General features: G+C 72.3%; 50 protein-coding genes and 1 pseudogene (1 of these 51 running past the window's edge). 27 read left to right on the top strand and 24 right to left on the bottom strand.

Features of this window, described 5'->3' with window-relative positions:
* Positions 1-343, bottom strand: the 5' portion of a protein-coding gene (paaN, locus tag IF89_RS0106140) for a phenylacetic acid degradation protein PaaN (RefSeq protein WP_030762337.1). Its footprint begins 1,340 nt before the window's first position; 343 of the gene's 1,683 nt are visible here — the first part of the coding sequence; its start codon is at positions 341-343; the stop codon falls past the left edge of the window.
* A gap of 124 nt (positions 344-467) precedes the next feature.
* Between paaN and IF89_RS0106135 the strand changes: the two genes are divergently transcribed.
* Both IF89_RS0106135 and IF89_RS0106130 read left to right on the top strand, forming a co-directional pair.
* Positions 468-1,979: a 3-hydroxyacyl-CoA dehydrogenase gene (locus IF89_RS0106135; RefSeq protein WP_030762335.1), complete on the top strand. Its 1,512-nt coding sequence runs from the start codon at positions 468-470 to the stop codon at positions 1,977-1,979.
* Positions 1,976-2,563 (top strand): TetR/AcrR family transcriptional regulator, encoded by a 588-nt coding sequence (locus IF89_RS0106130; RefSeq protein WP_030762333.1) that lies wholly within the window; start codon positions 1,976-1,978, stop codon positions 2,561-2,563. The genes IF89_RS0106135 and IF89_RS0106130 overlap by 4 nt, the downstream gene beginning before the upstream one ends.
* 32 nt (positions 2,564-2,595) lie before the next feature.
* Here the strand turns inward: IF89_RS0106130 and IF89_RS0106125 are convergent, their stop codons facing one another.
* The gene (locus tag IF89_RS0106125; protein ID WP_078628118.1) at positions 2,596-3,168 is read right to left on the bottom strand and encodes an Lrp/AsnC family transcriptional regulator; all 573 of its coding nucleotides are present in this window, start codon (positions 3,166-3,168) and stop codon (positions 2,596-2,598) included.
* A 178-nt stretch (positions 3,169-3,346) separates the two neighbouring features.
* On the opposite strand from IF89_RS0106125, the gene pdhA (IF89_RS0106120) reads away from it, so the two are divergent.
* The 3 genes from pdhA (IF89_RS0106120) to IF89_RS0106110 are packed head-to-tail and all read left to right on the top strand — an operon-like array spanning position 3,347 to position 6,824.
* Positions 3,347-4,483: a pyruvate dehydrogenase (acetyl-transferring) E1 component subunit alpha gene (pdhA, locus tag IF89_RS0106120; protein WP_030762327.1), complete on the top strand. Its 1,137-nt coding sequence runs from the start codon at positions 3,347-3,349 to the stop codon at positions 4,481-4,483.
* 47 nt (positions 4,484-4,530) lie between these two features.
* On the top strand, positions 4,531-5,499 hold the full coding sequence (locus tag IF89_RS0106115) for an alpha-ketoacid dehydrogenase subunit beta (RefSeq protein WP_199820470.1): 969 nt from the start codon (positions 4,531-4,533) through the stop codon (positions 5,497-5,499).
* Positions 5,499-6,824, top strand: a complete 1,326-nt coding sequence (locus tag IF89_RS0106110) for a dihydrolipoamide acetyltransferase family protein (RefSeq protein WP_030762322.1) — start codon at positions 5,499-5,501, stop codon at positions 6,822-6,824. Before IF89_RS0106115 ends, IF89_RS0106110 begins: the two co-directional genes overlap by 1 nt.
* Before the next feature lie 69 nt (positions 6,825-6,893).
* Here IF89_RS0106110 and IF89_RS0106105 read toward each other — a convergent pair whose 3' ends face one another.
* From IF89_RS0106105 to IF89_RS0106060, 10 genes are all read right to left on the bottom strand, one after another.
* Positions 6,894-7,871 (bottom strand): NAD(P)H-quinone oxidoreductase, encoded by a 978-nt coding sequence (locus tag IF89_RS0106105; RefSeq protein ID WP_030762319.1) that lies wholly within the window; start codon positions 7,869-7,871, stop codon positions 6,894-6,896.
* A 26-nt stretch (positions 7,872-7,897) separates the two neighbouring features.
* On the bottom strand, positions 7,898-8,998 hold the full coding sequence (locus IF89_RS0106100; protein ID WP_030762316.1) for a potassium channel family protein: 1,101 nt from the start codon (positions 8,996-8,998) through the stop codon (positions 7,898-7,900).
* Positions 8,986-10,281 carry a molybdopterin molybdotransferase MoeA gene (locus IF89_RS0106095; RefSeq protein ID WP_030762313.1) on the bottom strand — a complete coding sequence of 432 codons (1,296 nt, stop codon included), beginning with the start codon at positions 10,279-10,281 and terminating at the stop codon, positions 8,986-8,988. The genes IF89_RS0106100 and IF89_RS0106095 overlap by 13 nt, the downstream gene beginning before the upstream one ends.
* The gene (locus IF89_RS0106090; RefSeq protein ID WP_030762310.1) at positions 10,278-11,159 is read right to left on the bottom strand and encodes an NTP transferase domain-containing protein; all 882 of its coding nucleotides are present in this window, start codon (positions 11,157-11,159) and stop codon (positions 10,278-10,280) included. Before IF89_RS0106090 ends, IF89_RS0106095 begins: the two co-directional genes overlap by 4 nt.
* Before the next feature lie 158 nt (positions 11,160-11,317).
* Entirely contained in the window at positions 11,318-11,857 is a 540-nt protein-coding gene (locus tag IF89_RS0106085) for a bacterial proteasome activator family protein (RefSeq protein ID WP_030762307.1), read from the bottom strand.
* Positions 11,858-11,939: 82 nt separating this feature from the next.
* Positions 11,940-14,699 carry an ABC transporter permease gene (locus IF89_RS0106080; RefSeq protein WP_234327684.1) on the bottom strand — a complete coding sequence of 920 codons (2,760 nt, stop codon included), beginning with the start codon at positions 14,697-14,699 and terminating at the stop codon, positions 11,940-11,942.
* 101 nt (positions 14,700-14,800) lie between these two features.
* Positions 14,801-15,547 carry an ABC transporter ATP-binding protein gene (locus tag IF89_RS0106075; RefSeq protein ID WP_030762301.1) on the bottom strand — a complete coding sequence of 249 codons (747 nt, stop codon included), beginning with the start codon at positions 15,545-15,547 and terminating at the stop codon, positions 14,801-14,803.
* 25 nt (positions 15,548-15,572) lie between these two features.
* Positions 15,573-16,223 (bottom strand): PadR family transcriptional regulator, encoded by a 651-nt coding sequence (locus tag IF89_RS0106070; protein WP_030762298.1) that lies wholly within the window; start codon positions 16,221-16,223, stop codon positions 15,573-15,575.
* Between the two features lie 130 nt (positions 16,224-16,353).
* Positions 16,354-16,941: a hypothetical protein gene (locus tag IF89_RS46890; protein ID WP_030762295.1), complete on the bottom strand. Its 588-nt coding sequence runs from the start codon at positions 16,939-16,941 to the stop codon at positions 16,354-16,356.
* Positions 16,942-17,086: 145 nt separating this feature from the next.
* On the bottom strand, positions 17,087-18,736 hold the full coding sequence (locus tag IF89_RS0106060; protein ID WP_030762292.1) for a protein kinase domain-containing protein: 1,650 nt from the start codon (positions 18,734-18,736) through the stop codon (positions 17,087-17,089).
* Between the two features lie 263 nt (positions 18,737-18,999).
* Between IF89_RS0106060 and IF89_RS0106055 the strand changes: the two genes are divergently transcribed.
* The gene (locus IF89_RS0106055; protein WP_234327673.1) at positions 19,000-20,556 is read left to right on the top strand and encodes a protein kinase domain-containing protein; all 1,557 of its coding nucleotides are present in this window, start codon (positions 19,000-19,002) and stop codon (positions 20,554-20,556) included.
* A 262-nt stretch (positions 20,557-20,818) separates the two neighbouring features.
* Here the strand turns inward: IF89_RS0106055 and IF89_RS0106050 are convergent, their stop codons facing one another.
* Entirely contained in the window at positions 20,819-21,478 is a 660-nt protein-coding gene (locus tag IF89_RS0106050) for a response regulator (protein ID WP_030762289.1), read from the bottom strand.
* Between the two features lie 326 nt (positions 21,479-21,804).
* Here IF89_RS0106050 and pdhA (IF89_RS0106045) point away from each other — a divergent pair, with 326 nt between their 5' ends.
* From pdhA (IF89_RS0106045) to IF89_RS40650, 5 genes are all read left to right on the top strand, one after another.
* Positions 21,805-23,013, top strand: coding sequence for a pyruvate dehydrogenase (acetyl-transferring) E1 component subunit alpha (gene pdhA, locus IF89_RS0106045; RefSeq protein WP_030762287.1), 1,209 nt, complete (start codon positions 21,805-21,807; stop codon positions 23,011-23,013).
* Positions 23,013-23,993: an alpha-ketoacid dehydrogenase subunit beta gene (locus IF89_RS0106040; RefSeq protein ID WP_030762285.1), complete on the top strand. Its 981-nt coding sequence runs from the start codon at positions 23,013-23,015 to the stop codon at positions 23,991-23,993. The genes pdhA (IF89_RS0106045) and IF89_RS0106040 overlap by 1 nt, the downstream gene beginning before the upstream one ends.
* Positions 23,994-24,006: 13 nt before the next feature.
* Entirely contained in the window at positions 24,007-25,425 is a 1,419-nt protein-coding gene (locus IF89_RS0106035) for a dihydrolipoamide acetyltransferase family protein (RefSeq protein WP_030762284.1), read from the top strand.
* Between the two features lie 112 nt (positions 25,426-25,537).
* Positions 25,538-26,473: a GNAT family N-acetyltransferase gene (locus IF89_RS0106030; RefSeq protein ID WP_030762282.1), complete on the top strand. Its 936-nt coding sequence runs from the start codon at positions 25,538-25,540 to the stop codon at positions 26,471-26,473.
* Between the two features lie 55 nt (positions 26,474-26,528).
* Complete coding sequence (locus IF89_RS40650; RefSeq protein WP_051806840.1) at positions 26,529-27,293, top strand: hypothetical protein; 765 nt, start codon at positions 26,529-26,531, stop codon at positions 27,291-27,293.
* 19 nt (positions 27,294-27,312) lie between these two features.
* Here IF89_RS40650 and IF89_RS0106020 read toward each other — a convergent pair whose 3' ends face one another.
* A complete protein-coding gene (locus IF89_RS0106020; protein ID WP_030762277.1) occupies positions 27,313-27,729 on the bottom strand; it encodes a PPOX class F420-dependent oxidoreductase in 417 nt (138 codons plus the stop codon).
* A gap of 74 nt (positions 27,730-27,803) precedes the next feature.
* Positions 27,804-29,009: a DUF1266 domain-containing protein gene (locus tag IF89_RS0106015; RefSeq protein ID WP_030762274.1), complete on the bottom strand. Its 1,206-nt coding sequence runs from the start codon at positions 29,007-29,009 to the stop codon at positions 27,804-27,806.
* 248 nt (positions 29,010-29,257) lie between these two features.
* On the opposite strand from IF89_RS0106015, the gene IF89_RS0106010 reads away from it, so the two are divergent.
* Positions 29,258-31,162: a C1 family peptidase gene (locus tag IF89_RS0106010; RefSeq protein WP_043193139.1), complete on the top strand. Its 1,905-nt coding sequence runs from the start codon at positions 29,258-29,260 to the stop codon at positions 31,160-31,162.
* Between the two features lie 15 nt (positions 31,163-31,177).
* A complete protein-coding gene (locus tag IF89_RS0106005; RefSeq protein WP_158717816.1) occupies positions 31,178-31,510 on the top strand; it encodes a hypothetical protein in 333 nt (110 codons plus the stop codon).
* Here the strand turns inward: IF89_RS0106005 and IF89_RS0106000 are convergent.
* A complete protein-coding gene (locus tag IF89_RS0106000; protein WP_030762266.1) occupies positions 31,473-32,672 on the bottom strand; it encodes a DUF418 domain-containing protein in 1,200 nt (399 codons plus the stop codon). The genes IF89_RS0106005 and IF89_RS0106000 overlap by 38 nt on opposite strands.
* Positions 32,673-32,870: 198 nt before the next feature.
* On the opposite strand from IF89_RS0106000, the gene IF89_RS0105995 reads away from it, so the two are divergent.
* Together IF89_RS0105995 and IF89_RS0105990 are read left to right on the top strand one after the other, a co-directional pair.
* A complete protein-coding gene (locus IF89_RS0105995) occupies positions 32,871-33,521 on the top strand; it encodes a GntR family transcriptional regulator (protein ID WP_030762263.1) in 651 nt (216 codons plus the stop codon).
* A complete protein-coding gene (locus IF89_RS0105990; RefSeq protein WP_234327672.1) occupies positions 33,518-34,924 on the top strand; it encodes an MFS transporter in 1,407 nt (468 codons plus the stop codon). The genes IF89_RS0105995 and IF89_RS0105990 overlap by 4 nt, the downstream gene beginning before the upstream one ends.
* 35 nt (positions 34,925-34,959) lie before the next feature.
* On the opposite strand, the gene IF89_RS0105985 is transcribed toward IF89_RS0105990, so the two are convergent.
* Positions 34,960-35,790, bottom strand: a complete 831-nt coding sequence (locus IF89_RS0105985; RefSeq protein WP_030762259.1) for a maleylpyruvate isomerase family mycothiol-dependent enzyme — start codon at positions 35,788-35,790, stop codon at positions 34,960-34,962.
* A gap of 163 nt (positions 35,791-35,953) precedes the next feature.
* Between IF89_RS0105985 and IF89_RS0105980 the strand changes: the two genes are divergently transcribed.
* The gene (locus IF89_RS0105980) at positions 35,954-36,733 is read left to right on the top strand and encodes a carbon-nitrogen family hydrolase (RefSeq protein WP_030762257.1); all 780 of its coding nucleotides are present in this window, start codon (positions 35,954-35,956) and stop codon (positions 36,731-36,733) included.
* 3 nt (positions 36,734-36,736) lie between these two features.
* Here the strand turns inward: IF89_RS0105980 and IF89_RS37745 are convergent, their stop codons facing one another.
* Both IF89_RS37745 and IF89_RS0105970 read right to left on the bottom strand, forming a co-directional pair.
* Complete coding sequence (locus IF89_RS37745) at positions 36,737-37,105, bottom strand: hypothetical protein (protein ID WP_051806839.1); 369 nt, start codon at positions 37,103-37,105, stop codon at positions 36,737-36,739.
* A 139-nt stretch (positions 37,106-37,244) separates the two neighbouring features.
* Positions 37,245-37,748, bottom strand: a complete 504-nt coding sequence (locus IF89_RS0105970) for an LURP-one-related/scramblase family protein (protein ID WP_030762250.1) — start codon at positions 37,746-37,748, stop codon at positions 37,245-37,247.
* Between the two features lie 32 nt (positions 37,749-37,780).
* On the opposite strand from IF89_RS0105970, the pseudogene IF89_RS0105965 reads away from it, so the two are divergent.
* The 6 genes and pseudogenes from IF89_RS0105965 to IF89_RS0105940 form a co-directional block, all read left to right on the top strand.
* Positions 37,781-38,533 (top strand): annotated as a pseudogene (locus IF89_RS0105965) (hypothetical protein); the annotation flags it as partial.
* Positions 38,534-38,741: 208 nt separating this feature from the next.
* Positions 38,742-40,289, top strand: coding sequence for a recombinase family protein (locus tag IF89_RS0105960; RefSeq protein ID WP_030762245.1), 1,548 nt, complete (start codon positions 38,742-38,744; stop codon positions 40,287-40,289).
* A gap of 479 nt (positions 40,290-40,768) precedes the next feature.
* Positions 40,769-41,041, top strand: coding sequence for a hypothetical protein (locus IF89_RS0105955; RefSeq protein WP_030762242.1), 273 nt, complete (start codon positions 40,769-40,771; stop codon positions 41,039-41,041).
* Entirely contained in the window at positions 41,022-41,540 is a 519-nt protein-coding gene (locus IF89_RS0105950) for a DUF6879 family protein (RefSeq protein ID WP_030762240.1), read from the top strand. Before IF89_RS0105955 ends, IF89_RS0105950 begins: the two co-directional genes overlap by 20 nt.
* Positions 41,541-41,552: 12 nt before the next feature.
* Positions 41,553-42,401 (top strand): helix-turn-helix domain-containing protein, encoded by an 849-nt coding sequence (locus IF89_RS0105945; protein ID WP_030762237.1) that lies wholly within the window; start codon positions 41,553-41,555, stop codon positions 42,399-42,401.
* 286 nt (positions 42,402-42,687) lie between these two features.
* Positions 42,688-42,918 (top strand): hypothetical protein, encoded by a 231-nt coding sequence (locus IF89_RS0105940; protein WP_030762235.1) that lies wholly within the window; start codon positions 42,688-42,690, stop codon positions 42,916-42,918.
* A 5-nt stretch (positions 42,919-42,923) separates the two neighbouring features.
* Here the strand turns inward: IF89_RS0105940 and IF89_RS0105935 are convergent, their stop codons facing one another.
* Positions 42,924-43,532, bottom strand: coding sequence for a hypothetical protein (locus IF89_RS0105935; protein WP_234327671.1), 609 nt, complete (start codon positions 43,530-43,532; stop codon positions 42,924-42,926).
* A gap of 81 nt (positions 43,533-43,613) precedes the next feature.
* Between IF89_RS0105935 and IF89_RS0105930 the strand changes: the two genes are divergently transcribed.
* Positions 43,614-45,458 carry an NHL domain-containing thioredoxin family protein gene (locus tag IF89_RS0105930; RefSeq protein WP_030762229.1) on the top strand — a complete coding sequence of 615 codons (1,845 nt, stop codon included), beginning with the start codon at positions 43,614-43,616 and terminating at the stop codon, positions 45,456-45,458.
* 40 nt (positions 45,459-45,498) lie between these two features.
* Here IF89_RS0105930 and IF89_RS0105925 read toward each other — a convergent pair whose 3' ends face one another.
* From IF89_RS0105925 to IF89_RS0105915, 3 genes are all read right to left on the bottom strand, one after another.
* Positions 45,499-46,791: a M18 family aminopeptidase gene (locus IF89_RS0105925; protein ID WP_030762227.1), complete on the bottom strand. Its 1,293-nt coding sequence runs from the start codon at positions 46,789-46,791 to the stop codon at positions 45,499-45,501.
* A 399-nt stretch (positions 46,792-47,190) separates the two neighbouring features.
* Complete coding sequence (locus IF89_RS0105920; RefSeq protein ID WP_030762224.1) at positions 47,191-47,919, bottom strand: hypothetical protein; 729 nt, start codon at positions 47,917-47,919, stop codon at positions 47,191-47,193.
* A gap of 171 nt (positions 47,920-48,090) precedes the next feature.
* Positions 48,091-49,917 (bottom strand): acyl-CoA dehydrogenase, encoded by a 1,827-nt coding sequence (locus IF89_RS0105915; protein ID WP_030762220.1) that lies wholly within the window; start codon positions 49,915-49,917, stop codon positions 48,091-48,093.
* A 290-nt stretch (positions 49,918-50,207) separates the two neighbouring features.
* On the opposite strand from IF89_RS0105915, the gene IF89_RS0105910 reads away from it, so the two are divergent.
* From IF89_RS0105910 to IF89_RS0105900, 3 genes are all read left to right on the top strand, one after another.
* Positions 50,208-50,666 carry an SseB family protein gene (locus IF89_RS0105910; RefSeq protein WP_030762217.1) on the top strand — a complete coding sequence of 153 codons (459 nt, stop codon included), beginning with the start codon at positions 50,208-50,210 and terminating at the stop codon, positions 50,664-50,666.
* Positions 50,667-50,727: 61 nt separating this feature from the next.
* Positions 50,728-51,678, top strand: a complete 951-nt coding sequence (locus tag IF89_RS0105905) for an ArsR/SmtB family transcription factor (RefSeq protein WP_051806838.1) — start codon at positions 50,728-50,730, stop codon at positions 51,676-51,678.
* 242 nt (positions 51,679-51,920) lie between these two features.
* Entirely contained in the window at positions 51,921-52,916 is a 996-nt protein-coding gene (locus IF89_RS0105900) for a pirin family protein (protein ID WP_030762211.1), read from the top strand.
* Between the two features lie 118 nt (positions 52,917-53,034).
* Here the strand turns inward: IF89_RS0105900 and IF89_RS0105895 are convergent, their stop codons facing one another.
* Positions 53,035-55,014 carry an ATP-binding SpoIIE family protein phosphatase gene (locus IF89_RS0105895; protein WP_043193135.1) on the bottom strand — a complete coding sequence of 660 codons (1,980 nt, stop codon included), beginning with the start codon at positions 55,012-55,014 and terminating at the stop codon, positions 53,035-53,037.
* Positions 55,015-55,170: 156 nt separating this feature from the next.
* On the opposite strand from IF89_RS0105895, the gene aspS reads away from it, so the two are divergent.
* Entirely contained in the window at positions 55,171-56,988 is a 1,818-nt protein-coding gene (gene aspS / locus IF89_RS0105890; RefSeq protein ID WP_030762208.1) for an aspartate--tRNA ligase, read from the top strand.
* Positions 56,989-57,122 lie beyond the last annotated feature (134 nt).

Genomic DNA, 57,122 nt, shown 5'->3' with positions numbered 1-57,122 from the left:
CGCGCGCCTCCGGTCCCGCGTCGCGCCAGGCGGCCATGCCGGCCTTCATCGCGGGCAGCAGCACGTCCGGGTCCACGTGCGGGTACTCGACGCCGAGCTCCGGGCCGTACGGGGACTTCTCGGAGCCCGTCCAGCCGTCGGTGCCGGGCTGGCCGAGGTCCAGCCGGGTACCGCGGAGCGCCTCGAAGGCGGCGAGTCCGTCGGCCGGCGCGGTCTCGCCGTAGGCCTTGGGGTGCTCGGGATGCGGGGACCAGTAGGCGCGGCTGCGGATCGCCGACAGGGCCTGGTCCAGAGTGGGCCGGTGCTTGGCGGACAGCTGGGGGACGGTGAGCTCGGCGGCCATCAGGGACCAACTCCTCGTTGAGCCGGGCGAAGGAGAGCAGACTGGAGTTAGAGTAACCGAACGATCGGTCGGGACAAGAGGGCCCGGCGGACCTGTGGACAAGTCGGTGCGGGAGGATCAGGGCATGACAGCAATCGAGCGGTCCCGCACTGTGGCGGTCGTCGGAGCGGGCACCATGGGCCAGGGAATCGCCCAGGTCGCCCTTCTCGCAGGTCACCGCGTGCTGATCTACGACATCGACGCCGCGCTCGCCGCCGACGGCGTCGGCATCGTGCAGGACCGCATCGAGCGGATGGCCGCGAAGGGCCGGCTGGACCGGACCGAGGCCGAGGAGACGGCCGGACGGATCGCTGCCGCCGGCGCCCTGGCGGACCTCGCCGGCGCCGCCCTCGTCGTCGAGGCGGTCGTCGAGAACGTCGAGGTCAAGCGGACGCTCTTCACGGCCCTCGAAGAAGTGGTGGAGCCGGACGCGCTGCTCGCCACGAACACCTCCTCCCTCTCCGTCACCGAGCTCGCGGCCGGTCTCGCGCACCCGGGCCGCTTCCTCGGCCTGCACTTCTTCAATCCGGCCCCGCTGCTCCCGCTCGTCGAGGTGGTCAGCGGCTCCGCCACCGACCCGGACGCCGCCGAGCGCGCCTACCGCACGGTGCTGGGCTGGGGGAAGACGCCCGTCCGCTGCGCCGACACCCCCGGATTCATCGTCAACCGGATCGCCCGCCCCTTCTACGCCGAGGCCTTCGCGGTGTACGAGGAGCAGGGCGCCGACCCCGCCACCATCGACGCCGTGCTCCGCGAGAGCGGCGGCTTCAAGATGGGCCCCTTCGCGCTGACCGACCTGATCGGCCAGGACGTCAACGAGGCCGTCACCCGCTCGGTGTGGGAGTCCTTCTTCCGCAGCCCCAAGTTCACCCCGTCCCTCGCGCAGCGCCGGCTGGTCCAGTCGGGCCGCCTGGGCCGCAAGTCGGGGCACGGCTGGTTCCCCTACGGCCCGGAGGCGGTCGCCCCGCAGCCGCACACCGCGGGACCCGAGGAGGCCCCGGAGAAGGTGACCGTCGTCGGCGACCTCGGACCGGCCGCCGCCCTCGTCGACCTGCTGGAGGAAGCAGGGATCGCGGTCACGGCCACCGGGCAGGGCGGCCCGTACATCGAGCTGCCCGGCGAGGGGCAGCTGGTCCTGGCGGACGGGAAGACCTCCGTGGAGTTCGCGGACGTCGTCTACTTCGACCTCGCGCTCGACTACCGCAGCGCCGGCCGGATCGCGCTCTCCGCCGGCGAGGACACCAGCGAACGCACGCTTTCCGAGGCGATCGGCCTGTTCCAGAAGCTCGGCAAGCAGGTGTCCGTCATCGGCGACGTCCCCGGCATGATCGTCGCCCGGACCGTCGCCATGCTCATCGACCTCACCGCCGACGCCGTCGCCCGCGGCGTGGCCTCCGCCGAGGACATCGACACTGCGATGCGGCTCGGCGTCAACTACCCGCTGGGCCCCTCCGCCTGGCACGAGCGGCTCGGCCAGGACTGGGCCTACGACCTGCTGCACAACCTCGATGAGCGCTGCCCCGGCGGCCGCTACGCGCCCTCCCTGGCACTGTTCAAGCTGGGCTACGCGGCGGGCGACGAGGAGGGCGCGCGGTGACCACGGCCAGGCGCGACACCTATACCCCCGAGACGCTGCTCTCCGTGGCCGTCCAGGTCTTCAACGAGCGCGGCTACGACGGCACCTCGATGGAGCACCTCTCCAAGGCCGCCGGCATCTCGAAGTCCTCGATCTACCACCACGTCACGGGCAAGGAGGAGCTGCTGCGGCGGGCCGTCAGCCGCGCCCTCGACGGGCTCTTCGCGGTGCTGGAGGAGCCCGGTGCGGTCCGCGGCCGGGCCGTCGAGCGCGTCGAGTACGTCACGCGCCGCACGGTCGAGGTGCTCCTCGCGGAGCTGCCGTACGTGACGCTGCTGCTGCGGGTGCGGGGCAACACCCGGACCGAGCGGTGGGCGCTGGAGCGCCGGCGCGAGTTCGACCACCAGGTCGCGGACCTGCTCAAGGCCGCGGCCGCGGACGGCGACCTGCGGGCGGACGTGGACATCCGCCTCGCCACCCGGCTCCTCTTCGGCATGGTGAACTCGCTGGTCGAGTGGTATCGCCCGCACCCGGGCACCGGCCCGGAACAGCTCGCGGACGCGGTCGTCCACCTGGCCTTCGACGGCCTGCGCACCGCCCGCTGACCCTCGCGACCGCCCGCCGCCCCCCGGACGGCCTACTCCTCGGCGAGCGCCGCGGGACCGCCGGACGGGCCCGGTCCGGCGTCCAGCAGGTCCGTCTCCTCGAAGACCAGCAGGGTGCGCGTCGAGAGGACCTCCGGGATGGCCTGGAGACGGGTCAGGACCAGCTCGCGCAGGGTCCGGTTGTCCGGTGTGTGCACCAGCAGCAGGACGTCGAAGTCCCCGCTGACGAGGGCGATGTGCGCGGCGCCCGGGAGTTCGCGCAGCTGTTCGCGGACCGTGCGCCAGGAGTTCTGGACGATCTTCAGGGTGATGTAGGCCGACGCGCCCTGGCCCGCCCGCTCGTGGTTGACGCGGGCGGTGAACCCGCGGATCACCCCGTCGTCGATGAGCCGGTTGATCCGGGCGTAGGCGTTCGCGCGCGAGACGTGCACCTGCTCGGCCACCGACCGTACGGAGGCCCGGCCGTCCGCCTGGAGCAGCCGCATGATCGACCGGTCGATCGGGTCCAGGGGCCGGGGTGCGACGGGCGGGACAGCGGAGGCTCCGGTTGCGCTGCCCGGTGGGACCGGAGCGGATCCCGGTCCGGCCATTTGTTCATCCGGCATTGCCCGATGCCTCCCTCTCCTGGACGTCCTGCGTCCATCCCAGGGCTCCGGCGCCCGTTTGTCCACAGCCTGGAGCCGCCTGTAGCCAAATTGCGCGGACAACCGAACAATCGGTAGGTGAGGGGCCTCACACCCGGGGCACCCCCTGCCCGCTTCCCACGAGGAGGTGTACGCCGCCATGACGGTCCAAGAGCTGCCCGGTGCCGGTGCGTCCCACCGTCCCACCCCGCCGCCCGCCTGGAGGCCCCGTACGGACGCCGCCCCGCTGCTTCCGGACGCCGAGCCCTACCGCGTGCTGGGGACGGACGCCGCCGACCGGCTGGACCCCGCGCTGATGCGCCGGTGCTACGCCGAACTGGTGCGTGGCCGTCGCTACAACGCGCAGGCCACGGCACTCACCAAGCAGGGCCGGCTCGCCGTGTACCCCTCGACCGTCGGCCAGGAGGCCTGCGAGATCGCGGCCGCGATGGTGCTGGAGGAGCAGGACTGGCTCTTCCCCAGCTACCGCGACACCCTGGCGGCCGTGGCGCGCGGCCTGGACCCCGTACAGGCGCTGACGCTGCTGCGCGGCGACTGGCACACCGGGTACGACCCCCGCGAGCACCGCATAGCGCCTCTCTCGACCCCGCTCGCCACCCAGCTGCCGCACGCGGTCGGCCTGGCGCACGCGGCGCGGCTGCGCGGCGACGACGTCGTCGCGCTCGCCATGGTCGGTGACGGCGGCACCAGCGAGGGCGACTTCCACGAGGCGCTGAACTTCGCCGCCGTCTGGCAGGCCCCGGTGGTCTTCCTGGTGCAGAACAACGGCTTCGCGATCTCCGTCCCGCTCGCCAAGCAGACCGCCGCCCCCACGCTGGCCCACAAGGCCGTCGGGTACGGCATGCCGGGCCGGCTGGTCGACGGCAACGACATCGCGGCGATGCACGAGGTGCTGACCGAGGCCGTCCGGCGGGCCCGGGCCGGCGGCGGCCCCACCCTGATCGAGGCCGTCACGTACCGCATGGAGGCGCACACGAACGCCGACGACGCGACGCGCTACCGCGGTGACGCCGAGGTCGAGGCGTGGAAGGCGCACGACCCGATCGACCTGCTGGAGCGGGAGCTGACCGCGCGCGGGATCCTCGACGAGGCGGGCATCACGGCCGCGCGCGACGAGGCCGAGGCGATGGCGGCGTCCCTGCGCGACGGGATGAATGCCGATCCGGTGGTGGACCCCATGGACCTGTTCGCGCATGTCTACGCGGAGCAGACCGACCGCCTGCGCGAGCAGGCGGCCATGCTCCGCGCCGAGCTGGAAGCCGAGGACCAGGCGTGACGACGGTGGCGGCGAAGTCCGCGAAGACGGGGGCCAAGCCCGCGACGATGGCGCAGGCCCTGACCCGGGCGATGCGCGACGCCATGGCGGAGGACCCGACGGTCCACGTCATGGGCGAGGATGTCGGGACGCTCGGCGGGGTCTTCCGGATCACGGACGGCCTGGCGAAGGAGTTCGGCGAGGACCGCTGCACGGACACCCCCCTCGCCGAGGCCGGGATCCTGGGCACCGCGGTCGGCATGGCCATGTACGGCCTGCGGCCCGTGGTGGAGATGCAGTTCGACGCCTTCGCGTACCCGGCCTTCGAGCAGCTGCTCTCGCACGTGGCGAAGATGCGCAACCGCACCCGCGGTGCCATGCCGCTGCCGATCACCATCCGCGTGCCGTACGGCGGCGGCATCGGCGGCGTCGAGCACCACTGCGACTCCTCCGAGGCGTACTACGTGGCGACGCCCGGCCTGACCGTGGTCACCCCGGCGACCGTCGAGGACGCGTACGGGCTGCTGCGCGCGTCGATCGCCAGTGACGACCCGGTGGTCTTCCTGGAACCGAAGCGGCTGTACTGGTCGAAGTCCGACTGGTCGCCGCAGGCACCGGCGGCCGTCCCGGGCATCGGGAAGGCGCTGGTCCGGCGGACGGGCACGAGCGCCACCCTGATCACCTACGGGCCGTCGCTGCCGGTCTGCCTGGAGGCGGCCGAGGCGGCCCGCGAGGAGGGCTGGGACCTGGAGGTCGTCGACCTGCGCTCCCTGGTCCCCTTCGACGAGGAGACGGTCGTGCAGTCCGTCCGCCGCACCGGGCGCGCGGTCGTCGTCCACGAGGCCGGCGGTTTCGGCGGGCCGGGCGCGGAGATCGCCGCCCGGGTCACGGAGCGGTGCTTCCACCACCTGGAGGCCCCGGTGCTGCGGGTGACGGGCTTCGACATCCCCTACCCGCCTCCGATGCTGGAGAAGTACTACCTGCCCGGCGTCGAGCGGATCCTGGACGCCGTGGCCCGCCTGCAGTGGGAGAACTGATGCCGCAGGTCATGGAATTCAAGCTGCCCGACCTCGGTGAGGGCCTGACCGAGGCCGAGATCGTGCGGTGGCTGGTGGCGGTGGGCGACGTCGTCGCCATCGACCAGCCGGTCGTCGAGGTCGAGACGGCCAAGGCGATGGTGGAGGTGCCCTGCCCGTACGGCGGCGTGGTCACCGCCCGATTCGGCGAGGAGGGCGAGGAGCTGCCGGTCGGCGCCCCGCTGATCACCGTGGCGGTGGGTGCGCAGTCGGTGCCCGCCGGGGACGCGCAGGCTCCGGAGGCCGAGGGCTCCGGGGAGGCGCCCCGTCCGCTGATCGGCTACGGCTCGGACCACTCGCGCCCGGCGCGTCGGCGGCGGGTGCGACCCGTCACCGCCGCGGTGTCGGCGTCGGCCGCGGCCCCCGCTCCCGCCGCTGCCCCGGTCGCGGTGGCTCCGGCCGCGCCCGCCGGTCCGGTGCCCGTGATCTCGCCCCTCGTGCGCAAGCTGGCCAAGGACCACGGCGTGGACCTGCGCGCACTGAACGGCTCCGGGCCGCAGGGGCTCATCCTGCGCGCCGACGTGGAGGCGGCCCTGGCCGCCCTTCGTGAGCCCGCTCCGGCCCCTGCCGCCCCCGCGGCGGTCGCGGTGGCGGCGCAGGGCGAGCGGATCCCGCTGAAGGGATTGCGCGGAGCGGTCGCCGAGAAGCTTTCCCGCAGCCGCCGGGAGATCCCCGACGCCACCTGCTGGGTCGACGCGGACGCCACCGAGTTGATGGCGGCCCGCGCCGCGATGAACGCCGTGGGCGGGCCCAAGATCTCGGTGCTGGCACTGCTGGCCCGGATCTGCACGGCCGCGCTGGCCCAGTACCCGGAGCTGAACTCCACCGTGGACCTCGCGGCCAAGGAGATCGTCCGGCTCCCGTCGGTGCACCTGGGCTTCGCCGCCCAGACCGAGCGGGGACTGGTGGTCCCGGTGGTCCGGGACGCGCAGGAGCGCAACGCGCAGTCCCTGTCCGCGGAGTTCGCCCGGCTGACCGAGCTGGCCCGCGCGGGCAGGCTGGCCCCGGCCGACCTGACGGGCGGCACCTTCACCCTGAACAACTACGGGGTGTTCGGGGTGGACGGCTCCACACCGATCATCAACCACCCGGAGGCGGCGATGCTCGGCGTCGGCCGGATCGTCGACAAGCCGTGGGTCCACGAGGGGCAGTTGGCGGTGCGCAAGGTGGTCCAGCTGTCCCTGACCTTCGACCACCGGGTCTGCGACGGCGGCACGGCGGGCGGCTTCCTGCGCTATGTCGCGGACTGCGTGGAGTCCCCGGCGGTCCTCCTGCGCACCGTGTAGTCACGCCGGGGCTCCGCCCCGGACCCGCCGCCGTCCGAGGCGCGGGATCCGGGGCGGAGTCCGGGATGCTCAGACCGTGAGCAGCAGTTTGCCCACGTGGGCGCCGGACTCCAGCGCCCGGTGGGCCTCGGCGGCATCCCGCATCGGGAACGCCGCGTGGACCACCGGCCGCACCCGGCCGGAGGCCACCAGCGGCCACACGTGCTCCCGCACGGCGGCGACGATCGCCGCCTTCTCCTCCAGCGGCCGCGCCCGCAGCGACGTCGCGGTGATCGCCGCCCGCTTCGCCAGCAGTGCGCCCAGGTTCAGTTCGCCCTTCACACCGCCCTGGAGCCCGATCACCGCGAGCCGGCCGTTCACGGCCAGCGCGTCCACGTTCCGGCCCAGGTACTTGGCGCCCATGATGTCCAGGATCACGTCCGCCCCGGCCCCGCCGGTCGCCTCCCGCACCGCGGCCACGAAGTCCTGCTCGCGGTAGTCGACGAGGACGTCCGCGCCCAGCTCCTTGCAGCGGGCCAGCTTCTCCGGGCCGCCGGCCGTGACGGCGACCGTCGCCCCCACCGCCTTGCCCAGCTGGATCGCCATCGTCCCGATGCCGCTGGCCCCGCCGTGCACGAGCAGCGTCTCGCCCGGGCGCAGCCCGGCCACCATGAACACGTTGGACCACACCGTCGTGACGACCTCGGGCAGCGCCGCCGCCGTCACCAGGTCCACCCCTGCCGGTACCGGCAGCAGCTGTCCGGCCGGCACGGCCACCCGCTGCGCGTACCCGCCGCCGGCCAGCAGGGCGCAGACCTCGTCCCCCACCGACCAGCCGGACACTCCCGCCCCGAGCGCGGCGATCCGCCCGGAGCACTCCAGGCCGGGCAGGCGCGAGGCCCCTGGCGGCGGGTCGTAGAAGCCCTGCCGCTGCAGGACGTCGGCGCGGTTCACGGCGCTCGCCGCGACCTCGACGAGGACCTCGCCCTCGCCCGGCACCGGATCGGGTACGTCGGCCCAGACGAGGGCCTCGGGGCCGCCGGGCTGCTCGATGGTGATCGCATGCATGGCCCGGAGGCTACGGCACGGCGCGGTTACTCGGGAGGACCCAGGGTCGTCCTGGTAGTGGTGGGCGGCATCGCCCGCACGATGGTGATGAGACGGTCCGTCAGCTGCAAGGGGCTCGCGTGGGGATCGTCGTACGGGAGCAGCCGGTGCCCGCGCAGCACGTTGACGACCAGGTCGTCGGTGTCGCGTACCGACTTGCCCACCTCGGACTTGCGGACGGGCCGTTCGATCAGGTCCAGGCCGCTGCCCTGCTGGATCAGGTCCTCCATGACGGTGCCCGCGCTCGGGCTGAGCACCGAGAGGCCCAGGAGCCGGCCGGCCGCGCTCGCGCTGGTGATGACAGCGTCGGCGCCGGACTGGCGCAGCAGCTGGGCGTTCTCCTCCTCGCGCACGGCAGCGACGATCTTCGCCCCACGGTTCATCTGCCGGGCCGTCAGCGTGACGAGGACCGCCGTGTCGTCGCGTTGCGTGGCGATGACGATCTGACGGGCCTTCTGGAGCTCGGCCCGCAACAGGACGTCCGAGCGGGTGGCGTCGCCGACCACGCCGGTGAGGCCCTCGGAGTTGGCCATGTCGATCACCTTGGCGCTGGGGTCGACGACGACGACCTGTTCCTTGGACAGGCCGGTGGCCAGCAGGGTCATCAACGCCGAGCGGCCCTTCGTGCCGAAGCCGACGACGACCGTGTGCTCGCGCAAGTTCTTCCTCCAGCGCTTCAGTCGCCACTCTTCCCTCGTCCGTTCCGTGAGGACTTCGAGGGTGGTACCGACCAGGATGATCAGGAACAGCACGCGCAGCGGCGTGATCAGCATGATGTTGATCAGCCGTGCGCTGTCGCTGTGGGGGACGATGTCGCCGTAGCCGGTCGTCGACAGCGTCACCGTGGCGTAGTAGAAGCAGTCGAGGAGATCGACCGTCTCGTTGGCGTTGTCGTGATAGCCGTCCCGGTCCAGCCACACGATGAAGACCGTGAGGAAGAGGACGAACAGGGCCATCAGCAGGCGCTTGGCGACCTGACGCAGCGGATGTTCGACGACGCGTTTGGGCAGCTTGATGCGTCGGGAGACGAGTTTTTCGTCGGCCCCGCGGGCCATGGCGTCCTGTCCGGGCAGTTTCACGTGAAACATCCTCCCGAAGCCCACGGCAGATCGAGGACTTCAAGCTCCTGTCCGGACCGGGCTCCCGCGGGCGGTACGACGGCCAGCGCGTCCGCAGCGGCCACGCCGCGCAGCATCGCCGGCCCGTGGTAGCGCAGCGGTACGGCGTGCTCGTCGTCGAGCCGGACCGGAACCAGCCGGGTGTCGTACGGGTGTCCCGCTACGTCGCCCCGCACGGGGGCCGTGTAGCGCGGACGCGGGCGGCGGCCGGCGAGAGCGCGCAGCAGCGGCTCGGCGAGGGTGAGCAGCCCGGAGACGGCGGCGAGGGGGTTGCCGGGCAGGCCCACCAGGTGCCGTCCGTCCGTCCGGTCGCCGAGCCGCGCCAGCAGCATCGGGTGCCCGGGTCGGACGGCGACTCCGTCGACGAGGAGGTGGGCGCCGGCCTTCTCCAGCACGGGGTGGACGTGGTCGACGGGCCCGGAGGCGGTACCGCCGGTGGTGACGATGACGTCGGCGGTGGAGGTGGTGACGGCCTTCAGCAGGGCGGCGGCCCCGGCCTGGTCGTCGCCGAGCGTCCGGGTGGCGGTGACCTCGGCGCCCAGCCGGGTCAGCCAGGGGTCCAGCATCGGGCTGAGGGCGTCGCGGATCAGTCCGTCGTGCGGTCGGCCTTCGGTGAGCAGTTCGTCTCCGAGCACCAGGACCTCGACGCGGGGGCGGGGCCTGGTGGCCAGCCGGTCGTAGCCGGCGGCCGCGGCGAGGCCGAGCACGGCGGGGGTGACCAGCGAACCGGCGGGCAGCAGCAAGTCGCCCGAACGGCACTCCTGGCCGCGCGGGCGGATGTCCTGGCCGGTGAGGACGGGCCGGTCGGCGAAGAGCTGCCCGCCGCCCTCGTGGCAGTGCTCGCTGCGGATGACGGCGGTGGTGTCCCCGGGGATCCGCGCACCGGTCGCGATGCGGACGGCTTCGCCGTCGGCGAGCGGCTCCGGCCGGCCGGAGCCGGCCAGCACGCCCCCGCCCTGCCGTACCTGCCAGGGACCGGGGCCGGCCACGGCCCACCCGTCCATGGCGGAGGTGTCGAAGGACGGCAGGTCGGTCAGCGCGTCCAAGGAGGCGGCCAGGACCTCGCCGAGGGCGTCCGTGAGGGGCACCTCGTGGGTCCTGGCCTTCACCGCGGTCCCGGCGTGGGCGGCGACGTCCCGGGCCCGCGCCCAGGGCAGGGCACGGTGGCCTCCCGCGCCGCCGCCCTCGGGGGTACGGCTGACCAGGGCCAGGGCCTCGTCGAGGGCCTGCTCGGCGGAGTTCGTGGGGGTCATCCCGAGCCGTTCTCTTCGGCGGCGGCGTCGGTGTCGGCGTCCGCCTCGGCCGCCCAGCGCAGCGCCAGGTCGGCGGCCTTGCGGGAGGCCTCGGCCACGGCCTGGGCCGGGTCGGCCCCGGTGGCGGCGGCGTGGGCGGCCGCATAGCCGACCAGGAAGGTGGTCAGCGGGGCAGCGGGCCGGGCGACGCCGTGGGCGGCGTCCCGGGCGAGGTCGAGCAGGGTCTTGGTGTCGACGGCGAGGTCGATGCCCAGCTCGTTCTTGACGGTGGTGATCCATTGGTCCAGCACGGTTCCATGCTCCCTGATCCGGGCGCGGGCGACGGCGAGATCGTCCCAGGTGTCGCAGTCGAAGGCGGCCAGCGGCTGCGCCGCCACGGGCGCGAGCCGCAGTTCCGCGGTGAGCGCCCGCAGCGGGAGGCCGGCCAGGGCGCCGTGCTCGGTGGCGAGCAGGGCGATCTCGCGGCGCAGGGGCTCCGCCCGGTAGGCGGCGACCAGCGGCTGGTCGCGGCCGTCGGGGTCGCGCAGCACCGCCCCGTCCGTGCCGTGCGCGTCGGGTGCGGCGAGCAGGGCTCGTACGGTGTCCCGGTCCAGGAACGGCAGGTCCGCGGAGAGTACGAGGACCAACTCCGCGGTGGTGTCGCGCAGCCCGGCGTCCAGAGCGGCCACCGGGCCGCCGCCCGGCGGGTCCTCGCGGGCCCACCGCACGGGGCGGGCGGTGGGGCGCCGGCCGCCGACGACGACGGTGCGCAGGGCGTCCGGACAGGCGTCGAGGACGCGGTCGAGGAGCGCCCGCCCTCCGACGCTGAGGGCGGGTTTGTCCGCCCCGCCCAGTCGCCGGGCTGCGCCGCCGGCGAGCACGATCGCGTCGTAGGTCATGTTCATGAGTATGCGCGGACCATCTCCCTGCCGAGAGCCACCCCTTGCCGAATGCTTGTCCGCCGGGGCCGGCGCCGCCGCCCGGACCGGAGGGGGAAGGCCCGGCCGCGCCCGTGGGCGCGGGCCGGGCCCGTGTGATCCAACCGACTGCCGGACGGCTAGAGGTACGGGCCGGAGCGGACCGCGCCGTGTCCGCCGTCCTCGTCGTCGTCATGGTGGCCGCCCGGCGGGAGGGCCCGGCGCATCTGCTCCAACTGGGCCCGCGCGGCCATCTGCTGCGCGAACAACGCGGTCTGGATGCCGTGGAAGAGGCCTTCCAGCCAGCCGACCAACTGCGCCTGCGCGATCCGCAGTTCCGCCTCGGAGGGAATGGCCTCCTCGGTGAACGGCAGGGACAGGCGCTCCAGTTCCTCCACGAGCTCCGGCGCCAGGCCGTCCTCCAACTCCTTCACGGAGGCGGCATGGATGTCCTTGAGCCGGACCCGGCTCGCCTCGTCGAGGGGCGCGGCGCGCACCTCTTCCAGGAGTTGCTTGATCATGCTGCCGATCCGCATGACCTTGGCGGGCTGTTCGACCATTTCCGTCACCGGGACCTCGCGCGACTCGTCATCGGCGTCGCCGACCGCCGTCCCGTCCTGTCCCACGATCAGGACGTGCGGGGGACTGTCCTGCGACCGTTCACTCCTCGGCATCTCCATGCCGTCATTCTCTCGCACACCTTCGTTCTCACTCGGTGTGCCCCCGTACAGGCGTGATCCACCCTGTACGGGGGTGCCGGACTCAGCCCGCGGCCCGGCGGGCCAGCGCGCCGCTGGAGCGCGTGACGAGCGCCGCCAGCAGGGCCGCGCCCACGGGGACCACGACGAGCAGCTGGGCGAGGGTCTCCCACGGCACGGCGATCGGTACGAACGGCGCGGACTCCCCCGCCAGGGAGTAGCCGTCGTCGGCGGCGCGCTGTGCCAGCGCCTCCAGTTCACGTCGCTGCGTCAGGCGCAGGCCGATCGCGGGCAGGATGCCGGCCGCCGAGCCCAGGACGACGCCCATCAGGGCGACCACTCCGCACTGGAAGCCGCTCAGGGTCCGCCGCACCCGCGGCGGGGCGCCCACGGCCGCCAGTGTCTTCAGGTCGGCCTCGGCGTCGGCCTGGGACAGCCCGGTGGCGATGCCGGCCGCGCCGATGGTGACCAGGCCGGCGAAGACGGTCAGGGCGAGCAGGGCCAGGCTGTCGTCGCCCTGGTAGCCCGCTTCGATGTGCAGCGAGGCCTCCACGCCCATCCGGTCGATGTCCCCGGCGATCCGCTGCCGCTGTTCGGAGGAGGCCGCCCCGTCGAGGGTGAAGTACGAGCCGATCGGTGCCGTGGTCAGTCCCGTGGCCCCCACCGCGGCGGGCGGCAGGACCAGTTCGAGGCCCCAGCCCTCGGTGCCCTCCGGTGCCAGGTGCACCGGGATGATCTTGTCCACGCCCACCGGTTCGGCGGCCGGACCGGTGAGGGCGTCGTCCCCGTCCGGACCGGAGATGATCCGCAGGGTCAGCCTGCCGTCCTTGACCTGCCGCTTGTCGAAGGCGACGGCCCGGCCCTGCTTGAGGGCGGACACGGTGCCCGGGTCGGTGATCGCGAGCACGTTCAGCAGCTTCTCGTCGGCGACGACCGTGGCGTACTGCGTGCCGCGCATGGCGCCCTTGCAGCGCCAGTCCTGGCGCAGTGCCCGGACCTCCCGCTCGCTGAAGGCCTCGGATCCCTCGGGGCTCTCATGGAGCGGGCAGCGCTGGTCCTTGGGGGTGATGATCTCGGCACGGCCGCACGCCGCGTCCCGGGAGAACGTCTCGCAGCCCGGCTTGCCGACGACCAGCCGGTCCACGTCCGCGCGCCGGGCCACCGGCAGCTGCTTGACGAGGGACTCGCGCAGGGCGGGGACCTCCTTGTAGGCGCCGTTCTCGGAGGCCAGCAGCCGGCCGGTGCCGTGCGGCAGGTCGGCGACATACTCGTGCCTGCTCTGCATGTCGCTGCTGTGCTGGTAGGTCGCCACCGCGACGGTGCCGGCGACGGCGGCCAGGACGGCGGCCACGGCGGGCGCCGTACGGCCCCGGTTGCGCACGGCGTCGCGCAGCGCGAGCCGCGGGGACAGCGGCAGCCACCGCCCCAGCCGCCCGAAGAGGCCCACCAGCACCGGGGTGAGGGCGACGATGCCGAGTTCGGCGAGGGCGCTGCCACCCGCGACGACGGCGGCGCCCATGTCCGACACGCTGCCGTACAGGGCGATCCCGGCGCCGACGGCGACGGCGGCCAGGCCGGCGACGGGGAGTACCCGGCTGGAGCGGCGCACGCCGCGGCGGCCGGTCAGTGAGGCGAGCACCGTCTGCCGGGAGGCGGTGACGGCCGGGACGATCGCGGACAGCAGACCGGTCACCACGGCGAGCAGGGCGATGCCGGCCAGTTCCAGCGGGCGGAAGTCGAGGCCGCCGAAACGGGTGCCGAGCTGCTCCTCCAGTACCGGCTGGAGCGCGACGGTCAGCGCGATGCCGATCGCGGTGCCGCAGACGGCGGCCGCGGCGCCGATGACCAGGCCGCCGGAGAGCACGATCGAGCGGATGTGGCGGCGGTCGCCACCGTTGGCGCCGACCAGGCCGAGTTGGCGGCGCGAGCGGCGGGCGCCGACTGCGAAGGCCGGTCCGGCGAGCAGGCAGATCTCCAGCATGGCGAGGCCCACGACGGTGGCCAGCACGGCCGTTTCGGTGGCACCGGCGGCGCTGCGCTCGAACTGCGCCTTCGGCTCCTGCCGGTAGAGGGGAACGTCGGCGTCGGCGGGCGGATCGTTGGCGACGGCGCGGGAGACGACGACCAGGGACTTGGCGTTGGCCGCCTGGACCATGTTCCACGTGAAACCATCACCGCCCACCTCGACCAGGTAGGAGTCCTCCGGGTGCACCCCGGTGCCTCCGGAGGCCTGGAGCGCCGTGTCGAGCGGGGCGATCAGCGTCCCGGGCGGGGCGGTGATCTGGTCCTTCTTGAGGTCGTTCGGCAGCTCGTACGCGCCGACGATCCTGTAGGCGGAGGTGGCGCCGCGCGGGGTGACCGACGAGCCGACGTACAGGCCGGAGTTCTCCAGGAAGGCGCGGGTCGCGACGATTTCCCCCGCACGCTCGGGCAGCCGGCCGCGGTCGAGCGTGACCAGGCCCTTCGCGAGCGGATCGCGCAGGTCGATCTCGCGCAGGTCGGTGTCGAGCAGACCGTGCTGGGTACGGACCTTGCCGTAGCCGCCGGAGTCCTTCAGCAGCCGGCTCCCGGGCGGGAGTGCGGCGGCCACCTGCTCGGGGGTCTCCTCCGGCGGTCTCGACACCGCGTCGGCGGCGTCGTAGCCGCCGACGGGTGCGTAGTGCGATCCGTCGGGCACCTGGTGGACGGGCTTGCCCACGTGCGAGGGGCTGACGCGGGCGTCGGCGGCTCCGACCACCCGGCTGACGGCCTGGTCGGGGGAGAGTTCGGCGCTGCGCAGCGTGAGGTCGGCGGCGCTGACGCCGACGATGGGCAGGGCGATCATCGCCAGGACCAGGGAGCTGCGGCCCTTGGCGCGCCAGGCGTCGCGGCGCGCGATGCGCACGGCGGCGACCCAGGAGTGGTACCAGCCCTGGAGCGAGGAGGTCACTGGGCGCCCGCCCGACCGGACAGGAGGGAGTCGGCGTGGCTGCGCAGGGTCTCGTCGACCACGCTGCCGTCCCGCAGGAACACCACGCGGTCGGCCCACGCCGCGAAGCGGGGCTCGTGGGTGACGAGGACGCCGGCCGCGCCCGCGTCGCAGCGGGAGCGCAGCAGGCCGAGGACGGACTCGCCGGTCTCGGAGTCGAGGGCGCCGGTGGGCTCGTCGGCGAGGACGAGGCGCCGGTCGCCGACGAGGGCGCGGGCGATGGCGACGCGTTGCTGCTGGCCGCCGGACATCTCGTCGGGGAAGCGGTCGGCGAGGACGGACAGGTTCATCTCCTCCAGCGCGGCAAGGGCCGCCAGGCGGGCCTTGCGGGCCGAGGTGCCGTCCAGTTCGAGCGGCAGGGCCACGTTCTCGGCGGCGGTGAGGGCCGGGATCAGGTTGTAGTCCTGGAAGACGTAGCCGATGCTGCGGCGGCGCAGCGCGGCCAACTGCTTGCGGTTCGCGGTGGTGATGTCGGTTCCCTCGACCAGCACCCGGCCGCTGGTCGGGGCGTCGAGGCCGCCCGCGAGGGTCAGCAGGGTCGACTTGCCGGAGCCCGAGGGGCCCATGACGGCGACGAGTTCGCCGGGGTGGACGGCGAGGTCGATCCCGCGCAGGGCGTGCACTTCGGTGGCGCCGCTGCCGTGGGTGCGGACGAGCCGCTCCAACTGCAGTACGGGTTGCCGGGTCTGGCGCTGGTCGGTCATGAGGGTTCCCCCCTGGAACGGTGGTTCAGGCGCGCCGCGTACGGGCGGTGCCGGGCCGGGTGGTGGTGGTCGGTGCCGGGGTCTCGGCAGCGGACTGGGGCGGTTCGGACGGGGCGGCTCTCCGGTCGGCCGGCAGGGAGAGCCGGACGAGCCGGGCTTCGCAGTGGTCGAGCCAGCGGGCCTCGGCCTCGGTCTGGAAGATCAGCTGTTCCAGGACCAGCAGCCAGGCGACGTCGTCGCGTTCGTGGGACCGGCCGCTCTCGACCGCGGCGAGGGCGGTGGCCTTGAGCCGGGTGTAGTCCTGCATTGCCCGGATCGTGGCGTGCCGCTGGGACTGGATGACGGCGCGGATGTCCACGCCGGGGGCGCCCACGGCCATGGCGAGCTTGATGGAGAGCTCGTCGCGGGGCGGGTTGGCCCGGTCGACGGGACGCTCGTACCACTCGCGCAGTTCGGTGCGGCCGGTGTCGGTGATGGCGTAGAGCGTGTGGCCGGCGGCGTCCTCGCCGTCCGGTGCGACGAGGCCGTCGCGTTCGAGCCGGGAGAGGGTCGTGTAGACCTGGCCGACGTTGAGCGGCCAGGTGGAGCCGGTCCGGGATTCGAACTCGGTGCGCAGCTGGGAGCCGTACCGAGGACCCCGTTCCAGGAGGGCGAGCAGCCCGTGACGGATCGACATACTCGGTATGTATACCGAGTATGTTCACGCAGGGCAACCATTCTGGGGAGGGCTTCGAGCGGCCGGGGGCCACCTCGGCACCTGGCGCAGGGCCGCGGCGGCGCGACCGGCGCGGAGGGCAGGCGCGGCGCTACCCGCCCCGGCGCAGCCGTACGCCCAGATAACCCAGACCCAGCCCCATCAGGGCGAAACCGGTGCCGAGGGGCAGTATGTGCGCGGCCAGGTCCGCGGCGCGGTCGTTCGGCTCGGTTCCCAGGGCGGTCACCGTGTCCGTATCCGTGCTCCGACCGGTGCCGGTACCGGTGTCCGTGCCCGTGCCCGTGTCCGTGCCCGTGTCCGTGCCGGTGTCCGTGGTGCGCCCGGCCGGGTCGCCCGCCGTGGGCCGCGCCCGCGCCGGCGGAGGGGCCGAGGGGGCCGGCGGCGGGGGCGGCGTGGCCTCGGTGCGCGGGTGGGCCGGCAGCGGCCGGGAGGCGATGACCAGCTCCGGGTTCGCGGGCTCGCCCACTGGCCGTCCGGGGCGTTCGCGGCCCACCCCGGCGGGACTCCCGGCCAGCTCCTCCCGGGCGTCGCCGTCGTCGGCCTCCCGGGCCCCCGCGGCCGCCACGCGCGCCGGGGCGGGGGACCCCGCGTAGGCGTAGGCGGAGGCGGCCGGCGCGAGCACGGCGGCGGCCAACGCGGCGCAGGCCAGCCAGCGCGGCGGACGGAAGCCTTGGACCACGGGGAGCCCCTCCCGTCCCGAGCGACCGGTGTGCTCGCTGGAGTCAGCGATATGCGCTCAGATTTACATAGTGGGGCAAAGGCGGCATCCCGGACGCTCCATCAGGGTCCGGGACGCCGGTGTGTCGTGAGGCCGCGCGGGCCGGCTACTCGGGATTGCCGGTGGACACGGTGAGCGTGTACTCCGTGCCCTCCTTGTTGATCTTCTCTCCGGCGGCCGGGGACTGGCTCAGCACGGTGTCCTTGCCGTACACCGCCTCGTCCTTCGGGACGATCGTGTACTTGCCGCCCGAGGCCTGGATGCACGCCTTCACCGACAGCAGGTTCTTGTACTTCAGGTCCGGAGCCGAGTACTTGCCGGCCTCGCTGTAGTGCTTCGTGGGCTCCGAGCACTTCTTCGGGTCGATCGTGCGCGTGACGTCGGGGCCCTTGAACCCCGCCTTCGCGGACGCCGACGTGGAGGCGCCCGGGTCGGCCGTGGTGCCCTTGTCCTTGTCGTCCCCGTTCATCGAGATCGCCGCGATCAGGCCGCCGATCGCCAGCAGCGCCACCGCGACCGCACCCACGACCACCGGTGTGTTCCGCTTGCCGCCGCCCGAGCCGGACGTGCCCGCGCCGGTCGGCGAGATCGTGTACGGGGGCGGGGTCGGCGGCGCGTACTGCTGCTGCGGGGACGTGTGCGGGTAGGCGTAGCCACCTTGCGCGTGCTGCTGCGGGGCCGGAGTCGGCGCGTAGGGGGCCGGCGTCGGCGTGTGCGGCGCCTGGTACGGCTGCTGCAGCGACTGCGGCGGGGCCTGGAAGCCGGAGTCCACCGGCGGGAACACGGCCGAGGACACCCCGGCGCCACTGCTCAGCGGGCCCTGGCCCTGCACGATGACCGGAGCCCCGGTCTGCCCCGAGCCCAGCACCCGCGCGACCTCGTCGCCCATGGCCGCGGCCGTGGGGAAACGCTCGTTGGGGTTCTTCTTCAGCGCCCGCGCCACCAGCGCGTCCATCGCCGGGGTCACCGACCGGTTGATGGAGGACGGGGCGACCGGCTCCTCCTGGACGTGCGCGTAGGCGATGGCCAGCGGCGAGTCCGCGTCGAAGGGGATCCGGCCCGTCAGCAGCTGGAAGAGCATGATGCCGACCGAGTACAGGTCGGAGCGGGCGTCGACGCCGCGCCCCAGGGCCTGCTCGGGCGAGAGGTACTGCGGGGTGCCGACGACCATGCCGGTCTGCGTCATCGAGGTGACCCCCGACTGCATGGCACGGGCGATGCCGAAGTCCATCACCTTGACCACGCCGCGCTTGTTGACCATCACGTTGCCGGGCTTGATGTCGCGGTGGACGAGCCCCATCTCGTGGCTGGTCTCCAGGGCGGCCAGCACATCGGCCGTCACCTTCAGCGCCTTGTCGGCCGGCATGGCCCCGTACTGCTGGATGTCCGCTTCGAGCACCGAGCCGAGCGGCTTGCCCTCCACGTACTCCATGACGATGTAGGGCATCACCGCGCCGTCCCCGGAGCGGCTGCCGCCGAACGTCACTTCGCCCTCGCCGGTGTCGAAGACCGAGACGATGTTCGTGTGCGACAGTTTCGCTACAGCCTGGGCCTCGCGGCGGAACCGCTCGCGGAACGACTGTTCCCGGCCGAGGTCGCTGTGGAGGGTCTTGATGGCGACCTGCCGGTCGAGCGCCGAATCGTAGGCCAGGTACACGGAGGCCATGCCGCCGGCTCCCAGCAAGTCCCGCAGCTGGTAACGGCCACCGGCCAGAGAGCCGCCCGCGTACTGGCCCTGAGTGCCGTCCTGGCTCATGACTGTTGCTTCCCCTCGGCATGTGTCCCCGCGCCCCTGGCGTGGCGCACGTGGCGCCCAGTCTGCCCCAGGGCAAGCACACGTCAAGCCAGGTGCCCGTTCCGTGACCACACGTGCACACGGTGGCCTTGTCCGAACGGTGACCGGTTCGGAGGCTGTAGCGTTCACCGGAGCACCAATAAAGAGGACTACCGCGAAGCGGCGGCCGAGAGAGACGACGGCGAGGACTGATGGCACCCGAACCCGAGGGAAACGGCGCCGGGATGACCGACGGTCCTGAGCACTGGGGCGACGGCGGCCTGGTGGGCGACGGCCGTTACCGGCTGACGCATCGGCTGGGCCGCGGCGGCATGGCGGAGGTGTTCGCGGCCGAGGACGTGCGCCTGGGCCGCACGGTCGCGGTGAAGCTGCTGCGCGCCGACCTCGCCGAGGACCCGGTGTCCAAGGCCCGCTTCACCCGGGAAGCACAGTCCGTCGCCGGCCTCAACCACCACGCCGTCGTGGCCGTGTACGACTCGGGCGAGGACCGGGTCGGCCCGAACACCGTCCCGTACATCGTGATGGAGCTGGTCGAGGGCCGCACCATCCGCGACCTGCTGATCAGCGCCGAGGCCCCGGGCCCCGAGCAGGCGCTCATCATCGTCTCCGGCGTGCTCGAAGCCCTCGCGTACTCGCACCAGCACGGCATCGTCCACCGCGACATCAAGCCCGCCAACGTCATCATCACCGACGCCGGCGCGGTCAAGGTGATGGACTTCGGCATCGCCCGCGCCCTGCACGGCGGGCAGGCGACGATGACCCAGACCGGCATGGTCATGGGCACCCCGCAGTACCTGTCGCCCGAACAGGCCCTCGGCAAGGCCGTCGACCACCGCTCCGACCTGTACGCGACGGGCTGCCTGCTCTACGAACTCCTCGCCCTGCGGCCCCCGTTCACCGGCGAGACCCCGCTCTCCGTGGTCTACCAGCACGTGCAGGACGCCCCCGTCCCGCCCTCGCAGCTGCCGGAGGGCCACCACATCCCGCAGGAGCTCGACGGCCTCGTCATGCGCTCCCTCGCCAAAGATCCGGACGACCGGTTCCAGAGTGCCGAGGAGATGCGCGGGCTGGTCCAGTACGCGCTGCAGATGCTGCACGACCAGGGGCCGAACACCGGTACCTGGAACACCGGCCCGGTCGCCATGGCGCTGCCGCACGGCCGCGGCGGCGCCGCGGCCACCACGGCCATGCCCGTGAACGGGACCGGCGGCGGGCAGCGGTACGCCTCCAACGCCTCCACCTCGCAGTTCCAGCAGCCCATGGTGCCGTCGTTGAACCCGGACGACGGCACGGCCTTCCCCGGCGGCGGCCAGGGCGGCCACAGCGGCGGCTACGAGGGCTACGACGACCGGGGCGGCAACGGCAGCCGGTGGAAGATGTGGCTGTTCGCGGTGCTCGCCATCGTCGCGATCGCGGGTGGCGTGGCCTACGCCGTCAGCAACGTGGGTGGCGGCAAGGGCGGTCAGAAGCAGGACCCGGGCACCAGCCAGACGTCCCCCTCCGCCAAGCCGAGTGCGTCCGACTCGCCGGACCCCACGCAGACGCGCCCCACGACGGACAACACCCCGTCGCACAACGACGACACCCCGGTGCAGCCGACGGGGCGCACCCGGTCACAGACCGTCAGCCAGTCGCCCACGGCGACCGCGACCCAGTCGCCGACCGCGACCGCGACGAAGAGCGCGACGGCGACCGCGACGGCCACCCCGACCAAGAGCGCCCCGGTCACCGTCGCGCCGACCAAGTCCCAGCCCCCGCCGGGACCGGACAGCGCGGAGTGAGCACGGGACGGGCCCGGCGGAATCGAATTCCGCCGGGCCCGTTCCGTACGACGGCCGGTCGGAGGAGGAAATGCGGGCCCGGACCGAAACGTTCCCGTTCTGCCGCGGTGGGCTCGACGATCTGCGCCGTTCCGGTGAACTGCACCGATCGGAAGCGGACCTCGGGGGAATGGAACTGGTCGGCCCCGGACAGAGGGGCCGGCCCGACGTGCGGGGACGTCGGTCAGGCAGCAGACGCCCCGCCCGTGGAACGGCGGCGCCGCTAGCGCTTCTCCGCCTGGAGGCGGGCCACGTAGGCCGCGGCCTGCGAGCGGCGCTCCATGCCCAGCTTGGACAGCAGGCTGGAGACGTAGTTCTTGATCGTCTTCTCGGCCAGGTGCAGGCGCTCACCGATGACGCGGTTGGTCAGGCCCTCGCCGATCAGGTCGAGGATCTTGCGTTCCTGCTCGGTGAGGTGGGCGAGGCGGGCGTCGCCCTTGCCGCCCTTGCCGTCGCGCAGCCGCTCCAGGACGCGGGCGGTGGCCACCGGGTCCAGCAGCGACCGGCCGGCGGCGACGTCGCGCACGGCGCTGAGCAGCTCGTTCCCGCGGATGGCCTTGAGGACATAGCCCGAGGCACCGGCCATGATCGCGTCGAAGAGGGCCTCGTCGTCGGCGAACGAGGTGAGCATCAGGCATTTGACGTCCTCGTTCCGCGAGCGCACCTCGCGGCACACCTCCACACCGCTGCCGTCCGGCAGGCGCACGTCGAGGACGGCCACGTCGGGACGGGTGGCGGGAATGCGGACCAGCGCGTCGGCAGCGGTACCGGCCTCGCCGACGATCTCGATGTCCGCTTCGACCGACAGCAGCTCATGGACGCCCCGGCGGACCACTTCGTGGTCGTCCAGGAGGAATACCTTGATTTTTCCCTCTTCGCGCACGAAGTCAGTTTCACACACTCACCCCTTCCCTGTCGGAGTTACCCGGGATAACGTGCCGTTGTTCCCGGCCCCTGCAAGGCTGTGACCAGTGGTTGTTCCCGCCTCTGCGCATTTACTTGGAAATCCAAGCAAAAACGCAGGTCAAACGGGGTTTCGCAGATATGCGGCGCACTGGGTAACGTGCATCGCGCAGGGCACTCGCCGGGACGCCTGTCACGCCTGAATCCCGTACGCGACGCGCACCCACCCCGTGCGCTCGTTACGGATGCAGGTGAGCCGCACTGGACCCCGGAGAACCCGGGTGCCGGACCGACGGAGGAGCACAAGTGACCGTGGAGAGCACTGCCGCGCGCAAGCCGCGACGCAGCAGCGGCACCAAGCGGGCGGCAGGTGCGGCGAGCGCCGCCAAGCCCGCCGCTGCCACCGCGCAGACGCAGGACGCTGAACCTCAGCTCGTACAGCTGCTGACGCCCCAAGGGGAACGGGTCGACAACGCGGAGAACGCGGAGTTCGCATCCTTCGTCGCAGACATCACCACCGAGGACCTGCGCGGCCTGTACCGCGACATGGTCATGACCCGCCGCTTCGACGGCGAGGCCACCGCCCTGCAGCGTCAGGGCGAGCTGGGCCTGTGGGCCTCGCTCCTCGGCCAGGAGGCTGCGCAGATCGGCTCCGGCCGGGCGCTGAACGACGCGGACTACGTCTTCCCGACCTACCGCGAGCACGGCGTGGCCTGGTGCCGCGGGGTCGACCCGACCAACCTGCTCGGCATGTTCCGCGGCGTGAACCACGGCGGCTGGGACCCCAACCTCAACAACTTCCATCTCTACACGATCGTCATCGGCTCGCAGACGCTCCACGCGACCGGTTACGCGATGGGCGTGGCCAAGGACGGCGCCGACGCCGCCGTGATCGCCTATTTCGGCGACGGCGCGTCCAGCCAGGGCGACGTGATGGAGGCCTTCAACTTCTCCGCGGTCTACAACTCTCCCGTGGTGTTCTTCTGCCAGAACAACCAGTGGGCGATCTCCGAGCCGACCGAGCGCCAGATGCGCGTGCCGCTCTACCAGCGCGCACAGGGCTTCGGCTTCCCCGGCGTCCGCGTGGACGGCAACGACGTCCTGGCCTGCCTGGCCGTCACCCGCTGGGCCCTGGACCGGGCGCGCCGCGGCGAGGGCCCGACCCTGGTCGAGGCCTTCACGTACCGCATGGGGGCGCACACCACCTCCGACGACCCGACGAAGTACCGGCGGGACGAGGAGCGGGCGGCCTGGGAGTCCAAGGACCCGATCCAGCGCCTGAAGGCCCACCTGCTGGCCACGGGAGGCGCCGACGAGGCGTTCTTCGAGGAGCTGGAGGCCGAGAGCGAGGCCATGGGCAAGCGCGTGCGCGAGGCCGTGCGCGCCATGCCCGACCCGGACACCATGGCGATCTTCGAGAACGTCTACGCGGACGGGCACGCGCTCGTCGACGAGGAGCGCGCCCAGTTCGCCGCCTACCTCGCGTCCTTCGAGTCGGCCGAGGAGGGTCACTGATGGCTGTCGAGAAGATGTCGATCGCGAAAGCGCTCAACGAGTCGCTGCGCAAGGCCCTGGAGCAGGACCCGAAGGTCCTGATCATGGGCGAGGACGTCGGCAAGCTGGGCGGTGTCTTCCGGATCACCGACGGCCTGCAGAAGGACTTCGGCGAGGAGCGGGTCATCGACACCCCGCTCGCCGAGTCGGGCATCGTCGGCACCGCCATCGGCCTGGCCCTGCGCGGCTACCGGCCGGTCGTCGAGATCCAGTTCGACGGCTTCGTCTTCCCGGCGTACGACCAGATCGTCACGCAGCTCGCGAAGATGCACGCGCGGGCCCTGGGCAAGATCAAGCTGCCGGTCGTCGTGCGCATCCCGTACGGCGGCGCGATCGGCGCGGTCGAGCACCACTCGGAGTCCCCGGAGGCGCTCTTCGCGCACGTCGCGGGCCTGAAGGTGGTCTCCCCGTCGAACGCGAGCGACGCCTACTGGATGCTCCAGCAGGCGATCCTCAGCGACGACCCGGTGATCTTCTTCGAGCCGAAGCGCCGCTACTGGGACAAGGGCGAGGTCGACACCGAGGCCATCCCCGGCGAGCTGCACAGGTCGCGCGTGGTGCGCGAGGGCGCCGACCTCACCCTGGCCGCCTACGGCCCCATGGTGAAGGTCTGCCTGGAGGCGGCGGCCGCGGCCGCCGAGGAGGGCAAGTCGGTCGAGGTCCTGGACCTGCGCTCCATGTCCCCGGTCGACTTCGACGGAATCCAGACCTCGGTGGAGAAGACCCGCCGGCTCGTGGTCGTCCACGAGGCGCCGGTCTTCCTCGGCGTGGGCTCGGAGATCGCCGCCCGCATCACGGAGCGGTGCTTCTACCACCTGGAGGCGCCGGTGCTGCGCGTGGGCGGCTTCCACACCCCGTACCCGCCGGCCCGCCTGGAGGACGAGTACCTGCCGGGCCTGGACCGGGTGCTCGACGCCGTCGACCGCTCGCTGGCGTACTGAGGAGCCACGTTCCATGACCATCCGCGAATTCAAGATGCCCGATGTGGGCGAGGGCCTCACCGAGGCCGAGATCCTCAAGTGGTACGTCCAGCCCGGTGACACGGTCACCGACGGCCAGGTCGTCTGCGAGGTCGAGACGGCCAAGGCCGCCGTCGAGCTGCCGATCCCGTTCGACGGGACCGTGCACGCGCTCCTGTTCGAGGAGGGCACCACGGTCGACGTCGGCCAGGTGATCATCTCGGTGCAGACCGGCGAGGCCGGCGCCGGCGCCCCGGTGCAGACGGCGGCCGCACCCGTCGCCGAGGCCGCCGCGGCGGCCGCTCCGGCGGCCGGGGAGCCCGCCGCCGAAGCCCGCCAGCCCGTTCTGGTCGGCTACGGCGTCTCGACCGCCTCCACCAAGCGCCGCCCGCGCAAGGCGGCGGCCACGGCCGCGCAGAACGGCACGGCCGCGCCCGCCGCCCCGGCCGCGCCGGTGCTGCCCGCGGTCCCGGCGCAGCCGGCCGGTGAGCGTCCGCTGGCCAAGCCGCCGGTGCGCAAGCTCGCCAAGGACCTCGGCATCGACCTGGCTTCGGTGGTGGCCACCGGTGAGGGCGGCGTCGTGACCCGGGAGGACGTCCACGCGGCGGCCGCCGCGGCGATCGCCCCGCAGGCCGCGGCCGCGGCCCCCGCCGCCCCGGCGCAGGCTCCGTCGGCCGAGGCCGCCGTGCCCGCACCGACCGTCGAGTCGTCGGCCCGGGAGACCCGTATCCCGGTCAAGGGCGTCCGCAAGGTCACCGCCCAGGCCATGGTCGGCTCGGCCTTCACCGCGCCGCACGTCACCGAGTTCATCACGCTCGACGTCACGCGCACGATGAAGCTGGTCCAGGAGCTCAAGGACGACCCGGACCTCGCCGGTCTGCGGATCAACCCGCTGCTGCTGATCGCGAAGGCCGTCCTCGTGGCCATCCGCCGCAACCCGGACGTCAACGCGTCCTGGGACGAGGCGGCCCAGGAGATCGTGCTCAAGCACTACGTCAACCTGGGCATCGCGGCGGCCACCCCGCGCGGGCTGATCGTCCCGAACATCAAGGACGCCCACGCCAAGACCCTGGGCGAGCTGTCGGAGTCCCTGTCCTCGCTGGTCGCCACGGCCCGCGACGGCAAGACCTCCCCGGCGGACATGCAGAACGGCACGATCACCATCACCAACGTCGGCGTCTTCGGCGTCGACACCGGTACGCCCATCCTGAACCCGGGCGAGTCCGCGATCCTCGCGGTCGGAGCGATCAAGCTCCAGCCGTGGGTCCACAAGGGCAAGGTCAAGCCGCGCCAGGTCACCACCCTGGCCCTGTCGTTCGACCACCGCCTCATCGACGGCGAGCTCGGCTCGAAGTTCCTGGCCGACATCGCGGCGGTCCTGGAGCACCCGCGCCGGCTGATCACCTGGTCGTAGCCGGCACGCGTACGCAGCCGGCGGCCGGCCTCCCCCGCGGAGGCCGGCCGTCGGCCGTTGCGGGACCAGAATTGCCTGGTCCGGCCGACGGGTGGAGTGTGATCATCGCCGAATGCTCTTTCGCGCTGCCACCGCAGACCCCGCAGACCTGGACCGCGCCGCCGCCTACTCGGCCGACGGCCCCGTCCCCGCCCTGACCGCCGACAGGATCCGTGAGGAGTTGGAGGGGAACCGGTTCCGCCCCGAGTGGACCTGGTTCGCCGAGGACGGGGACGGCCGGGTCCTGGCCCGCGCCCTGTGGTGGGGCCGCGCCGACAGCGAGCAGCCCATCGCGCTGGACTGCCTGCAGGTCAGGGCCTCCGTGGCCGACCCGGCCGCCGTCGCCGCCGGGCTGCTCGCGGCCGGCCACGCCGCCTTCGGCGCGCTGCCGTCCTACAACATCTCCCTGCCCCGCGGCTGGCGCGAGGAGCCGGACCTCGCCGCGGCGGTCGCCTGGCGTCGGGAGGCCGCGTCCAGGACCGGCCTGACGCGCGAGATCGAACGCCTGCGCTACGAGTGGACGCCGACTGCCGGGACGCCGGCGCCCACCGGCCGGCTCGTCTTCCGCGACGGCACGGACGAGGAGTTCCTCGACGCGTTCGTCCGGCTGTCCGACGGCAGCCTCGACCTGCACACGCAGACGGAGCTCCAGTCGATGGACGCGCAACGACTGGCGCGCGAGGACGTCCAGTTCTACCTCGACTGCCCCGGCGAGCGCGCGTGGTGGCGCCTCGCCCACCTCCCGGACGGCAGGCTCGCCGGCCTGGCCATCCCCTCGGCGACCCCGTACCACCGCAACGTCGGCTACCTGGGCGTCGTACCGGAGCAGCGCGGCCACGGTCTTATCGACGAGATCCTCGCCGAGATCACCCGCTTCCACGCCTCCCAGGGCGCCGAGCGGATCACCGCGACCACGGACACCGTGAACCTGCCGATGGCCGCCGCGTTCGACCGCGCCGGCTACGACGTGACCGAGATCCGCCTCGTCCTGGAGGCCCCCGCCCGCTGATACGGGGCCGGCCCTTCCCCGCGAGGTAACCTGCCGCGCGGGGAAGGGGGTCGGGGTGTCCATCGCCGAGCTGCAGGTCTACTCCGTCGACGAGGCCGACGTCACGGGCGGCGTCTGCGTGGTCCGCTGCATCGGCGGGACGGCGCGCGCCGGCCAGGTCTACGCCGCCGGCGACGCCAGGCTGGGACTGCAGCGCATCGAGCGGAACGGACGGCCCGTCGGCTCCTTCGGCGCCGGGCACACCGCGACGGTGCACTTCACGGGCGCCATGGTCGCGCTGCTCTCCCCCGGGCAGGTGCTCACCTCCGTGCCGCCCGGCGGGCACGCGCTGCAGGACCTGGAGGCCTGGCTGGCCACCGACCCACCGCTGGGCGACGAACCCCACCCGCGGACCCTGCGCGTCCTGGCCGGCGTGCGGATGCGCGACGACCGGCTCCCCGACGCGGTCCGGCTGCGCTGGGGCCGGATCGCGCTGGCCGCCACCCGCCGCTGCGCCCGCGCCGAGGCAACGCCCGACCTGGCCGCCGCCCCCGAACTGGCCGTCGTACGGTTCTACTTGATCGAGCGGTTCGGGCCGGACCACGACGACGACCCGGCGGCCCTGTGCCGCGACCTGCTGGCGCTGATCGACCTGACCCCCGCCCAGGCGGCCGCCCAGGGCCGCGTCTGGCGCGACCTCCCCCACCACCGCATCGGCCATCTGCGCCGCATCAAGTCGGTGATCCCCTGGCTGACGGCGCTGCGCCCCCACCTCCCGGACCACGCCGTCCAGACGCGGGCGATCGATGCTTGGACGCAGGTCAGGGGCCTCCTCCCCTAGGAGGGGACGTACGACCGCCTCAGTCCTGGCGGGCGGCGTTGCCGAGGACCTTCGTCGGGGTGACGCGGACGACCACGCGGACGGCCTCGGGCGGGGCGTCCTGGTACTCCTTGCCGGCGCCCGGGCCCAGGTACTCCTCGGCGATGCGGACGGCCACCGCCCGGCCGACGTCCTCGGTGACGGTGGCGGTGCCGCGGATTTCCGCGTAGAGGAAGGGGTTGGCCAGGTCGAAGACGGTCAGGCCGACCCGGGCGTCGCGGGCGATGTTGCGCTCCTTGCGGCGGCCCTGCTCGGTGGAGATCAGCAGGTCGCCGCCGTCGCGGGTCACCCAGATCACGGAACTCTGCGGACTGCCGTCCGGGTTGATCGTCGACAGGACGGCGGGGTGCGGGGCGTCGAGCAGGCCCCGTACGGTCTCGTTCAGCTCAACAGTCATGAAACTGAGGCTAAGTGGCGTGCCGGGCCCGCCGCGGGCGCATTGCGGGCGGGGCCCCGACTACCCGATGTCGGTCACTTCCAAGGGATGTTGCGCCAGGGGCTCGCGGGGTCGGTGGTCAGCGTGACGTGGGCGGCGAGGGCGCCGGTGTACCAGGTGCCGAACTCCTCCTCGTCGAAGTGCAGGCACCGGCCGAGCACGTACCCGGCGGAGAACTCCTCCCACGAGCGGTACGTCAGGCGGGCCGACTCCCCGGCGCGCAGGACGGCCTTCTCCGCCTCGTGCAGGGTGCCGTAGCGGCAGCCGATGCCCCAGCGGGCCATCTGGGAGGCACGGCCGAGGTCCCAGGCCTCGACGGAGCGGACCCAGCCGTCCTCGGGGAGCAGGCCGTCGGCCCGGAAGCGCTGCTCGTAGCGGGCGATCCTGCCTATGAGGCGTCTGACGCCGGCTATCTCCCCCTCGACCTCGGCGGCCGGGCGCGGCCGGGCGACGGTGACCCCGTCGGGGGTGAGCTGCGGTTCGGCGGAGCGCTCGGCGTTGCGGCGCATGCTCGCCTCGGCGGCGTGCCGCCAGTGCTCCACGTCCACGGGTCCCGCGAAGTCGGAGGCGAGGACGCGGCGGACGCGCAGCGCGAACTCCCAGACCGGGCTGACGACCGAGGCGCTCAGGAGCTGCTCCAGCGTGGCGAGCCAGTCGGCGCGGTCGGTGATGCCCCAACTCTTCGCGACGCGGCGGCGCTCGTGCCGGTAGCCGCTGCCGTGGTAGGCGAGCGCGTTCCAGAACTCGCCGTTCGTGACGGCGAGATGCCCGCCTACGGCGAGGCCGTGCGCGATGTCCCCGTGCAGCGGCCCCCCGGTGAACAGGGCGTGGACCCTGCCCTCGGGCAGGCCGTAGCCGGGTGCGGCATCCGCGTGCGCGCGCCAGCGGGCCAGGTCGGCGGGGGTGGTGGTGAGGTAGGCCTCGGCGGGCGAGCCCGGGTTCACGGCGAGGAAGGCGGGGTCGTCGGCGGCCCACACCTTGGAGAACCAGCCCAGGCTGCGGGATTCGAAGACGGTCTCGGGCGTGGGCGCGGGCAGCATGCCCGCGGTGCGGACGACGAGCATCCGGTCAGGGGTGGCGTGGAAGAAGACCGAGTCGGGGTGCGCGTCGGCCTGTACGCGGGGCTGCGCCAGGTAGAGCTGGGCGCGCGCCAGCACGTCGAAGTACGCGGCCCAGTCGCCGGCCGTCTTGGCCTCGTACAGCTCTCTTTCGATGACGCTCGGCGCGATCCAGGTGCCCATACGGGGACCTTATACGCCGCACTTCCGGCTCGGACCGGCCCGTTCCCGCTCCCGCGGGCAGCGCAGTCCGCGGAGGCGGCAACCCCGTCGAGTGCGTTGCGGCGTAGGGCGGTTCGGCGTGTCCGGCGGGATGCAGGGCATGCCCCCCGTGTGCCGTCGTGCGACCGTGCGGACCCCCTTGACGGGGCCCGGCGGGAGAGGGACGCTCCCCGGTCTCGGATCCGAACGGTTGCAGCTGGGGGGCCGCCATGCCGCAGGAGTCTGTCCAGACGGCGGGGGAGTTGCGCGCGCAGCTCAGCGCGCGGGGGGCGCGCTGGTCGGTGCTGGAGCACCTGGCGGACGAGGAACCGGTGCCGCGTCCCTCGCTCGGCCTGGAGCCCGGGGCGAACCTGACGCCGGCCGCGGACGTCGGGCCGGTCGACCTGCGGGAGCTCGTCGGGCACGCGAGCGGCAATCCGCACCTGACCCGGCGCCGCGCCGCCCACGGCCTGCTGGGCGGGGGCGAGTCCGCCGGCGCGGCCCGTCCCGCGGCCCGTCCCACCGCCGTGGACTGGCGCCACCGCTGGGGCCGGCCGTGGATCACCAAGGTCAAGGACCAGAACCCGTGCGGTTCCTGCTGGGCCTTCGGCGCCGCCGGCCTGGTCGAGTCCATGACCCGCATCGAGCACGCCGTATGGGCGGAGCGGTCCGAGGGCGACGTCCACGACGGGCTGCGCTGCAGCTGCGGGCAGGGCAGCAACCCGGAGACGGCCCTCGACTGGATCGCGGCCAACGGCGGTCTCGCCGACCCGGACTGCTGGCCGTACAGCACCCCGCCCGCCGGGCTGCCGGCCGCCCGCCGCGACGCCTGGCGCGCCGAGTACACACCGAGCTGGGACCGCTGCGGCCGTACCGTGCGCATCCCCGGCCACGTCCGGCTCGGCGACGTCGAGCAGCAGAAGGTGTGGCTGGACACCGTCGGCCCGCTCACCGCCTGCTTCGACGTCTACGACGACTTCTTCGGCCTCGGCTCCGGGGTCTACCACCGCACCAGCGACCGGCTCGCGGGCGGCCACTGCGTCCTGCTCGTCGGCTACGACGACGCTGCGGGCTGCTGGCTGTTCAAAAACTCCTGGGGCACGGGCTACCACGTCGGCGGGTACGGCCGGATCGCCTACGGCGAGGTCGACATCGACCACTGGGCCAAGTGCGGGCTGCACGGCACCAATCCCGACCCGTGGACCAAGCGGCGCCTGCACACCGGCAACGTCTACGAGAGCGGCAACGGCCGCGCCCACCGCAACTTCGAGCTGCTCGCCACCACCGCGGGCGGCCGCCTCCAGCACTGGTGGCGGGAGGGCGACGCGCCGTTCGCGTGGGCGCGCGCCGACGCGTTCGCGAACGACGCGTCCGGCCAGCCCGCCTTCACCGGCACCACCTACAACCGCAACATGGAGTCCCTGCACGTGACCACGGGCGGCCGGCTGCGCCACTGGTACTACGAGCAGTCCGCCGGCGTGTGGCGCGACGGCGGGGTCTTCGGCCCCGGGGACGCGGCCGTCGGCTCCACCCCGGCGTTCATCCAGAGCGACTACGGCAAGCCCGGCAACTTCGAGGTGGTCGTCCGCACCGCCGACGGCCGGCTCAACCACTGGTGGCGGATCAACGGCGCCCCCTGGACCTGGAACGACGGCGGCCGCTTCGCCTCCGGCGTCGCCCACTACGGCCCCGCCCTCCTCCAGACCCGCTCGCGCCACCTGGACCTCGTCGCCACCCGCAGCGACGGCCGCATGCAGCTGTGGTGGCGCGACGACCCCGACGGCTTCGCCTGGCACGCCGGCGAGGTGTTCGGCAGCGGTACGCCCGCCACCTCCGCGCCCTGCCTGATCGAGGGCCAGTACGGGGCCGCCGACGAGGACACCGCCGGGAACTACGAGCTGTGCGTGGGGGTCGCCGGCGGCCGGGTCGAGCACTGGTGGCGCGGCAACGCGGGCGGCTCCCCCTGGCGGCGCAGCGCGGTCTTCGGGCACGACGTCGCCGCGGTCACCGGGATGCTCCAGGGCAGCTTCGGGTTCAACCTGGAAGTCGTCGTCCTGCGCACCGACCGCCGCCTCCAGCACTACTGGCGCGACGGCGCGGGCTGGCACGAAGGGCCGGTGATCGGCCCCGTCTGAGAGGACGCAGTGGGCGTGGAGGTACGCAGGGTCGTCCTGAGCCCCGGTGAGCCGTACGAGCTGCGGCTCACCGGGCGGGGCGCGCGCGGGTACGTGTGGACCTGGCAGGTGACGGGGGACGCGGACGCGGTGTCGGTGACGCCGGGGCCGGCAGTGGCGCAGGCCGTGCCGCCCGGGGCAGCCGTGGCGCTGGTCCACGTCGTGCGGGCCCGGCCGCCGGGCGGGCGCCGGGCCAGGATCCGCTTCGCGCAGGTCCGGCCGCCCTACCCGGACGAGGCCCCCTACGACGAGTTCGTGTTGGACGTGGAGGTCAGGCCGGGGGCCGGCGGCGCGGACGGCGCGGGCTGAGTGCCGCGTGCTGCAGGGCCTCCAGCGGGCCGCGGTCGAAGCGGCGGAGCCACAGGTGCGATCCGGCCGCCAGGACCAGGCTCACGCCCGCCCACAGGCCCATCACCCACCAGGGCCAGCTGCCGCCGAGCCGGTCGGCCAGACCCAGCCCGATGCCGTAGCAGGCCAGCATGCACAGCACGTTCTGGCCCACGTAGCAGGACAGGGCGGCGCGGCCCACGCTGCCGAGGGCGCGGGCGGCGGCTCCCCGGATCCACAGCCGGTCCAGGGCGGTGCCGATCAGGCCGATGTAGCCGAGGGCGAGCAGCGGCGCGGCCGCGTAGCGGCCCAGGACGAAGAAGTCGGGGCCGCCGAGGGCGGTCGCCGCGTTCAGCGGGAGTCCGAGGCCCAGTCCCCAGGCGGTCAACCGGGTCCGCAGGCGCCGGCCGTCCGCAGTGGCCGTGAAGGCGCCGGTGCGGTGGAGCCGTACCCCGAGGAGGAAGAGGAAGACCAGCAGTCCGAAGGAGAAGACGGGCTCGATGCGCAGGGCCGCGGCGTTCTCCAGCCGGAAGGCGATCTGCGCCGGCCAGCTCCCGTGGGCGTACAGGTCGACGGCGGCCGGGTCCAAGGTCTCCGGCGGGCCGTCCGGCTCGCCGGTCGCGGCCCGGCTCACCAGCGCGACCAGCGTCAGGTGCACCGCGCCGGCCGTCCACAGGGCCACCCGCCGCACCCGCTCCGAACGGGCCAGCAGCCGGGCGACCAGCAGGGCGGTCACCGCGTACCCCATCAGCACGTCCCAGGCGAAGACGAGGACGAAGTGGACGGTGCCCTCGACGAAGAGGAAGGCGGCGCGCTTCGGGTAGCGGCCGGGCCACCGCTCGCCGCGGCGGGCGGCGGAGTCGTACTGGATGGCCAGGCCCACCCCGAAGAGGACCGTGAGCAGGGCGAGGAACTTGCCGTCCGCGAGGAAGCGGAAGACGGCCTCGGCGATGTTCGCCGCGGACGGGTCGGCGAGCGGGTCGGGCGCGCCCAGCCCGCCCAGGAGCACGCTCCGCTCCGAGCCGGGGGAGGCGAAGATCCAGACGTTGGTCATCAGCGTGCCGAGGACGGCGGCTCCGCGCAGGACGTCCAGCAGCGGGAGCCGGGCGGTCGTGCTGAGGACCGGGGCAAGGGTGTCGGCCATGACTCCAGGCTCCCGGCGAGCCGGCCCCGCCACGTCCTGCAGGCGGACGAAGCCGCGGTACATCCTTCGGTGCAGCCCGGCCCGGACGAGGTCGCAGACGCCCTCGCACCGGATCCTGCCCGGGGCGGGTTTCGTCGCCCCGGTCCACATCCCGGACGGGCCCGGAGCGTGCCCCCTTGTTGTATCTATGCTGTGTGCATGCCCGCCGCCACCGCTGCCGCGACCGCCGCCGACCGCGTCTACCGGCATGTGAAGCACGGTGTGCTCGACCGGCGCTACGAAGGCGGCAGGCTCCTCACCGAAGGCGAACTCGCCGAGGCGGTGGGCGTGTCCCGGACCCCGGTGCGCGAGGCGCTGCTGCGCCTGGAGACCGAGGGGCTGCTGAGGCTGTACCCGAAGAAGGGCGCCCTGGTCCTGCCGGTCTCCGCGCAGGAGATCAACGACGTCCTCGAAACCCGGCTGCTGGTCGAGGAGTTCACCGTACGCAGGGCCGTGCCGGCACCCCCCGGCCTGCTGGAGCGGCTCGAAGCGCTGCTCGGCGAACAGCGCCGGCACGCCGCCGCGGGCGACCTCGCCGCGGTGATGGCGGCGGACCGGGGCTTCCACGCCGAGATCGTGCGCAGCGCCGGGAACCAGATCCTGTGCCGGCTCTACGACCAACTGCGCGACCGGCAGCTGCGGATGGGCGTGGCGCTGCTGCACGCCCACCCCGACCGGCTGGAGCGGACGCTGGCCGAGCACGCCGAAATCCTGGACGCGCTGCGGGCCGGGGACGCCGAGGCGGCCGCCGCGGCGGTGCGCGGGCACATCGGCCGGGTCGAGTCGCTCGTGCGCGGACCGGGCCTGTGAGCGCCGGGCCGGCGGGCACGGGGCAGGCGGGCGCGGGGCCGGTGGCGGACCCGCCGGGCGGGGGTGCAGCCGTCGCCGTCTGGTGCATCGGCGTCGCCGTCTACTTCGTCGCCGTGATCTTCCGCACCAGCCTGGGCGTCGCGGGCCTCGAAGCGGCCGACCGCTTCCACGTGGGCGCCTCCGCCCTGGCCACCTTCTCCCTGCTCCAGCTCCTCGTGTACGCGGGCATGCAGGTCCCCGTCGGCCTGATGGTGGACCGGCTCGGCACCAAGAAGGTGCTGACGCTCGGCGCGGTGCTCTTCACCGCCGGGCAGCTCGGCTTCGCGCTGTCCCCCTCCTACGAGACGGCCCTCGCCGCCCGGGCGCTGCTCGGCTGCGGCGACGCGATGACCTTCATCTCCGTGCTGCGGCTCGGCACCCGCTGGTTCCCGGCCCGGCGCGGGCCGTTGACGGCCCAGCTGGCCGGGCTGGTCGGCATGGCGGGCAACCTCGTCTCCACGCTCGTCCTCGCGCCCGTCCTGCACGGGGTCGGCTGGACCGCGGCCTTCGCGGGCAGTGCGGCGGCCGGGCTGGCCGTGCTCGTGCCGCTGGTGCTGTTCCTGCGCGACCACCCGGAGGGGCACGGGCCGCCGCAGGCCGCGCCGGCCGGCGGGGCGGGCTTCGTACGGCGCCAGATCAGAGAGTCCTGGAGCGAGCCCGGCACCCGCCTCGGCCTGTGGGTGCACTTCACCACGCAGTTCCCGGCGATGGTGTTCCTGCTGCTGTGGGGCATGCCCTTCCTGATCGAGGCGCAGGGGCTGACACGGAGCACCGCGGGCGGCCTGCTGACCCTGGTCGTCGCCTCGAACATGGTCCTCGGGCTGGTCTACGGCCAGATCATCGCCCGCCGGCAGTCCTCCCGGATACCGCTCGCGCTGGGCACGGTCGCACTCACGGCCCTGCTGTGGGGCGCGGTCCTGGCCCACCCCGGCGGGCACGCGCCGATGTGGCTGCTGGTCACCCTGTGCGTGGTGCTGGGCGGCTGCGGACCCGCGTCGATGATCGGCTTCGACTTCGCCCGCCCCGCCAACCCGGCCGAACGGCAGGGCACCGCCTCCGGGATCACCAACATGGGCGGTTTCATCGCCTCGATGACGACGCTGCTGACGGTGGGCGTCCTGCTGGACGCCACCGGCGACGACTATCGCATCGCCTTCTCGACGGTCTTCGTGCTCCAGGCGCTCGGCGTCACCCGGATCCTGCGCCTGCGCCGGAGCGCACTGGCCCGCGAGGCCACCCGCGGCCGGGCCGCCGCCCCCGCGCAGGCACCCGTACCGGCGTCTGCACCGGTACCGGCCCCCGCGCAGGCACTGGCCCGGGCATCCGGCCCGGAGACGGAACCGCGGCGGCACTCCACCGCCTGAGCGCGGCCCGGGCCACAGGGCCACGGGCCCCGCGATCAGGGGGTCACGGAGAACTGCGTCAGGATGGCCTCCGCCAGCTGTGCGTCGCCCTCCACCTTCACCCGGTCGGCGACCGTGTGCGCCCGCACCCGGCCGGCCGCGAGGCGTACGTACGTCTCCCAGTCCATGGTCAACGTCACCGCAGGGCCCAGCGACGGGGACTTGTCCACCGTGCCCCGGCCGTCCGCGTCCACCCGTACCGTCCGCATGAACTCCAGCTGCCCGTGCACGTCGATCACGACGGCCGAGTTCGCGGGCGCTCCCGCCCGCTTCGCCACCACCTTCGGCAGCCCGGACAGCAGGACGTCCCGCGCCACGTACGCACCCGGCGAGTCCCAGTTCCCCGGCGTCCCCAGCGCCCACCGCAGGTCCTGCTCGTGGATCCACACGTCGAACGCCCTCAGTCGCAGGGCCTGTTCGAGGGTCACCTGGTCGCCCAGCGGCCCCCGCACCATCGTGTCGGGATCCCGCTTCTCGTTGCGCAGCTGCCGCGCGCGGCGGATGACGGTGTACTCCAGCTCCGAGGTCATCTCCGGCGCCGTGTGGTGGCGCCGCACGTCGACCTGCACCTCCATGTACCGGCTGAACTCGTCCACCACGTGCCGCAGGTCCCGCGCCACCGTGTGGATCGGCCGCGGGTCACCGAGCTGCTCGCACTCGATGCCGATGATGTGGGAGACGACGTCGCGGACCGACCAGCCGGGGCACGGCGTCGCCCGGTTCCACTCGCCCTCCGTCAAGGGCAGGACCAGCTCGGATATCGCCTCGATCGAGTGCGTCCACGCGTCGGCATAGGGCTGAAGGGTGGGATGCGGATGGACGGTCAACGGGACCCCTCGCGGTGCTGTTCAGTGGCGTCGTTCAGTGGCGCGTTTCGGAAGCGGTGGACTCAGTTTCCAAAACTACGCTGCCGGTGAGCACCCCGGCAGTGCTTTCGTGTGACGATTCGTAGGCCCGAGTTGACGGCTTGAACGCCAGGACGGTGGTAGTGTGCGCGCCTCGCTGATCCAAATCGCAGTGAACGAGGGCGAGTCGGTGTCTTCCCGGCGCGCCCGAGCGGCCGATCTCGTACGGGACCAGGACGAGTCCGATCTCGTCGTGCTGCCCGAGCTGTGGACGGTCGGCGCGTTCGCCTACGAGCAGTTCGAGACCGAGGCCGAACCGCTGGACGGCCCGACCTACGAGGCCATGGCCGAGGCGGCACGCGACGCCGGGGTCTGGCTGCACGCCGGCTCGGTCGTGGAGCGCGCGGGCGACGGCTCCCTCTACAACACCGCTCTCGTGCTCTCCCCGTCCGGCGAGCTCGCCGCCAGCTACCGCAAGATCCACCGCTTCGGCTTCGACCAGGGCGAGGCGGTCCTCATGTCCGCCGGCGACTCCCTGACCACGGTGGAGCTGCCGGAGCAGACCCTCGGCATCGCCACCTGCTACGACCTGCGCTTCCCGGAGCTGTTCCGGGGCCTGGTCGACGCCGGCGCGACCACCATGGTCGTCGCCGCCGGCTGGCCCGCCCGCCGCCGCTCGCACTGGACGCTGCTGAACCGGGCGCGGGCCGTCGAGGACCAGTCGTACGTCCTGGCGTGCGCGCTGGCCGGCACCCACGCGGGCGTCGAGCAGGCGGGACACAGCATCGTCGTGGACCCCTGGGGCGAGGTTCTCGCGGAGGCCGGCCCGGGCGAGGAGGTCCTGACGGTGGACCTGGACCCGGCCAAGGTCCCCGACACCCGCGCGCAGTTCCCGGCCCTGAAGGACCGCCGCCTGGGCCGCTGACGATCAGCCGGTCAGGACCAGGGACCAGACCCCGAGGCCGGCGGGAACGGGGCACGCCAGCGCGCCGAGGAACAGCATCCGCGTGGACGCGGCCATCGCGCGGACGCCGGACGTGCGGGCCAGGGCCGTGAGCGCGGCGGCTCCCGCCGGGATCAGCAGGAGCAGCAGGACCGGACCGGCCGCGGGCCGGCCCGCCGCGGCGGTCCAGAGCAGCGCGACGCAGGCAAGGCCGCCCACCCAGGAAATCGACAGGGCCGTGACCGCCCACAGCAGCGCCGCGAGCACGACGACGGCGGGGCGGTCCCTGCGGACCCGGACCGGCGCGGACGGCTGCCACGGACCGTGGAGGGCGGCGTGGGTGCTGGGGTTCACCGGGAGTTCCTTCCGTGCTGGGCGGGACGACCACGATCCTCGCCCCCGCCCCGGGGCCCGCGCATGAGCACCGGTGCTCACCCCGCCGCCCGGCACGTACTCAATCCCGCTCGGCCCCCGCCGGCCCGGCTCGGTCCGTTCAGTCCGCGACGGCGTCCTCCCGCTCCTTCTCGGCCATCCGGATCACGCACACCGCCACCGCGACCAGCAGCGCCGCGTCCGCGTCCTCCCGGACGACGTCCACCGCGTACGTCTCCCGCACCCGGTACCACTGGCGGGAGACCAGCGCGAGCAGCTCCCCGTCGTACTCGACCTTGAACTCCCGGTCCAGGATCCGTCCGCTGACATCGAGCTCCGTACCCTCCACCAGCGTCACGCGGAAGTGGTTGCGCAGGAGCGAGAACCGCTTGCGGCGGATCACCGCGAGCCGCCGCTCCTCCCGCTCCAGGGTCATCGCGTCGCGGAAACCGAGGAGCTTCTCCCGCAGGGTGATCAGGATGCGGCCGTCCGGATCCTTCAGCTCCAGCGTGTCCCGGAAGCGCAGCGCCTTCCCGTCGACGAGAAAGGCGTGCCGCCCGTCCTCGTCCTCGATCCAGTAGTCGTCCCCGATGGCCAGCATTTTGTCCCGAACGAGGTATTTCATGCGCTGATCAGTGCCCGCGATAGGTTTCCCCCATGCCACTCCTCTACGTGACCGACCTGGCCTACCCCGCGCGCGGCCGCCGCTACGGCGACGAGGACATATTCCTCACCTCGCGCCTGCGCGAGCACTTCGACCTGGCCCTGTGCCACCCGGCCGACGCCCGCGCCCTGATGCCCGGCTTCGACGCCGTGATCGTCCGCAACAGCGGCCCGGTCCTGCACTACCAGGAGGAGTACGACGCCTTCCGCGCCGCGGCCCTCGCCGCCGGCACACCCGTCTACAACCCCCTCACCGGCCGCGGGGACATGGCCGGCAAGCAGTACCTCCTCGACCTGACGGCCGCCGGCTACCCGGTCATCCCGACCGTCGACGACCCCGCCCGGCTCGGGGAGCTGCCCCAGGTGCCCGAGTACGTGGTCAAGCCGAAGCAGGGCGCCGACTCCATCGGCCTCACCTACACCGCGGCCCCGGACGGCCCGGCCGGGGCCGTACTGATCCAGCCGCGCATCGACTTCTCGTACGAGGTGTCCTTCTACTTCGTCGACGACGCCTTCCAGTACGCGCTCCACGCCCCCGACCCGGCCCGCCGCTGGGAGCTGCGTCCGTACGAGCCGACCGGCGAGGACCTGGCCTTCGCCCGCTCCTTCGTCGAGTGGAACACCCTCGCCCACGGCATCCAGCGGGTCGACGCCTGCCGCGCGCCCTCCGGCGAGCTGCTCCTGGTCGAGCTGGAGGACCTCAACCCGTACCTGTCCCTCGGCCTCGTCCCCACCGAGGCCCAGGACAAGGATGAACGATGCTGCTCCGGCGCCCACCCCTGCGCCCGCACCCCGCAAGCGTGCCCGTGTCCGTGCCCCCGAGCTGATCGGCAAGGGGGGCTGGCTGAACACCGGTGGGAAGGATCTGAGCCTCGCCGATGTGCGGGGACGCATCACGATCCTCGATTTCTGAAAATCGACAACGGACCACCTAACTTGCGGTCACACTGAGAGTGTGCACCAAGACGCAATCTGTGACCTCTATCTGCGCCTGTCCCTCGACCGGGACGGCAAGACTGCGATCGAACGGCAGGAAGCCGACTGCCGTGCCTGGGCCGAGCGCAACGGACTGACCGTCCGCAAGGTCCACATAGACAGAGGGCGCTCCGGCTACAAGACCGTTGAGCGCAAGGGCTTCGACGCCGCGCTGGCGGCCGTCACGGCAGGTGTCGTAGGCACGCTGATCGTCTGGAAACTGGACCGCCTGTCCCGCAAGGGCATCGGCCAGGTCGGCAAGGTGCTGGACGACATCGAGAAGGCCGGCGGCCGTCTCGTCTCGGTGGTGGACGGTCTCGACACTTCGAACGACTCGGCTCGCATGGTCGTGGCGATGCTCGCCGAGCTCGCCCGGTCGGAGTCGAAGAATCTCGGCACGCGTGTCGGGCACGCGAAGCGCTACCTCCGCAGCAAGGGGCAGTGGATCGGCGGTCAGCCTCCGTACGGGCTGCTCATCGACCCGAAGAGCAAGAAGCTCGTCCACGACCCGGAGCACGCCGTCTACGCCCGGCTGATCGCGGATGAAGCGCTTGCCGGCACATCGTTGGCCAAGATCGCCCGACTCCTCAACGAGTACGAGATCCTCTCGCCCCGGGGTGGGCAGTGGAATGCGGCCAGCATCATGCAGCTCCTGCGCTCTCCTGCGCTCGCGGGCCTGATGCCGGAGACTGAGACCGTCGAGACAGATGACGGTGAGCGGAAGTACACGGGCAGGGTCTTTCCGTACCGCGATCCTGAGACTCTGGACACCGTCGGGATCGGCGAGGGGATCATCACGGTCGGAGAGCGTGAACAGATCATCCGCACCCTGGAATCCAGGACGTTCGTGCACGCAGGAAAGCGGCGGCCGAAGCCCGAGGGGACCGCGCTGCTCACGGGACTCGTCTTCTGTGCGGTTCCTGGCTGCGGTCGCCGGATGCACCGTGTGGGAGGCAGTTACCAGTGCATGGCTCGCCGTGCGGGCAATCAGTGCATCGGAGCGTCGGCGCTGGCTGAGGCGGTTGACCAGTACGTGACGGAACAGTTCCTCACCAAGCTCCCAGCGCTCGAACCGGACGACCCGCTGCTTGTCGCGATCGCAGATCGATGGGTGCACCGCATGGACCCGGAGACCTTCGCGAAACGTGATGCGCTTACTGCTGAGATCCAGGATGAGGAAGCCCGCCTCGCCGATCTGGAGGACGCGCGATACGTGCGTGGTGAGTTCAGTGGCCCCGCAGCCGTGGAGCGCTACAACCGGCTTGCAGAGCGCCTGAGGGGGCGTATCGAAGGGCTTGGCACCGATCTTCGCAAGCTCTCCATGCCGTCCGTGGACGTGTCACCGATGCTTGACGGCCTCATCTTGCGTGAGGCGTGGGCTGAGGCGACGAACGAAGACCGGCGCGGCCGGTTGTCACTCGCCATAGACCGGGTTGAAGTGACCAAGGGGGTGCGCGGACAGCGGATCATCCCTGAGCAACGCATCCAGATCCATTGGGCGAGGTTGGGTACCGACAGCGCCACCTGAGGACTGGGGTCCCCTCCAGCTGCCGACAGCGGACACGCGTGACGAAGTGACGAAATGACGCTCTCCCCCGGTTACCTCTTATAGGAGTGTTGTTGTTTCCATGAGTGGATCAGAACTAATCGTCATTCCGTCACTTCGTCACCCGGGATGTCCAAAGTTCAGGCGCAGCCCTCACCGCGACCCCGGCCCCAGCTCGGAAAACGCGCCCTGGGTGCGACTCCGTTTTTGGACTGCCGACGCTTGCGGCCACTGGGAAAGGGTCTCTTTGAGACCCTGGGAACGCCCCCGTTAAGGGGTCGATAGGCTGTGCGAAGACTTGCTGGAGCCCCCGGTGGCTGCCCGTGCTGGGTGGCTGTTGGGGGCTTCGTCGTACCCGCGCCGTGAACCAACAAGCTTGGCCTGACGCCCTCTTGCGCCGGTCAGCCACAGGAGTGAGGCTCGTGCACGTTCGTGCAACCGACTCGACACCTGGAGTGATCGTGAACCTAAGGTTCCTCGGCATCATCCCGAACACGCCGACCGACGAGTCCCCGACCATCTGGCTTGATGAAGAGACCGGTGACCTGCTGATCCAGTCGTACAAGGCGACTGAGGAAGAGGTGAAGGCGTGCCAGGAGATCGGCTCGATCCCCGGGCACTCCACGGAGGTGCCGGACCACGAAACGATCATCAGGCTCCCTGCGGTGATGCTGAAGTACATCCCGCGCCCGGACGAGAACGGAGAAGCCGGAAGTGCAGCCACCCGCGCGTAACGCACTGGCCCGCGCGCAGCATTCGGCCGTGCATCTTGAGTTGCGTGACAGCTACATGCGCGATGACCCGGAGTTCCTTGCCTGGCAGCAGGGCAAACGGCTGAACCCGGCTGATCGGTCGTCGTGGTGGGGCGGCTGGCACGACGCGGTGAGCGCTGCCACGGCGCGCGGGGTGGTGGTCCGCCGGGTCCGCATCGTGTCCGAGCCGATCAGTGACTACGTGCGCTACGAGTACGACTGCACCTTCACCAATCTCGCTGCGGGTGAGTTGGTCCGGTGGTTGCCCCGCCGGCAGACGACGGACTTGGCGTTGCCAGGTACGGACTTCTGGGTCTTCGACGGCAGCCAAGCCCTCTTCCACCACTTCACCGGAGAGGGCCAGTTGGACGAGGACGGGCGGGAGTACACCGACGATCCTGCGCGGGTCCACCTGTGCGCCACGGCGTTCGAGGCCGTCTGGCAACGAGCCATCCCGCACGAGGAGTACAAGCCGCGCTGACCGGTCACCGCCATGGCTGTCTCTCCCTCTTCAAGTGCCCAGCAGGCCCGGCAGGCTCTGGCGAACCGGCTCGCTGAGCTCTGCCGGGACTCCGGCCTGAGCGGGCGCGATCTCGCCCGGCTCTGCGGATGGCACCCGTCCAAGTCATCCCGGATCATGAACGCCCGTACGCCTCCGTCCGCCGACGACATCCGGGCTTGGTGCCGCGCGTGCGGGGCCGAAGGGCAGACGGACGACCTGATCGCCTCGCTGCGGACCGTCGAAGACATGTGGATCGGCTGGCGACGCATGGAGCGCGCCGGGCTCAGGCAAGCACAGGAAGCCCGTCTGCCGCTCTTCGAGCGAACCCGCCGGTTCCGCTCCTACTCCTCGTGGTTCGTGCCGGGCCTGACCCAGACCTACGGCTACACGGAAGCCGTCTTGCGTGCCGTTCAGCGGAGGCGGGTCGAGGTCGATGACGTGGCCGATGCCGTCGCCGTGCGCATGGAGCGGCAGCGCGTCCTCTACGAGGCTGACCGCCGGTTCGCGTTCCTGGTTGAGGAGTCGGTCTTGCGTAACGGTCTCGGCGGGCCGGACGTGCAGGAGGAACAGCTCAGCCACCTGCTTACGGTCGGCTCCCTGCCCAGCGTCAGCCTGGGCGTGGTGCCCACGCGGACCGATCGGTCCCGGATGCCAGTGGAAGGCTTCTGGATCTTCGACACGGCACAGGTCAACGTCGAGCTGGTCTCCGGCTACCTCACGCTGACCCAACCGAGCGAGGTTGCCGCGTACGCGGACACGTTCACCGAACTGGCCGAGATGGCCGTCCATGGGGCGAAGGCCCGCGCGCTGATCACCAGCGCCATTCAGACGCTCAGGTGACGACCGTGCAACCTCATGCAATCTCCTGGGAGTCGCAGCTCCGCCGTTCCTAGCGTGGTCGCTACACGGACGAAACGAGGAGCGGGGCCGTGAAGACGATCACGTATGCGCAACCCCCGGTAGAACTGCCGTTGCGAACAGACCCGGAACCCGTACCGGCGGCCGACTGCGGGGTCTGCGCCGCCCTGGCCGCACAGCGCCGGGAAGCCCGTCTCCGGGGCGACCACTCAACGGCCAGTGATTGCAACGTGGAGCTTCGGAACCACCCGCACCCCGGGGAAGCGCCATGACCGTGAAAGCGGTGCTCCGGTACGTCAGCTACGTCATGCACCGACATCCCTCGGCGGAGACGACGGCCACGGCGCGGTGCCTGAACCCGGACTGTCAGTGGACTGCCGCGCCGACCGGGAACGCGGACGTGTGTACCGACATGTGCATCGAGCACACGGGCCGGACCGGTCACATGACCTTCGTGCGGGAGTTGTCGGAAGTCGCCGTGGTCGAGCGTGCCCAGTGAGAGTGTCAGTCACCGACCTGGTGTTCCACGCGGTGGCGGATGTACTCGTCCGGATGGGACCGGGCTATCGCCACGGCCGCGTCCACAAGGTCGTGCAGCTCCGGCGGATAGGCCGACTTCCGGAGCGGCAGGCCCGGCAGGATGCAGCGCCGGACGTCCAGGTGCTGGTTGCTGACGAACTCACGTAGCGCGGTTTCGTACCAATCGGCCCTCACGGTTGGGGCGTCGTCAAGCTCCGCCGGACCGGTGGCTGCTGGGTGGTGCTCCGCCCGTACGGTGGGCAGACGCAGGGGTAGAGCCGACCAGTACCAGGCATTCGCCGCGCCTGCCCGCTCGAGGTCCGTTCCCGCCCGCAGGTATCCGAGCAGCGAGGCCTGGACCCGCCCGCGCCCGAACGCGTTCAGCGCCGGCTCGAGGAAATGGCGGTTGAAGCTCGGGTCGGGGTCGTAGACGGCTGCCTTGATCAGCGTCTGGAACGACTCCTCGGAAAGGATCAGGTCCCGGCGGCAGGCCTTGTACAGCGCCGTCCGAGCATGGTTTACCCAGGTTCGTGGATCGCCGGGCTGCGGCTCGTGAGCGACATCGAGCCCGAGGACCCGGACGATCTCCGCCACGCATCCGGCGAACACCTCCCTGCGGTCCTCCACCGGCCCCGGTAGCGCCATGAACCCCTGCACCGTCCGCGCCGTCTAAGGATGAACGATGCTGCTCCGGCGCCCACCCCTGCGCCCGCACCCCGCAAGCGTGCCCGTGTCCGTGCCCCCGAGCTGATCGGCAAGGGGGGCTGGCTCAACACCGGCGGCAAAGAGCTCACCCTCGCCGACCTGCGAGGTAAGTGCGTTGTTGTGGATTTCTGGACCTTCTGCTGCATCAACTGCCTGCACGTCCTCGACGAGCTGCGCGAGCTGGAGGAGAAGCACCGCGACACGGTCGTGATCATCGGGGTCCACTCGCCGAAGTTCGTGCACGAGGCCGACCACGCGGCCGTCGTCGACGCCGTCGAGCGCTACGAGGTGCACCACCCCGTCCTCGACGACCCCGAGCTCGCGACGTGGAAGCAGTACGCCGTCCGGGCCTGGCCCACGCTCGTAGTGATCGACCCCGAGGGGTACGTCGTCGCCCAGCACGCCGGCGAGGGCCACGCCCACGCCATCGCGAAGCTCGTCGAGGAGCTGGAGGCCGAGCACGCGGCGAAGGGCACCCTGCGGCGCGGCGACGGCCCGTACGTGGCGCCCGAGCCCGCCGCGACCGACCTGCGCTTCCCCGGCAAGGCGCTGCTCCTGCCCAGTGGGAACCTCCTCGTCTCCGACTCGACGCGGCACCAGCTGGTGGAGCTCGCCGCCGACGGGGAGAGCGTCGTACGCCGTATCGGCAGCGGCGAGCGCGGTTTCGCCGGCGACGGCTTCAGCGAGCCGCAGGGTCTGGCGCTGCTGCCCGACGGCCGGGTGGTCGTCGCCGACACCGTCAACCACGCGCTGCGCGTCCTCGACCTGGAGACCGGCGCCGTCGAGACGGTCGCCGGCACGGGGCGACAGTGGTGGCAGGGCTCGCCCACCGCCGGGCCCGCCCTTGAGGTGGACCTGTCGTCGCCGTGGGACGTGGCCTGGTGGCAGGGCAAGGTGTGGATCGCCATGGCCGGTGTCCACCAGCTGTGGACCTGGGACCCGGCGGAGGGGACCGTCGAGGTCGCCGCCGGCACCACCAACGAGGGCCTGAACGACGGACCGGCCGCCGAGGCCTGGTTCGCCCAGCCGTCGGGGCTGGCCGCCGCCGGGGACCGGCTGTGGGTCGCCGACTCCGAGACCAGCGCCCTGCGCTACGTCCACGCCACCGAGACCGGCTACGCCGTCACGACGGCCGTCGGCACCGGACTGTTCGACTTCGGCCACCGGGACGGGGACGCCGCCCAGGCCCTGCTCCAGCACCCGCTCGGGGTGACGGCCCTGCCGGACGGCTCGGTGGCAGTGTGCGACACGTACAACCACGCGCTGCGCCGCTACGACCCCGCCACCGGCCGGGTCACCACCCTGGCGACCGACCTGCGCGAGCCCAGCGACGCCGTCCTCGTCGGCGACGACATCGTCGTCGTGGAGTCCGCCCGGCACCGCCTGACGCGCCTGCGGCTCCCGGAGGAGGCGGTACGGGTGGACGCGGTCGCGCACCGCACGCAGCGGGCCGCCACGGAGGTGGCGCCGGGCACGCTGCGCCTCGACGTGGTCTTCCGGGCGCCGAGCGGGCAGAAGCTCGACACCCGCTACGGGCCCTCCACCCGCCTGCTCGTCTCCTCGACCCCGCCCGGGCTGCTGGCGGGCGGCGAGGGCGCCGGTACGGACCTGTTCCGGGAGTTGGAGCTGAACCCGGACGTCACCGAGGGCGTGCTGCACGTCTCGGCGATGGCGGCGTCCTGCGACGACGACCCGGCCAACGAGTACCCGGCCTGCCATGTCCACCAGCAGGACTGGGGCGTTCCCGTCCGGGTCACCGCCGACGGCGCCTCCCGGCTGCCCCTCGTCCTCGCGGGCATGGACGACGAGGGGTAGTCGGCCGGCGTGCGGGCCTTTTTGGTGGCCTTCCCTGGGGTCAGCCCTCCAGGAAGGCCACCAGGGCGTTCGCGAGGAGGTACGGGTCGTCCGCGCCGCACAGCTCGCGGGCGCTGTGCATCGAGAGGATCGCGACGCCGATGTCGACGGTCTGGATGCCGTGGCGGGCGGCCGTGATCGGGCCGATCGTCGTGCCGCAGGGCATCGAGTTGTTGGAGACGAACGTCTGCCAGGGGACGCCGGCCCGCTCGCAGGCGGCGGCGAACACCGCGCGGCCGCTGCCGTCGGTGGCGTACCGCTGGTTGACGTTGACCTTCAGGATGGGGCCGGCGTTGGCCCGCGGGTGGTGCGTGGGGTCGTGCCGCTCACCGTAGTTGGGGTGTACCGCGTGCCCGGTGTCGGAGGACAGGCAGATGGTGCCGGCGAAGGCGCGGGCGCGGTCCTCGTAGGTGCCGCCGCGGGCGAAGACTGAACGTTCCAGCACGTTGCCCAGCAGGGGGCCGTCGGCGCCGGTGTCGGACTGCGAGCCGTTCTCCTCGTGGTCGAAGGCGGCCAGCACCGGGATGTGGCCGAGCTTGTCGGCGCCGGAGGCGGCGGCCAGCGCCGCGACGCCGGCGTGCACCGACAGCAGGTTGTCCATGCGGGGGCCGGCCACCAGCTCGCGGTCGCGGCCCAGGTAGGCGGGCGGTTCGATCGAGTGGACCATCAGGTCCCAGCCGGCCACCGAGCCGTGCTCCAGGCCCTCTTCTTCCTCCAGGAAGGCGATGAGGTCGCCCTCGTGGGCCTCGCCGAGGCCCCAGATCGGCTGCATGTGCCGCTGCTTGTCGAGCTTGAGGCCGTCGGTGTTCACCGACCGGTCCAGGTGGACGGCGAGTTGGGGCACGCGCAGCAGGGCCCGGTCGATGTTCACGAGGCGCTCGGTGCCGTCGCGCAGGGTCAGCCGCCCGGCCAGGCCCAGGTCCCGGTCCAGCCAGGTGTTGAGCAGGGTCCCGCCGTAGATCTCGACCGCGATCTGCCGCCAGCCCTGGGAGCCGGTGTCGGGGAGCGGCTTGACCCGCAGGTTCGGCGAGTCGGTGTGGGCGCCGATGATGCGGAAGGGCGTGTGCGCCGCGGCGCCCTCGGGGACGTACCAGGCGATGAGCGCGCCGCCGCGGAGTACGAACTTGCCTCCGGTGCCCGAGTCCCAGGCGTCCGTCTCCGACAACTGCCTGAAGCCTGCCTTCTCCAGCCGCTCGGCCGCGTTGGCCACGGCGTGGTACGGCGACGGACTGGCTGTCAGGAAGGTCATCAGATCGTCGGTGTGGCCGCGGTCGAAGCGGGCGGGAGAGCTCATGGTATTTCCCTTGTGTGGAAGCCCCCGGCTTCAGCCGGGTGAGGAAACGCATTTCCGGCTCGGAGCCTCGCTGCGGAGGATTGCCGCAGCGTGAGGCTGTGACCTGTGCTGGTGTTCGGATCGTGCCCGACCCTAGCGTCCGGGGTGTGGGAGTCCTTCTGTGAAGCGGTCGTTCACGTACCGTTTGTATCCGAATCCCCACTCACGAGTGTGGGAATCCCCTCGCGTCGGGGAGGGGCGGAAGGCGAGCGGTTCACCTTAACGAGGGCCGGGTCCGTCCACGTCATGGCTGGACCGGGCGGGTCGCGGGGAGGGGCGGTTCCGCCCGGCCGGGAGGTGCGTCCCCGTCGGGGGGAAACCGTCCGCGCAACCCGCCGGCGTCTGCGTCGGCGGACGGCGTCAGCCCGGCGGACGGTCGAATCTGCGCTGCAGTTGCCTGCGCTCACCCCGGCGGATGCGCGGGAGCATCTCCGGAGTCTGCGGGGAGCGCTGCGCGCGTCGTCTGCGCCCGGCGCAGAAGATGCAGGCCTCCCCGGGAGGCGCGTCGGGATCGATGGGGGCGCCGGGGTGCTCGGAGCAGCCCGAGGCGTTGCGCGGGCGGGACAGCTCGCGGGCCACGATGAAGGCGCGGTGGAGGTCGTCGGCGATGCGGACGAAGTCCTCGGCGGGGGAGGACAGGCCCAGGTGGAACCGCTGGTCCTCGACGGTGCGCAGGTACGAGCGCAGCACGTGCAGCGTGTACGGGCCGTCCGGGACCGGGTACCCCAGGCGGCGCTGCTCGCCCGCGGGGGCGGCGGCCGGGCCGCCGCGGTGGCGCCGTCCGAGGCGGCGGCGGTCGTTGCAGATGAGGCAGCGGCCCCAGCCGTCGGGGGCCTCGGGGTCGAGGGCGCCGTTGGGGTGTTCGGGGCAGCCGGTGTAGCTCTTGGCGGGGGCCAGTCCGGCGGCCGTCTGGAAGGCCACGTAGAGCGCGTCGGCGATGGCTTCGTACTCGGCGGGGTGGGCGCCGTCGTAGAGCTCGCGCAGGTGGTCGCCGAGGCTGCCCAGGCTCGCCTGCAGCTCCTTGAGGGCGTACGGCCGCCCGGTGGGGACGGAGTACCCCCTGCTGCCGTGCTGATCCTGTGGACTCATGCCTACGAGCGTCCCATGAACGACTGACATCGGGGAAAGCCGCAGTACAGGGCCCCGTGAGGGGGCGGTGGCGGTGCCCGGGCACGCGGCAGCGGCCGGGTCCCTGTGCGGGGGACCCGGCCGCTGTGCGGGTGCGGCGCAGCAGTGCTGCGGGCGGGGTGGCGCGCGTCCTTAGAACGCGGCCTCGTCGAGCTCCATGAGGGAGTTGTCGACGGCCTCGGCCAGCTGGCGCTGGACCGAGACGCCCGGGAGGACCTCCGCGGCGAAGAACTTCGCGGCGGCGATCTTGCCGGTGTAGAAGGGGACGTCCTTGGCGGAGGCCGTCGCCAGCTTCTCGGCGGCCACGGCGGCGCCCTTGAGCAGCAGGTAGCCGACGACCACGTCACCGGAGGCCATCAGCAGGCGGGTGGTGTTCTGGCCGACCTTGTAGATGTTCTTGACGTCCTCGCCGGTGGCGGTGAGGTCGACGATCATCTGGCCGACGATGGCCTCCAGGTCGACGGCGGCCTTGGCGAGCGCGTCGCGGGCGCCGGCCAGCTCCTCGCCGCCGGAGCCCTCGGCCAGGAACTTCTTGATCGTCTCGGAGAGGATGTTCAGCGAGGCGCCCTGGTCGCGGACGATCTTCCGGAAGAAGAAGTCCTGGCCCTGGATGGCCGTGGTGCCCTCGTACAGGGTGTCGATCTTGGCGTCGCGGATGTACTGCTCGATCGGGTACTCCTGCAGGTAGCCGGAGCCGCCGAAGGTTTGCAGGGACTGCGCGAGCTGCTCGTAGGACTTCTCCGAGCCGTAGCCCTTCACGATCGGCAGGAGCAGGTCGTTCAGGCCGACGAGGGAGGAGGCGTCCTCGCCCGCGGCCTGCTTGACCTGGATCTCGTCCTGGACGGACGCCGTGTAGAGGACGAGGGCGCGCATGCCCTCGGCGTACGCCTTCTGCGTCATCAGCGAGCGGCGCACGTCGGGGTGGTGCGTGATGGTGACCTTGGGCGCGGTCTTGTCCATGAAGTTCGCCAGGTCCGGGCCCTGCACGCGCTCCTTGGCGTACTCCAGCGCGTTGAGGTAGCCGGTGGAGAGGGTGGCGATGGCCTTCGTGCCGACCATCATGCGCGCGAACTCGATGATCATGAACATCTGGCGGATGCCGTCGTGCTTGTCGCCGATCAGCCAGCCCTTGGCGGGGTGCCGGTCGCCGAAGGTCATCTCGCACGTGTTGGAGGCCTTGAGGCCCATCTTGTGCTCGACGTTCGTGGCGTAGACGCCGTTGCGCTCGCCCAGCTCGCCGGTCTCCCAGTCGAAGTGGAACTTCGGGACGAGGAAGAGCGACAGGCCCTTGGTGCCCGGGCCGTGGCCCTCGGGGCGGGCGAGGACGTAGTGGAGGATGTTCTCCTCCATGTCGTGCTCACCGGAGGTGATGAAGCGCTTCACGCCCTCGATGTGCCAGGAGCCGTCCTCCTGCTGGACGGCCTTGGTGCGGCCGGCGCCCACGTCCGAGCCGGCGTCCGGCTCGGTGAGGACCATGGTGGAGCCCCAGCGCTTCTCGACGGCGATCTGCGCGATCTTCTTCTGCGCCTCGTTGCCCTCCTCGTGGAGGACGCCGGCGAAGGCCGGGCCGGAGGAGTACATCCAGACGGCCGGGTTCGAGCCGAGCAGCAGCTCCGCGTAGGCCCAGACGAGGGAGCGCGGGGAGACGGTGCCGCCGATCTCCTCCGGGATGCCCAGACGCCAGTACTCGGAGTCCATGAAGGCCTTGTAGCTCTTCTTGAACGAGGCCGGGACCGGCGCGGTGTTGGTCTCGGGGTCGAAGACGGGCGGGTTGCGGTCGGCGTCCGCGAAGGACTCCGCCAGCTCGTTCTCGGCGAGGCGGGCTATCTCGGACAGGACGCTCTTGGCGGTCTCGGTGTCCATCTCCTCGAACGGACCGGTGCCGTAGTGCTGGTCGCGGCCGAGCACCTCGAAGAGGTTGAACTCGATGTCGCGGAGATTCGACTTGTAGTGCCCCATGGCGACGGCTCCGTTAAGGCTCGGGGAGACAGGTTCCTCGTACATACCAATCGGTAACAACATGATGCTACCCGCCGGTAATAACGGCAACCCTTCCGCGCCGACTGTGACCAGGGTCAAGCTCGCACCGGACCGTCTCGGTGCCGTGCCCGTGCGTGGCGCCCCACCGCAGGGTCAGGGCGTCGAGCAGCGGAGTGCCCGCCGCTCAGGGGCTCCTGACCGCACCCCGCAGAGGAATCGGTGGCCGGTACCGGCCGGTATGCCCGCAGGCGCTCGGTAGGCTTCGGCCCATGTACGGCTACGACCAGAACCCGGGCGCCCAGCAGCAGTACGCCCCGCAGCAGCCCCCGCAGGGCTACGGGCAGGCGCCGCCGCTGTACCCGGAGCCGTCCCCGCCCTCCCTCGCGGACGCCGTGCGGGCCTTCACCACGGGGTCCATGTCCGCCGAGGACTTCCAGCAGGTCTTCGCCTCGTCGAAGGTCTACTGCCCGCGCGGCGAGACCCCCGGCTTCCTGGCGCTGCACAACACGCAGCAGCCGGTCATCCCCATGTTCACCACGCTCAAGGAACTGCGCCGGTACGCCGGCAAGGAGTCCAAGTACTTCGTGATCACCGGCGCCGAGGTGATCGACCTGCTGCCCACCGGCTACGGCTTCGTCCTCGACATGGAGGGCGACCACCGGATGGTCTTCGACGCCAAGGCGGTCGAGCAGATGGTCGACTTCGCCATGCGCCGCATGTACGGCTAGACGCGCCATTGCTGCGCAGGCGGCTGGACGCCGGACCTGACGGGGGGCGGCATTGCTGAGGGTGCACTTCACCGCCGAGGACCTGTTCGACGTCACCCTCGCGAGCGAGCCGCTGCCGATGGTGGAGCTGGCCATGGCGCTGGTCGCCTCGCAGCGCACCGACGAGGCGGCGGTTTTCGGCCGGTGGCGGTCCCGTGTCGTGCAGGAGCTGCCTGTCAGGGCGCGCCCTCTGCTGGACCTGCTGCGCCCGGACGGCGACAACCCGCAGTTCGTCGAGCCGTACGCGCGCACCCTGGAGGAAGGGCTGGCGGCCGTGCGGGAGGCGGGCGCCCGGCTCGCTCCCGAGGAGCTGGGCCGCGTCGCCGACCGGGCCCCCGGCAGCGCGTCCTGGCTGCGTGCGCTGTGGGCGCAGGACCGCGAGGCGTGGGACCGGCTCGACAGCGCGCTGCGGTCCGCGTACGACCTGCTCGTGGCCCCGCACTGGCCGCGCATCCGGCAGTCCTTCCAGGCGGACGTCGCCTGGCGCACCCGGCTGCTGGCCACGCACGGCATCAGGGCGGCGCTGGCGAGCACCCACCCGGCGGCGGGCTGGACGGGTACGGCCTTCGAGGTCGACCGCGACCCGGCGTACGAAGTCCGACTCGCGGGCCGGGGCCTGATGCTGATGCCGTCGCCGTTCTGGACGGGGCGCCCGCTGCTCGCCGAGCACCCTTCGGGGCGCCATGTGCTGTTGTACCCCGCGATGACGCCGCTGCCGCTGGTGGTCCCGGGCCCGGCCGAGGGCGCGCTGGACGCGCTGCTGGGGCGTACCCGGGCCGCCGTGCTGCAGCTGCTGGTCCAGCAGCGCACCACCAGTGAGCTGGCCCGGGACCTCGACATCAGCCTCCCGTCGGTGTCCGAGCACACCCGGACCCTCCGCGCCGCCGGCCTGATCACCACCCGGCGGGACGGCAAAGCGGTTCTGCACGCGGTCACGGGCCTCGGCGTCGACCTGCTGCACAGCGGCGGCTGAACGTTTCGGCCACCACCGAAAGCATCGCGCCTCCGCCTGCGGCCGCCGACTATCGGTGCTGCGGGGGTGGTGGCGCCGGGTACGGGGGTCCTGGCGCCGTCGCCGGCGTGTGCGTCGCGTCGTCACCGCAGGTCGGAGGTATCAGGGCCCCGGGGGAATGCTCCCGGGGCCCCTTCTGTTCTGTGGGGTGTGGCAGAAAGTTCGAGTTTCAACTAAACTCGGATCAGAAGGAGGTCCTGACCATGCCCGCAGTGACTGTTGAGAACCCGTTGACGCTTCCGCGCGTTGCGGAACCGCAGGCCGTCGTCCCGCGCAAGGTGCTGGCCGTCGTCTCCGCTCCCAGTGGGTTCGAGGGCGAGGGATTCCCGGTGCGGCGCGCGTTCGCCGGCATCAACTACCAGTACCTCGACCCGTTCATCATGATGGACCAGATGGGCGAGGTGGAGTACGCCCCGGGCGAGCCCAAGGGCACCCCGTGGCACCCCCACCGGGGCTTCGAGACCGTCACGTACCTGATCGACGGCACCTTCGTCCACCAGGACACCAACGGCGGCGGCGGCGTCATCAACGGCGGCGACACGCAGTGGATGACCGCCGGTTCGGGCCTGCTGCACATCGAGGCCCCGCCGGAGTCCCTCGTCGTCAGCGGCGGGCTCTTCCACGGCCTCCAGCTGTGGGTGAACCTGCCGGCAGCCGACAAGATGATGCCCCCGCGCTACCAGGACATCGGCGGCGGCAAGGTCACCCTGCTGACCACCCCGGACGGCGGCGCCCTGCTCCGGGTGATCGCCGGGGAGGTCGACGGCCACGAGGGCCCCGGCATCACCCACACGCCCATCACGATGATCCACGCGACCGTCGCACCGGGAGCGCAGGTCACCCTGCCGTGGCGCGAGGACTTCAACGCCCTGGCGTACGTGATGGCCGGGCGCGGGTCGGTCGGCGAGGACCGCAGGCCCCTGCACACCGGGCAGACGGCCGTGTTCGGCGAGGGCGGATCGCTCACGGTGCGGGCGGACGAGGCCCAGGACTCCCACACCCCCGACCTGGAGATCGTCCTCCTCGGCGGGCGCCCGATCCGGGAACCCATGGCGCACTACGGGCCGTTCGTCATGAACAGCCGGCACGAGCTGCAGCAGGCCTTCGACGACTTCCAGGCGGGCCGCCTGGGCCGCATCCCCACCACCGCCCGCACCGGCCTCGGCCACCGCGGTACGGGTGAGGCCGCGGAGGACTGACCCCCCGGACACAGCACGGGCCCCGGACACAGCACGGGCCGCGACCCCCTCGGCGGGGGCCGCGGTCCGTGCGCTGCCGTGCCCCGTCGGGCAGTGCGCGGGGGGACGGCCGCGCTTCCTACAGCTCAGGCCGCTTGGCCTGCTCGTACAGCTCGAACCAGATCGACTTTCCCTCGCCGCGCGGGTCCACGCCCCACGCGTCGGCCAGCATCTCCGTCAGCAGCACCCCGCGGCCGCTGGAGGCCATCTCACCCGGGTGCCGCTTGTGCGGGAGCTCGTCGCTGGAGTCCGCGACCTCCACGCGCAGCCGCCGCTCGCCCAGCTCGCCCACCGCCTCGGCGACCAGCAGGGCGTCGCCGTCGGTGTGCATGAGGACGTTGGTGACCATCTCCGAGACCATCAGCACCGCCGAGTCCACCTGGTCCTCGTCCGCCCAGTCGTGCAGCAGCTCCCGGACCTGCCGGCGCGCCCCGGCGATGCGTTCCGGCTCCGCCTGGGCCACGGTCAGCATGGTGCGCCGGGCCGGGCGGACCGGGTGCGCCGCCGAGGTGTCGCAGCCGCAGCCCGCGCCCTCGCGGCACAGCAGCACCACCGCTATGTCGTCCTCCCGGCGGTCGGCCAGCGGACCCGTGGTGTGGTGCGAGGACGGCCCGTGCACCGCCTGGACCAGCAGGTCGGCCAGCGTCTCCAGGTGCCGGCCGTCCAGCGCGCCCCCGTCGTGGCCGCCGGCCCCGTGCGTGTCGGCCTCCAGGACGGCGCGCAGCCGCGCCCAGCCGGTGTCCAGGTCGTGGCCGCCCGTCTCGATGAGCCCGTCGGTGCAGAGCATCATCGTCTCGCCCGGCTCCAGCGTGAACCGGGTCGTCGGGTAGTCGGTGTCCGGGTCGATGCCGAGGGGCAGCCCGCCGGCGGTGGGCCGCATCAGCACGGTGCCGTCGGTCATCCGCACCACGGGGTCGGGGTGCCCGGCGCGGGCCACCTCCAGCGTTCCGGTTGCGGGGTCGCACTCCACGTACAGGCAGGTCGCGAAGCGTGGGCCCTGCGCGTCCTGGTCCTCCCCGGCGGAGTCCTGGGAGGCGCCCAGCCCGGCGAGGAACCGGGAGGCCCGCGAGAGCACCGCATCCGGCCGGTGCCCCTCGGAGGCGTACGCGCGTACGGCGATCCGCAGCTGGCCCATCAGGCCGGCCGCCCGCACGTCGTGGCCCTGCACGTCCCCGATGACCAGCGCGAACCGGCCCGAGGGCAGCGGGATCATGTCGTACCAGTCGCCGCCCACCTGGAGCCCGCCGCCGGTGGGCACGTAGCGGGCGGCGATGCGCATGCCGGGGATCTCCGGACCGAGCTGCGGCATCATCGACCGCTGCAGGCCCGTGGTGAGCTCCCGCTCCGATTCCGCCACCCCGGCCCGCTGGAGCGCCTGGGCGAGCATCCGGGCCACGGTCGTCAGCACCGACCGCTCGTCGGGCGAGAAGGACGCCGGCTGCTTGAAGGCGGCCATCCAGGCGCCCATGGTCCGCCCCGCCACGATCAGCGGCAGGAAGGCCCAGGACACCCGGTCGAAGCGCTGCGCGAGCGGCCAGGTGGCGGGGAAGCGCCGCTTGTAGTCCTCGGGCGTCGGCAGCACCTCCGCCGTGGACCGGGCCTCCGCCAGCGCCCGGCCCGCGTCCAGCAGGAACGCCTCGCGGGAACGGCGCCAGTCGCCCGTGATGGGCGTGTGGGCGGCCGTCGTGCCCGGCTGCGGCTCGGCGATCTCCTGGATGGTGCCGATCAACTCGTAGTCCGGACTGCCGTCGGCGGACCAGCGCTCCAGCGGCTTCGAGCGGCTGCGCACGGTCCGCATGACCCGCCCGTCCACGTCCATGATCCGCAGCCGGGCCTCGGCGAGGGTGCCCTCGGCGACGGCAAGGTTCACGATCCCGTTGATCTCGTTCCAGTCCACCGGATGGAAGCGGGAGCGCACGGCGACCTCCGGCAGGACCACCGGTTCGGCGGGCAGGCCGAGGAGCCGGGCGGCCTCCCCGTCGAGGGAGACCGTCCCGGCGGCGTTGTCCCATCGCCACAGACCCGTCGCGACGGCGGCCAGGACATCCTCGGTACGCACCCGGTCATCTTTACAGGTCGCATCCGGTACGTGCCTGTTCGCGGGTTGTCGGGCGCATTTGCGCAGGCCGACGGCAGTGCCCGACCCGGCATCGCCCCGGACGGTAACCTTGGGACGGTTGAATCCACCCTGGTATCGCGAAGAACTGGATGACTGATGCATCGGTACAGGTCCCACACCTGCGGCGAGCTCCGCGCCTCTGACGTCGCCGCCGACGTCCGACTGAGCGGCTGGCTGCACAACCGTCGAGACCTGGGCGGCATCCTCTTCATCGATCTGCGTGACCACTACGGCATCACGCAGCTGGTCGCCCGCCCCGGCACCGCCGCGAACGAGGCCCTCAGCAGCGTCTCCAAGGAGACCGTCGTCCGCATCGACGGCAAGGTCGTTTCCCGCGGTGCGGACAACGTCAACCCCGACCTGCCGACCGGCGAGATCGAGATCGAGGTCTCCGAGGTCGAGGTGCTCGGCGCCGCCGCCCCGCTCCCCTTCACGATCAACACCGACGACGGGGTGAACGAGGAGCGCCGCCTGGAGTACCGCTTCCTCGACCTGCGCCGTGAGCGCATGCACCGCAACATCATGCTGCGCTCGGCGGTCATCGCCTCGATCCGCTCGAAGATGGTGGCCCTCGGCTTCAACGAGATGGCGACCCCGATCCTCACCGCGACCTCCCCCGAGGGCGCCCGTGACTTCGTCGTGCCGTCCCGCCTGAACCCGGGCAAGTTCTACGCCCTGCCGCAGGCCCCGCAGCAGTTCAAGCAGCTGCTGATGATCTCCGGCTTCGACCGGTACTTCCAGATCGCGCCCTGCTTCCGCGACGAGGACGCCCGCGCCGACCGCTCGCCGGGCGAGTTCTACCAGCTCGACGTCGAGATGTCCTTCGTCGAGCAGGAGGACGTCTTCCAGCCGATCGAGCGGCTGATGACCGAGCTCTTCACCGAGTTCGGCGGCGGCCGCGAGGTCACCTCGCCGTTCCCGCGGATCCCGTTCCGGGAGTCGATGCTGAAGTACGGCAACGACAAGCCCGACCTGCGCGCCAAGCTGGAGCTCGTCGACATCACCGACGTGTTCGAGGCCTCGGAGTTCAAGGCGTTCGCCGGCAAGCATGTGCGCGCCCTGCCCGTCCCCGACACCGCCGCCCAGCCGCGCAAGTTCTTCGACGGCCTCGGCGACTACGCGGTCTCCCTCGGCGCCAAGGGCCTGGCCTGGGTGCGCGTGGGTGAGGACGGCACGCTGTCCGGCCCGATCGCGAAGTTCCTCACCGAGGAGAACGTCAAGGTCCTCACCGAGCGCCTGGGCCTGGTCCCCGGCCACGCCGTGTTCTTCGGCGCGGGCGAGTTCGACGAGGTCTCCAAGATCATGGGCCCGGTCCGGGTCGAGGCCGCGAAGCGCGCCGGCCACTTCGAGGACAACGTCTTCCGCTTCTGCTGGATCGTCGACTTCCCGATGTACGAGAAGGACGAGGAGACCGGCAGGATCGACTTCTCCCACAACCCGTTCTCCATGCCGCAGGGCGGCATGAAGGACCTGGAGGAGAAGGACCCGCTCGACATCCTGGCGTGGCAGTACGACATCGTCTGCAACGGCATCGAGCTGTCCTCCGGCGCCATCCGCAACCACGAGCCCGAGGTCATGCTGAAGGCCTTCGAGATCGCGGGCTACGAGGCCGAGACCGTCGAGCGCGAGTTCGCGGGCATGCTGCGCGCGTTCCGCCTCGGCGCCCCGCCGCACGGCGGCATCGCCCCGGGCGTGGACCGCATCGTGATGCTGCTGGCCGACGAGCCGAACATCCGCGAGACCATCGCCTTCCCGCTCAACGGCAACGCCCAGGACCTGATGATGGGCGCGCCGACCGTGCTGGAGGAGGCCCGCCTGCGCGAGCTGAACATCGCGCTGCGCAAGCCGGTCGAGACGAAGGCTGCCGACACCAAGCCGGTCACCGAGTCCGTCCACCCGGACGCGGCACGCTGAGCCGAAGCGGTACACGGAAGGGCCCGGGGGCGACGGGCAGATTCCAGGGGTCGTCGCAACACGTGATCACTGACGTGTGGTGGCCAGCAGTTTAGACAGACGCTCGGCTGGGGTTTCCCAGCCGAGCGTTTTTC

Source organism: Streptomyces sp. NRRL F-2664 (assembly GCF_000719345.1).
Taxonomy (GTDB): Bacteria; Actinomycetota; Actinomycetes; order Streptomycetales; family Streptomycetaceae; genus Streptomyces.
Note: the sequence above shows the minus strand (reverse complement) of the source record. Positions and strands in the feature narration are given on the sequence as shown.

Coding starts and splice junctions, on each gene's coding strand:
- IF89_RS0106135 (WP_030762335.1), top strand. CDS start 468: ATGACAGCAATCGAGCGGTCCCGCACTGTGGCGGTCGTCGGAGCGGGC.
- IF89_RS0106125 (WP_078628118.1), bottom strand. CDS start 3,168: ATGCCGGATGAACAAATGGCCGGACCGGGATCCGCTCCGGTCCCACCG.
- pdhA (WP_030762327.1), top strand. CDS start 3,347: ATGACGGTCCAAGAGCTGCCCGGTGCCGGTGCGTCCCACCGTCCCACC.
- IF89_RS0106115 (WP_199820470.1), top strand. CDS start 4,531: ATGGCGCAGGCCCTGACCCGGGCGATGCGCGACGCCATGGCGGAGGAC.
- IF89_RS0106110 (WP_030762322.1), top strand. CDS start 5,499: ATGCCGCAGGTCATGGAATTCAAGCTGCCCGACCTCGGTGAGGGCCTG.
- IF89_RS0106105 (WP_030762319.1), bottom strand. CDS start 7,871: ATGCATGCGATCACCATCGAGCAGCCCGGCGGCCCCGAGGCCCTCGTC.
- IF89_RS0106100 (WP_030762316.1), bottom strand. CDS start 8,998: ATGTTTCACGTGAAACTGCCCGGACAGGACGCCATGGCCCGCGGGGCC.
- IF89_RS0106095 (WP_030762313.1), bottom strand. CDS start 10,281: ATGACCCCCACGAACTCCGCCGAGCAGGCCCTCGACGAGGCCCTGGCC.
- IF89_RS0106090 (WP_030762310.1), bottom strand. CDS start 11,159: ATGACCTACGACGCGATCGTGCTCGCCGGCGGCGCAGCCCGGCGACTG.
- IF89_RS0106085 (WP_030762307.1), bottom strand. CDS start 11,857: ATGGAGATGCCGAGGAGTGAACGGTCGCAGGACAGTCCCCCGCACGTC.
- IF89_RS0106080 (WP_234327684.1), bottom strand. CDS start 14,699: ATGATCGCCCTGCCCATCGTCGGCGTCAGCGCCGCCGACCTCACGCTG.
- IF89_RS0106075 (WP_030762301.1), bottom strand. CDS start 15,547: ATGACCGACCAGCGCCAGACCCGGCAACCCGTACTGCAGTTGGAGCGG.
- IF89_RS0106070 (WP_030762298.1), bottom strand. CDS start 16,223: ATGTCGATCCGTCACGGGCTGCTCGCCCTCCTGGAACGGGGTCCTCGG.
- IF89_RS0106060 (WP_030762292.1), bottom strand. CDS start 18,736: ATGAGCCAGGACGGCACTCAGGGCCAGTACGCGGGCGGCTCTCTGGCC.
- IF89_RS0106055 (WP_234327673.1), top strand. CDS start 19,000: ATGACCGACGGTCCTGAGCACTGGGGCGACGGCGGCCTGGTGGGCGAC.
- IF89_RS0106040 (WP_030762285.1), top strand. CDS start 23,013: ATGGCTGTCGAGAAGATGTCGATCGCGAAAGCGCTCAACGAGTCGCTG.
- IF89_RS0106035 (WP_030762284.1), top strand. CDS start 24,007: ATGACCATCCGCGAATTCAAGATGCCCGATGTGGGCGAGGGCCTCACC.
- IF89_RS0106030 (WP_030762282.1), top strand. CDS start 25,538: ATGCTCTTTCGCGCTGCCACCGCAGACCCCGCAGACCTGGACCGCGCC.
- IF89_RS0106020 (WP_030762277.1), bottom strand. CDS start 27,729: ATGACTGTTGAGCTGAACGAGACCGTACGGGGCCTGCTCGACGCCCCG.
- IF89_RS0106015 (WP_030762274.1), bottom strand. CDS start 29,009: ATGGGCACCTGGATCGCGCCGAGCGTCATCGAAAGAGAGCTGTACGAG.
- IF89_RS0106010 (WP_043193139.1), top strand. CDS start 29,258: ATGCCGCAGGAGTCTGTCCAGACGGCGGGGGAGTTGCGCGCGCAGCTC.
- IF89_RS0106000 (WP_030762266.1), bottom strand. CDS start 32,672: ATGGCCGACACCCTTGCCCCGGTCCTCAGCACGACCGCCCGGCTCCCG.
- IF89_RS0105995 (WP_030762263.1), top strand. CDS start 32,871: ATGCCCGCCGCCACCGCTGCCGCGACCGCCGCCGACCGCGTCTACCGG.
- IF89_RS0105970 (WP_030762250.1), bottom strand. CDS start 37,748: ATGAAATACCTCGTTCGGGACAAAATGCTGGCCATCGGGGACGACTAC.
- IF89_RS0105945 (WP_030762237.1), top strand. CDS start 41,553: ATGGCTGTCTCTCCCTCTTCAAGTGCCCAGCAGGCCCGGCAGGCTCTG.
- IF89_RS0105940 (WP_030762235.1), top strand. CDS start 42,688: ATGACCGTGAAAGCGGTGCTCCGGTACGTCAGCTACGTCATGCACCGA.
- IF89_RS0105930 (WP_030762229.1), top strand. CDS start 43,614: ATGAACGATGCTGCTCCGGCGCCCACCCCTGCGCCCGCACCCCGCAAG.
- IF89_RS0105925 (WP_030762227.1), bottom strand. CDS start 46,791: ATGAGCTCTCCCGCCCGCTTCGACCGCGGCCACACCGACGATCTGATG.
- IF89_RS0105920 (WP_030762224.1), bottom strand. CDS start 47,919: ATGAGTCCACAGGATCAGCACGGCAGCAGGGGGTACTCCGTCCCCACC.
- IF89_RS0105915 (WP_030762220.1), bottom strand. CDS start 49,917: ATGGGGCACTACAAGTCGAATCTCCGCGACATCGAGTTCAACCTCTTC.
- IF89_RS0105910 (WP_030762217.1), top strand. CDS start 50,208: ATGTACGGCTACGACCAGAACCCGGGCGCCCAGCAGCAGTACGCCCCG.
- IF89_RS0105900 (WP_030762211.1), top strand. CDS start 51,921: ATGCCCGCAGTGACTGTTGAGAACCCGTTGACGCTTCCGCGCGTTGCG.
- aspS (WP_030762208.1), top strand. CDS start 55,171: ATGCATCGGTACAGGTCCCACACCTGCGGCGAGCTCCGCGCCTCTGAC.